The 57141-nt window shown below is 59.7% G+C and carries 54 protein-coding genes and 1 other RNA gene; 39 read left to right on the plus strand and 16 right to left on the minus strand.

What is annotated here, in order from left to right; all coding sequences use genetic code 11:
• Window positions 1-120: 120 nt before the first annotated feature.
• From ssrA to ACOX7T_RS11105, 4 genes are all read right to left on the minus strand, one after another.
• Window positions 121-466: a transfer-messenger RNA gene (ssrA, locus tag ACOX7T_RS11090) on the minus strand.
• Between the two features lie 388 nt (window positions 467-854).
• Window positions 855-1379: a peptidylprolyl isomerase gene (locus ACOX7T_RS11095; protein WP_433442715.1), complete on the minus strand. Its 525-nt coding sequence runs from the start codon at window positions 1377-1379 to the stop codon at window positions 855-857.
• Between the two features lie 35 nt (window positions 1380-1414).
• Window positions 1415-1882, minus strand: a complete 468-nt coding sequence (gene smpB / locus ACOX7T_RS11100; protein WP_006573054.1) for an SsrA-binding protein SmpB — start codon at window positions 1880-1882, stop codon at window positions 1415-1417.
• A 224-nt stretch (window positions 1883-2106) separates the two neighbouring features.
• Window positions 2107-2601 (minus strand): hypothetical protein, encoded by a 495-nt coding sequence (locus ACOX7T_RS11105; protein WP_433442717.1) that lies wholly within the window; start codon window positions 2599-2601, stop codon window positions 2107-2109.
• Window positions 2602-2850: 249 nt separating this feature from the next.
• On the opposite strand from ACOX7T_RS11105, the gene ACOX7T_RS11110 reads away from it, so the two are divergent.
• The 6 genes from ACOX7T_RS11110 (at window position 2851) to ACOX7T_RS11135 (ending at window position 9189) form a co-directional block, all read left to right on the plus strand.
• Window positions 2851-3390 carry an NUDIX domain-containing protein gene (locus ACOX7T_RS11110; RefSeq protein ID WP_433442719.1) on the plus strand — a complete coding sequence of 180 codons (540 nt, stop codon included), beginning with the start codon at window positions 2851-2853 and terminating at the stop codon, window positions 3388-3390.
• A 25-nt stretch (window positions 3391-3415) separates the two neighbouring features.
• Window positions 3416-4120: a response regulator gene (locus ACOX7T_RS11115; protein ID WP_433442721.1), complete on the plus strand. Its 705-nt coding sequence runs from the start codon at window positions 3416-3418 to the stop codon at window positions 4118-4120.
• Window positions 4121-4423: 303 nt separating this feature from the next.
• Window positions 4424-6193 carry an ATP-binding protein gene (locus ACOX7T_RS11120; RefSeq protein WP_433442835.1) on the plus strand — a complete coding sequence of 590 codons (1770 nt, stop codon included), beginning with the start codon at window positions 4424-4426 and terminating at the stop codon, window positions 6191-6193.
• Window positions 6183-7526: a hypothetical protein gene (locus ACOX7T_RS11125; RefSeq protein WP_433442723.1), complete on the plus strand. Its 1344-nt coding sequence runs from the start codon at window positions 6183-6185 to the stop codon at window positions 7524-7526. The genes ACOX7T_RS11120 and ACOX7T_RS11125 overlap by 11 nt, the downstream gene beginning before the upstream one ends.
• A gap of 18 nt (window positions 7527-7544) precedes the next feature.
• Complete coding sequence (locus tag ACOX7T_RS11130; protein WP_433442725.1) at window positions 7545-8369, plus strand: hypothetical protein; 825 nt, start codon at window positions 7545-7547, stop codon at window positions 8367-8369.
• Between the two features lie 223 nt (window positions 8370-8592).
• On the plus strand, window positions 8593-9189 hold the full coding sequence (locus ACOX7T_RS11135) for a hypothetical protein (protein WP_433442727.1): 597 nt from the start codon (window positions 8593-8595) through the stop codon (window positions 9187-9189).
• A gap of 187 nt (window positions 9190-9376) precedes the next feature.
• Here the strand turns inward: ACOX7T_RS11135 and ACOX7T_RS11140 are convergent, their stop codons facing one another.
• Entirely contained in the window at window positions 9377-12286 is a 2910-nt protein-coding gene (locus tag ACOX7T_RS11140; protein ID WP_433442729.1) for an S-layer homology domain-containing protein, read from the minus strand.
• A gap of 536 nt (window positions 12287-12822) precedes the next feature.
• Between ACOX7T_RS11140 and ACOX7T_RS11145 the strand changes: the two genes are divergently transcribed.
• The 5 genes from ACOX7T_RS11145 to ACOX7T_RS11165 all read left to right on the plus strand — a co-directional run bounded on the left by ACOX7T_RS11145 (window position 12823) and on the right by ACOX7T_RS11165 (window position 22239).
• Entirely contained in the window at window positions 12823-14604 is a 1782-nt protein-coding gene (locus ACOX7T_RS11145) for an HlyD family efflux transporter periplasmic adaptor subunit (protein ID WP_433442731.1), read from the plus strand.
• 28 nt (window positions 14605-14632) lie between these two features.
• Complete coding sequence (locus ACOX7T_RS11150) at window positions 14633-15328, plus strand: ABC transporter ATP-binding protein (protein WP_433442733.1); 696 nt, start codon at window positions 14633-14635, stop codon at window positions 15326-15328.
• Complete coding sequence (locus ACOX7T_RS11155; RefSeq protein ID WP_433442735.1) at window positions 15325-16602, plus strand: ABC transporter permease; 1278 nt, start codon at window positions 15325-15327, stop codon at window positions 16600-16602. The genes ACOX7T_RS11150 and ACOX7T_RS11155 overlap by 4 nt, the downstream gene beginning before the upstream one ends.
• Window positions 16603-16648: 46 nt before the next feature.
• The gene (locus tag ACOX7T_RS11160) at window positions 16649-19027 is read left to right on the plus strand and encodes an S-layer homology domain-containing protein (protein WP_433442737.1); all 2379 of its coding nucleotides are present in this window, start codon (window positions 16649-16651) and stop codon (window positions 19025-19027) included.
• A 347-nt stretch (window positions 19028-19374) separates the two neighbouring features.
• Complete coding sequence (locus ACOX7T_RS11165; RefSeq protein ID WP_433442738.1) at window positions 19375-22239, plus strand: S-layer homology domain-containing protein; 2865 nt, start codon at window positions 19375-19377, stop codon at window positions 22237-22239.
• A gap of 209 nt (window positions 22240-22448) precedes the next feature.
• On the opposite strand, the gene ACOX7T_RS11170 is transcribed toward ACOX7T_RS11165, so the two are convergent.
• Window positions 22449-23063, minus strand: a complete 615-nt coding sequence (locus ACOX7T_RS11170; protein WP_433442740.1) for a hypothetical protein — start codon at window positions 23061-23063, stop codon at window positions 22449-22451.
• A gap of 18 nt (window positions 23064-23081) precedes the next feature.
• The gene (locus ACOX7T_RS11175; protein WP_433442742.1) at window positions 23082-23264 is read right to left on the minus strand and encodes a hypothetical protein; all 183 of its coding nucleotides are present in this window, start codon (window positions 23262-23264) and stop codon (window positions 23082-23084) included.
• Between the two features lie 246 nt (window positions 23265-23510).
• On the opposite strand from ACOX7T_RS11175, the gene ACOX7T_RS11180 reads away from it, so the two are divergent.
• Window positions 23511-24077, plus strand: a complete 567-nt coding sequence (locus ACOX7T_RS11180) for a hypothetical protein (protein WP_433442744.1) — start codon at window positions 23511-23513, stop codon at window positions 24075-24077.
• A 70-nt stretch (window positions 24078-24147) separates the two neighbouring features.
• Here ACOX7T_RS11180 and ACOX7T_RS11185 read toward each other — a convergent pair whose 3' ends face one another.
• Window positions 24148-26898 carry an S-layer homology domain-containing protein gene (locus tag ACOX7T_RS11185; protein ID WP_433442746.1) on the minus strand — a complete coding sequence of 917 codons (2751 nt, stop codon included), beginning with the start codon at window positions 26896-26898 and terminating at the stop codon, window positions 24148-24150.
• A gap of 686 nt (window positions 26899-27584) precedes the next feature.
• Here ACOX7T_RS11185 and ACOX7T_RS11190 point away from each other — a divergent pair.
• From ACOX7T_RS11190 to ACOX7T_RS11210, 5 genes are all read left to right on the plus strand, one after another.
• Entirely contained in the window at window positions 27585-28886 is a 1302-nt protein-coding gene (locus ACOX7T_RS11190; protein ID WP_433442748.1) for a UDP-N-acetylglucosamine 1-carboxyvinyltransferase, read from the plus strand.
• A 136-nt stretch (window positions 28887-29022) separates the two neighbouring features.
• On the plus strand, window positions 29023-29811 hold the full coding sequence (locus tag ACOX7T_RS11195; RefSeq protein ID WP_433442750.1) for an MBL fold metallo-hydrolase: 789 nt from the start codon (window positions 29023-29025) through the stop codon (window positions 29809-29811).
• Between the two features lie 2 nt (window positions 29812-29813).
• Window positions 29814-30296 carry a 23S rRNA (pseudouridine(1915)-N(3))-methyltransferase RlmH gene (rlmH, locus tag ACOX7T_RS11200; RefSeq protein WP_433442752.1) on the plus strand — a complete coding sequence of 161 codons (483 nt, stop codon included), beginning with the start codon at window positions 29814-29816 and terminating at the stop codon, window positions 30294-30296.
• A 138-nt stretch (window positions 30297-30434) separates the two neighbouring features.
• The gene (locus ACOX7T_RS11205; protein ID WP_433442754.1) at window positions 30435-32162 is read left to right on the plus strand and encodes a phospho-sugar mutase; all 1728 of its coding nucleotides are present in this window, start codon (window positions 30435-30437) and stop codon (window positions 32160-32162) included.
• A 208-nt stretch (window positions 32163-32370) separates the two neighbouring features.
• Window positions 32371-33351 (plus strand): hypothetical protein, encoded by a 981-nt coding sequence (locus tag ACOX7T_RS11210; RefSeq protein WP_433442756.1) that lies wholly within the window; start codon window positions 32371-32373, stop codon window positions 33349-33351.
• 63 nt (window positions 33352-33414) lie between these two features.
• Here ACOX7T_RS11210 and ACOX7T_RS11215 read toward each other — a convergent pair whose 3' ends face one another.
• Window positions 33415-36492: an S-layer homology domain-containing protein gene (locus ACOX7T_RS11215; RefSeq protein ID WP_433442758.1), complete on the minus strand. Its 3078-nt coding sequence runs from the start codon at window positions 36490-36492 to the stop codon at window positions 33415-33417.
• A gap of 355 nt (window positions 36493-36847) precedes the next feature.
• Here ACOX7T_RS11215 and ACOX7T_RS11220 point away from each other — a divergent pair, with 355 nt between their 5' ends.
• The 22 genes from ACOX7T_RS11220 to ACOX7T_RS11325 all read left to right on the plus strand — a co-directional run bounded on the left by ACOX7T_RS11220 (window position 36848) and on the right by ACOX7T_RS11325 (window position 50745).
• Complete coding sequence (locus ACOX7T_RS11220) at window positions 36848-37207, plus strand: XRE family transcriptional regulator (protein WP_433442760.1); 360 nt, start codon at window positions 36848-36850, stop codon at window positions 37205-37207.
• Window positions 37208-38455, plus strand: a complete 1248-nt coding sequence (locus ACOX7T_RS11225) for a PBSX family phage terminase large subunit (protein ID WP_433442762.1) — start codon at window positions 37208-37210, stop codon at window positions 38453-38455.
• 17 nt (window positions 38456-38472) lie between these two features.
• Window positions 38473-39642 (plus strand): serine/threonine protein phosphatase, encoded by a 1170-nt coding sequence (locus ACOX7T_RS11230; protein ID WP_433442764.1) that lies wholly within the window; start codon window positions 38473-38475, stop codon window positions 39640-39642.
• Between the two features lie 24 nt (window positions 39643-39666).
• Window positions 39667-40608: a hypothetical protein gene (locus ACOX7T_RS11235; RefSeq protein WP_433442766.1), complete on the plus strand. Its 942-nt coding sequence runs from the start codon at window positions 39667-39669 to the stop codon at window positions 40606-40608.
• A gap of 29 nt (window positions 40609-40637) precedes the next feature.
• Window positions 40638-40976, plus strand: coding sequence for a hypothetical protein (locus ACOX7T_RS11240; RefSeq protein ID WP_433442768.1), 339 nt, complete (start codon window positions 40638-40640; stop codon window positions 40974-40976).
• Window positions 40977-41038: 62 nt separating this feature from the next.
• The gene (locus ACOX7T_RS11245) at window positions 41039-42070 is read left to right on the plus strand and encodes a phage major capsid protein (RefSeq protein WP_433442770.1); all 1032 of its coding nucleotides are present in this window, start codon (window positions 41039-41041) and stop codon (window positions 42068-42070) included.
• A 62-nt stretch (window positions 42071-42132) separates the two neighbouring features.
• Window positions 42133-42498 (plus strand): hypothetical protein, encoded by a 366-nt coding sequence (locus ACOX7T_RS11250; RefSeq protein ID WP_433442772.1) that lies wholly within the window; start codon window positions 42133-42135, stop codon window positions 42496-42498.
• 68 nt (window positions 42499-42566) lie between these two features.
• A complete protein-coding gene (locus ACOX7T_RS11255) occupies window positions 42567-42824 on the plus strand; it encodes a hypothetical protein (protein ID WP_433442774.1) in 258 nt (85 codons plus the stop codon).
• Window positions 42825-42837: 13 nt separating this feature from the next.
• Complete coding sequence (locus tag ACOX7T_RS11260) at window positions 42838-43338, plus strand: hypothetical protein (protein ID WP_433442776.1); 501 nt, start codon at window positions 42838-42840, stop codon at window positions 43336-43338.
• Complete coding sequence (locus ACOX7T_RS11265; protein WP_433442778.1) at window positions 43335-44357, plus strand: phage tail sheath C-terminal domain-containing protein; 1023 nt, start codon at window positions 43335-43337, stop codon at window positions 44355-44357. Before ACOX7T_RS11260 ends, ACOX7T_RS11265 begins: the two co-directional genes overlap by 4 nt.
• Window positions 44358-44372: 15 nt before the next feature.
• Window positions 44373-44762 (plus strand): hypothetical protein, encoded by a 390-nt coding sequence (locus ACOX7T_RS11270; protein ID WP_006570853.1) that lies wholly within the window; start codon window positions 44373-44375, stop codon window positions 44760-44762.
• 3 nt (window positions 44763-44765) lie between these two features.
• Window positions 44766-45197, plus strand: a complete 432-nt coding sequence (locus ACOX7T_RS11275; protein ID WP_433442780.1) for a hypothetical protein — start codon at window positions 44766-44768, stop codon at window positions 45195-45197.
• Window positions 45194-45403, plus strand: a complete 210-nt coding sequence (locus tag ACOX7T_RS11280; protein WP_433442782.1) for a molybdopterin oxidoreductase — start codon at window positions 45194-45196, stop codon at window positions 45401-45403. Before ACOX7T_RS11275 ends, ACOX7T_RS11280 begins: the two co-directional genes overlap by 4 nt.
• Window positions 45400-45912, plus strand: a complete 513-nt coding sequence (locus tag ACOX7T_RS11285) for a hypothetical protein (RefSeq protein ID WP_433442784.1) — start codon at window positions 45400-45402, stop codon at window positions 45910-45912. Before ACOX7T_RS11280 ends, ACOX7T_RS11285 begins: the two co-directional genes overlap by 4 nt.
• An 11-nt stretch (window positions 45913-45923) precedes the next feature.
• Complete coding sequence (locus ACOX7T_RS11290) at window positions 45924-46508, plus strand: LysM peptidoglycan-binding domain-containing protein (RefSeq protein WP_433442786.1); 585 nt, start codon at window positions 45924-45926, stop codon at window positions 46506-46508.
• Window positions 46505-47455 (plus strand): hypothetical protein, encoded by a 951-nt coding sequence (locus ACOX7T_RS11295; protein WP_433442788.1) that lies wholly within the window; start codon window positions 46505-46507, stop codon window positions 47453-47455. Before ACOX7T_RS11290 ends, ACOX7T_RS11295 begins: the two co-directional genes overlap by 4 nt.
• Before the next feature lie 15 nt (window positions 47456-47470).
• On the plus strand, window positions 47471-47845 hold the full coding sequence (locus tag ACOX7T_RS11300) for a hypothetical protein (protein WP_433442790.1): 375 nt from the start codon (window positions 47471-47473) through the stop codon (window positions 47843-47845).
• Entirely contained in the window at window positions 47842-48195 is a 354-nt protein-coding gene (locus ACOX7T_RS11305) for a hypothetical protein (protein WP_433442791.1), read from the plus strand. Before ACOX7T_RS11300 ends, ACOX7T_RS11305 begins: the two co-directional genes overlap by 4 nt.
• Window positions 48196-48202: 7 nt before the next feature.
• Window positions 48203-49261 (plus strand): baseplate J/gp47 family protein, encoded by a 1059-nt coding sequence (locus ACOX7T_RS11310; protein ID WP_433442793.1) that lies wholly within the window; start codon window positions 48203-48205, stop codon window positions 49259-49261.
• The gene (locus ACOX7T_RS11315) at window positions 49258-49824 is read left to right on the plus strand and encodes a DUF2313 domain-containing protein (RefSeq protein ID WP_433442795.1); all 567 of its coding nucleotides are present in this window, start codon (window positions 49258-49260) and stop codon (window positions 49822-49824) included. Before ACOX7T_RS11310 ends, ACOX7T_RS11315 begins: the two co-directional genes overlap by 4 nt.
• Before the next feature lie 19 nt (window positions 49825-49843).
• Window positions 49844-50302, plus strand: coding sequence for a carbohydrate-binding protein (locus ACOX7T_RS11320; protein WP_433442797.1), 459 nt, complete (start codon window positions 49844-49846; stop codon window positions 50300-50302).
• Entirely contained in the window at window positions 50299-50745 is a 447-nt protein-coding gene (locus tag ACOX7T_RS11325) for a phage holin family protein (RefSeq protein ID WP_433442799.1), read from the plus strand. The genes ACOX7T_RS11320 and ACOX7T_RS11325 overlap by 4 nt, the downstream gene beginning before the upstream one ends.
• Before the next feature lie 43 nt (window positions 50746-50788).
• Here ACOX7T_RS11325 and ACOX7T_RS11330 read toward each other — a convergent pair whose 3' ends face one another.
• From ACOX7T_RS11330 to thrS, 7 genes are all read right to left on the minus strand, one after another.
• Window positions 50789-51286 (minus strand): S-layer homology domain-containing protein, encoded by a 498-nt coding sequence (locus tag ACOX7T_RS11330; RefSeq protein ID WP_433442801.1) that lies wholly within the window; start codon window positions 51284-51286, stop codon window positions 50789-50791.
• Window positions 51287-51327: 41 nt separating this feature from the next.
• A complete protein-coding gene (locus ACOX7T_RS11335; protein WP_433442803.1) occupies window positions 51328-52041 on the minus strand; it encodes a hypothetical protein in 714 nt (237 codons plus the stop codon).
• On the minus strand, window positions 52038-52835 hold the full coding sequence (locus tag ACOX7T_RS11340; protein ID WP_433442805.1) for a permease prefix domain 1-containing protein: 798 nt from the start codon (window positions 52833-52835) through the stop codon (window positions 52038-52040). Before ACOX7T_RS11340 ends, ACOX7T_RS11335 begins: the two co-directional genes overlap by 4 nt.
• 4 nt (window positions 52836-52839) lie before the next feature.
• Complete coding sequence (locus tag ACOX7T_RS11345) at window positions 52840-53502, minus strand: DUF5044 domain-containing protein (RefSeq protein WP_433442807.1); 663 nt, start codon at window positions 53500-53502, stop codon at window positions 52840-52842.
• Window position 53503: 1 nt separating this feature from the next.
• Complete coding sequence (locus tag ACOX7T_RS11350) at window positions 53504-54298, minus strand: hypothetical protein (RefSeq protein ID WP_433442809.1); 795 nt, start codon at window positions 54296-54298, stop codon at window positions 53504-53506.
• A gap of 33 nt (window positions 54299-54331) precedes the next feature.
• Window positions 54332-54676, minus strand: coding sequence for a PadR family transcriptional regulator (locus ACOX7T_RS11355; protein ID WP_433442811.1), 345 nt, complete (start codon window positions 54674-54676; stop codon window positions 54332-54334).
• Window positions 54677-54819: 143 nt separating this feature from the next.
• The gene (gene thrS / locus ACOX7T_RS11360; RefSeq protein ID WP_433442813.1) at window positions 54820-56580 is read right to left on the minus strand and encodes a threonine--tRNA ligase; all 1761 of its coding nucleotides are present in this window, start codon (window positions 56578-56580) and stop codon (window positions 54820-54822) included.
• Window positions 56581-57141 lie beyond the last annotated feature (561 nt).

A 57141-nucleotide genomic window follows, 5' to 3' on the forward strand; every position in this document is an offset into this window, starting at 1 on the left:
GCTTTGCATGAGGGCGACTGGGGCCGATAAATGCCCGGAAGCCCTTGAAATCAGGGCTTTCAGGCAAAAAGAAAGAACTGCAATCCTGATACCCATTGTATCAAAATTGCAGTTCTTATTTGGTGGAGGCGAGGGGAGTCGAACCCCTGTCCGAAAACGCTTCAACGGGAACTTCTCCGGGCGCAGACGGTTATTTACATTCCCTTACCCAGGCGTGAGCCGTCACACTCAGGGGCTTGGTAGCTTCATTGTTCATGGTGCGCTCAAAGCTTTGCGCACACACGTGCACCACTCGTCGACGCCCAATCCCGGACCGTGGTCCTTCCGGGTTGGACGGCCGCGTTAAGCCGCGGCGAGAACTACGTTGTCGTCGTTCTTTAATTTATAAGTTGCCCGTTTTAAGGTGGCCAGGCGCCACCGCCCGCTATTCCCGCCTCTACGTCCCCGTCGAAACCAGTACGCCCCCATGTCGTCGGAGCAAGCTCCATATCATTCGCTTCGCCGTAAACGGCAAAGCTCACTCATTCCGCTGCTCCTCCTCTTCCAGCCGAACCCGCTTCGCTGGGCTTCGTCTGGATTGGAGAACGGAACGAAAGTCAGAGCGTCGGACCAATAGCACCCGCTTGACCACAAACGGCAAAGCTCGCTCATTCTGCTGCTCCTCCGCTCCGAACGAACCCGCTTGCGCTGGGCCTTGGCCGGATGGGGAAACGATACCATCATTCTTCCATGGGAAAAGGGAGAAAGATAAAACAACGACGATTGTTCTTCTTGGATTCTCATCCGCCGGTAAGCGGAGAGAATATTTCATCCGGCGGGGCGGGTAGCCCCGCCGGAGTGAAAGCAATGGGAAATCAGACCTTCTCGGGGGCGGGATAGTCCACGCCGAAGGTCTCCACGGTCACAGACTTCATCCGCTGATCCTTGCGGGGACGGTCGGTACGGACATCGCGGTCAGTGTAGACAATGGCGTCGGCCACGTCCATGCCCTCGATAACTTTGCCAAAGGCGGCGTAGTCGCCGTCCAGGTGGGGAGCCTTCTCCACCATGATGAAGAACTGGCTGCCGGCGGAGTTGGGATGCATGGCACGGGCCATGGACAGCACGCCGCGGTCATGCTTCAGGTCGTTCTTCACACCGTTGCGGGCAAACTCGCCCTTGATGGTGTAGCCCGGGCCGCCCATGCCGGTGCCGTTGGGGCAGCCGCCCTGGATCATGAAGCCGGGGATGACCCGGTGGAAAATCAGGCCGTTATAGAAGCCGGACTGCACCAGGCTGATGAAATTGTTGACCGTATTGGGAGCCACGTCGGGATAGAGCTCGGCGACCATTTTGCCGCCGTCCTCCATCTCAATGGTAACCAGAGGATTCTGAGCCATGGGGAACATCTCCTTTCAGTATGGGAAACCTTATCTCAGTAGCCGCCCCGGGACTTCATGGCCCGGTCCATCTCGCGCTTGGCGTCCTTGGCGGCGGCGGCGTCCCGCTTGTCATAGAGCTTCTTGCCCTTGGCAAGACCAACCTCCACCTTTACCCGCGCGTTGCGGAAATACAGGGAGAGAGGGATGAGAGAATAGCCGTCCACCTTGGTCTTCTGGAACAGACGGAGAATCTCACGCTTGTGCATCAGAAGGCGGCGGGTACGGCGGGGGTCCTTGTTAAAAATATTGCCCTGCTCATAGGGGGAGATGTGCATCCCCACCACGGACAGCTCCCCGTCCTTGACGATACAGAAGGCGTCCTTCAGGTTCACGTTGCCCTGACGGACAGACTTGACCTCAGTGCCGCAGAGCTCGATGCCGGCCTCATACTTATCCTCGATAAAATAATCGTGGTAGGCCTTGGGGTTCTTGGAGATAATTTTAATGCCCTTCTGGTCCACTGGGACGCACCTCCTTCCGGGCGGGTATGGCGGTGTGCGCCGGAAAGACGGCACAAATACCACTGTAAAAGTTATGATACCATGGAGCGGCAGCGGAATGGTATCATATGCCGTGTTTTTCGGTTGCCCCACAAGGGGCGAGAAAAACGGCTGAAAGAAAAGCATAATAGCCACTCTGTGGTTATTATACCATACCTGTCAAGGGCTCAGACAGAGAGATGTGCTCAGGCGGGAAAGTGGCGCAGCAGCACGGCCGGGGCGTCCTGTTCCAGAATGGAGCGGCCGTGCTCGGCCAGCCGGGCGTCCGGATGGGTGTCCGCGCCCTCAGTACGGCCAAACTCCGACAGACAGGCCGCCATGCCCCGCTCGCCGCCGGGAAGCGAGAGCCAGAAACGGCCGTCCAGCCAGGCCAGGGCGCTGTCCTGACACAGGGCGGGCAGGGCGCGGACGGCGGAGAGCAGTTCCTCAAAGCCGGAGAAGGAGAACCACTGCCGGGGCGGCGGCGCCACCCGGGCAAAGACCAGCACGCCGCAGGCCTCCGGGTAGGCTTCAATCTCAATGGGACCCTCCAGAGGCATGCCGGACCTGGCAAAGGCCGAGCGGGCCAGTTCCAGCGCCTCCTCCAGAGTGAGCTGGGCGGGCGTGAGCCCTCGCTCTTTCAGATCTGCCGCGGTGATGTACAGTACTGCGCTGCCGCTGCCGATGGATTGGATGGTCATAGAACGGACCTCCTTGCTCTGATGAGAAAATGGGCCGCAAAACGGGCCGAATACCATGGCTATCATTATAGCGGGCCTGTTCGGCGGTGAATAGCTGTAATGATTGGGGGAACTGGAAGAAGCGTCTCCGGGGTAGCGCTGAAATAGGGATTATGCTATAATAATACAATAGCGGAAAATTGGAACAGAGAGCATAACCTGAGCTATGCCGGATAATTCCATATGATACTTGAATAGATGGGGAGATTCATGATGGAACTGACAGAAAAGACACTGGAGAGCCGGGAGATTTTCCGGGGACGCATTGTCACCCTCAAGGTGGATAAAATCGAGCTGCCCGATGGGCATCAGTCGGGCAGAGAGGTGGTGGAGCACCCCGGCGGCGTAGCCGTGCTGCCCCTGGACGACCAGGACATGGTGACCCTGGTGCGGCAGTACCGCTATCCCTTCGGGAAGGTGATCACCGAACTGCCCGCCGGTAAGCTGGACGGCCCTGAGGACCACCGGGCTGCCGCACTCCGGGAGCTGAGCGAGGAGGTTGGCCTGGAACCCGAGGAGCTGACCTACATGGGCTGCCTCTATGCGTCCCCCGGATTCTGCACCGAGGTGCTGCACATGTACCTGGCACGGGGACTGAAGCAGGGCGCCTGCCATCCCGACGAGGGCGAGTTCCTGGAGCGGATCAAGGTACCCTTCGAAGAGCTGGTGGAGCAGGTCATGAACAACGAGATTTCCGACGCCAAAACAGTGGCGGCGGTGCTGAAGGCAAAGGTGCTGTTGGGGCGGTGAGAGGCCGCCTGCAGAGGAGGCAGTCATGAACAAGCGCATTCTCATTGTGGAAGACGAGAAAAATATTGTGGACATCCTCAGCTTCAACCTGGGCCGGGAGGGCTACGAGACCCTGGAGGCCTATGACGGTCAGTCCGGGCTCCAGCTGGCCCTGGAGCAGGACCCCGATCTGGTGTTGCTGGACCTGATGCTGCCCAAAATGAACGGCTTTGACGTGTGCCGCAGCATCCGGGCGGAGGGGAGAAACACCCCGGTCATCATGCTCACCGCCCGCGAGGAGGAGAACGACAAGGTCATGGGCCTGGAGCTGGGCGCCGACGACTATATCACCAAACCCTTCTCCATGCGGGAGCTGCTGGCACGGGTGAAGGCCAATATCCGCCGCCGGGAGATGGGAGGCGGCGCACCTGCCGCGCCCCAGGGTACCAGCAGGCTGGAGGCCGGGCGCATCTCGGTGGACCAGGACCTGATGGTGGCCTACAAGGATGGAAAAGCCTTGGACCTGACCCAGCGGGAGTATGAACTGCTGCGGTTCCTGGCCGCCCGGCCGGGAAAGGTGTTCTCCCGGGAGGCCCTGATGGAAAACGTGTGGAACTACGAGGGCTATGTGGGCGACGTCCGGGCTGTGGACGTGGCGGTCCGCCGCCTGCGGGAAAAAGTGGAGGACGACCCGGCTGCGCCCCAGATTATTGTCACCAGACGGGGCCAGGGCTACCTGCTCAACCCGTAACAGGAGAAGGCCCGGGCCGGGTCGTCCTCCACTGCGAAAAGGGACAAAGGGGACCCCGCAGGAACCAGGCAAAGCGGTTCCTGTGGGGAGAGGAGCCGCAAGGGAGCGGAGTGAATCCTGGCCGGCAGGCCGGGGAGAACGGTGCGGACTTTGCGGCGACGAGGCTCAGCCCCAGCTCATCGTGACACGGCGGGGGCAGGGATACCTGTTGAGCACATAAGGATATTTCGATAAAAGCAAAGCCCATGAGACAGTTCGGAAAACACTTCAGGAGGTGAGGACGCCGTGTTCAGAAGCCTGCATATGAAGCTGGTGCTCATTATGGTGCTGCTCATTGTGTCGCTGATGACGGTGGTGGGGGCGTTTCTGGTCAATTCGGTGTCCGCCTTCTACCTGACGGAATTTTATGACCAGATGCACACCGTATTCCGCTCCGATAACGAGACCCTGGCCCGTGACCTGCAGGCCGAGGCAGGAGAGGGGCAGAGCGATGTGGACGTGATTCAGGACGTGCTCAAGAGCTACATCGGCGCCCTGGGCATTGACAACCGCCACCGCAACTACTTTATCCTGGACGGTTCCACCGGCAAGTGCCTGGCCGCCTCCGACGAGGAGAAGGGTGCCAACCTGCGCATTACCCCCAACATCACCGCCGCCATCCAGAACCAGGAGGGGAACATGAAGGATGTTTCCGCCGACTACATGGATGTGGCGGTGCCCATCCAGCGGGGGGAGAACCGGTACATCATCTACATCCTGGACGACCGTACCACGGTCCAGAACCTGAACGCCCAGCTCTTCCAGCTGATCCTGGAGGCGCTGGCCTTTGGACTGGTTATCTCCATCCTGCTCTCCTTCCTCCTCTCCAAGACCATGATCACCCCCATCGAGCGGCTGACCACAGGCGCCGAGCGGGTGGCAAAGGGAGACTTCTCACACAAGATTGAGGTGGCCTCCAAGGACGAGATCGGCGTGCTCACCGGTACCTTCAACAACATGGCCCGGCAGCTGCGGGACACCATCCAGGAGGCGGAGAACGAGCGGAACAAGCTGGGTACCCTCTTCCTCCACATGACCGACGGTGTGGTGGCCTTCTCACGGGACGGGGCGGTCATCCAGTGTAACCCCGCTGCTGAGCGGATGCTCCGCCGGACCATCCCCGTGGGGGGCAGCGAGGTGACCTATGACACACTCTTCGGCGACATCGCCGCCCTGCCCTCCGTGCTGGCCGTGGAGCAGCCCGGCTATCTGGACGGCGAGCGGGAGATTGACGGCACTATCCTGGAGCTGCTGCTGGCACCCTTCTCCGGCGAGAGCGCCGGCGGCGTCATGGTGGTAATCCACGACGTCACCGAGCAGCGCAAGACCGAGGAGATGCGCCGGGAGTTCGTGGCCAATGTGTCCCACGAGCTGCGCACGCCCCTGACCAATATCCGCAGCTACGCCGAGACCCTGGTGGACAACGCAGGCGAGTTGCCCCCCAACACAGAGAAAAACTTCCTGGGCGTCATCCTCAACGAGTCCGACCGGATGACCCACATCGTCCAGGACCTGCTCACCCTGTCCCGGTTCGACTCGGGCCACAGTGAGCTCAAGCTGGCGCCCTTCTCCTTTGAAGGGGCCATCCGGGATGTATACAACGCCGTTCTGCTGGACGCCCAGCGCCACGGACACACCGTCCGCCTGGGGATTGAGGAGGATTTGCCCAACATTGTGGGAGACAGGGAACGGATTCTCCAGGTGATGATGAACGTGGTGTCCAATGCCATCAAATACACGCCCGACGGCGGCAGCATCTATATCTCCGCCGGACGGCTGAGAGACCGGGTGTGGATGGAGGTGGCCGACAACGGCATCGGTATCCCGCCCGCCGACCGGCCCCGCATCTTTGAGCGGTTCTACCGGGTGGACAAAGCCCGCTCCAGGGAGTCCGGAGGCACCGGCCTGGGGCTCTCTATTGCAAAGGAGATCATTGACCGACACGAGGGCGTCATTCGCCTGGTGGACAAGGACGGCCCCGGCCTGACGGTTCGGGTGGAGCTGAAGATTGAGGGGCCTGGCCATGGAGCGTAGAAAAAAACGCAGACGCCTGATAGAACTATGCAAGGACATCCTCATTGTCCTGCTGGCGCTGTCCGCCGTCTACCTCACCATGCGGACCCAGATCGGCGGCCTGGCGGGCTGGGACGGAGGCTGGCTCAGTGGGATATTCAGCGGAAAGCCCGTGGGCCTGCTGCCGGTACAGGAGGAGACAACCGTCAGCATACAGCCCAGACCCGTGCGCATGTCGGTGCAGCTGGGCAGCGGCGGCCGGTACGGCGTGCAGTACGACCAGACCGCTGTGGACGCCCTGTTTGACGCCACCGCAAGCCTCCTGGGCGACGCCCTGGGCAGCGCCCAGGAGCCGGTTCAGGTCACCGAGGCCGCCTGGCGGAACGCGCTGTCCAACGCATGGGGTATCTACTTTGATTTCCGGGGGACGGTTCCCCTGACTGTGCTCTCATCCGCCCTGTCCGGCGGCGCGGTCAATCAGGCGCTGCCTGAGGAGGGGGTCCGGCGGCTCCTGCTGGCTGAGGAGGACGGTGCCGTGCGCCTGTATTATAGTAATGAGAGCACCGGCCTGTACTATGCCTGTGACACGGCAGAAGCGCTGAGCGGGCCTGTCCAGACCGCGGCGGCCGCATACAGCCCCAACGGAACTGTATTTGCCTATGAGACCAGCTATACGGAACTGGCACCCTATGTGATGGTGGCTGCCACCCAGGCGGCACCCAAGGTATACCACGCGTCCAACCCGGTGGCACAGATGAGCGAGACTGACCGGGAGGGACTCATGGAGTCCCTGGGCTTCCATCCCCAGTCCAACAACAGCTATCGCAGCGGGGACGGGCTGATTGTCAGTGAGTGGCCCGACCGGCTGAGTATTCTGGACGACGGCCATGTGCGCTACGAGACATCTGCCTCCGATGAGCCCAAGTATCCTGTTGGTACGGCGGGAGAGCCGGTGGATGCCAAGGCTGTGGCCGAGGCTACATGGTCCGTGGCAGAGCAGACCCTGGGTGAGTCCTGCGGTGCGGCCAGACTCTATCTCATCGGCGTGGAGCAGATGGGTGAGGACGAGTGGCAGGCGGACTATGGCTACTGCCTCAACGGTGCGGCGGTGGAGCTGGGAAGCGAGGGCTATGCCGCCCGCTTCATTATCCAGGACGGACAAATTACGGAGTTTGAGCTCTTTTTCCGCAGCTATACCGACACAGGTGAGCAGTCCATCGTGCTGCCTGAGGCCCAGGCCGCCGCGGCCATGTCCGCCCAGAAGGCAGAGGGCAGCGAGCTGCTGCTGGCCTATGAGGACAGCGGTGCCACTGAGCTGCTGAAGGCGAAGTGGATTGCCATACAGGACCCTTGAGAAGTGAGGTGAACCGCCTTGGAGTGGTCCAAGATTAAGAATATTGTGCTGCTCATGCTTCTGGCGGTGAACCTGTTCCTGCTGGTGCTGGTGGCGGATCAGGAGAGGAAATCCGCTGTCTATCAGGAGGAAGCCCGCACCGGCGCGGTGGAAATCCTGGCGGCAGCCAACATCCACATGGACATGGAGGCTCTGCCCCCTGAGAGCAGGCTGCACACCATGGCTGTGGAGCGGGACCGGACTACGGAGGATACCATGGCCAAGGCCCTGCTGGGAGAGAGCGTGAAGTCGGGCGATCTGGGACCGGTCACCTACACAGGCAGCTACGGTGAGGGACAGTTCCTCAGCGATGGCAAGTTCTCCTTTACCTTTGATGAGAACAGTGTACCGGTGGGTGAAAAGACGCCGGAGGAGCATGGGCAGCAGCTGCTGGAAAAGGCGGGCTACCCATGCCAGGTGCTGGAGAGCCGTGAGCAGGAGGATGGAACCGTTCTGGTGACAGTACAGCAGCTGTGGGATGGCAGCCCGGTGTTCAACAGCGTGGCTGAACTGACCTATGTGGATGGCAGCCTGCGGAGTATCCGGGGCCAGCGGCTGATGGGCATCCCTGAGCCGGAGGCCGGGAGTGAACCCCTGGATGTGGCCACTATTCTGCTGCGCTTTCTCAGCGGTGTGCAGGACGGCGGTTATGTATGCAGCAAAATTATCAGCATGACGGCGGGCTATGAGGTTACCCTGTCCAGCACGGGCAGCGCGGCTCTGGATCCAGTATGGCTGATTACAACCAACACGGTTCCGTTCTATGTGGATGGAACCGATGGGACGGTCCGGCAGGCGGAATAAGATTAACAAGAACATGAAAGCGCTCTCTCCTTACTTTTTAAGTGAGGAGAGAGCGCTTTTTTGCTGTGGGGGAGACAGATATGGGGCTTTTTTCGAGAAAAGGGCGGAATATGTACGTAGGGGGGAAACCGGATGGCCCGGAACGTGCAACAAATGCCGCCCGGACAGGGAAGGGTGAAGGGCCCATAGGGGCACAGACAAAACAGGGAAAAGGAGCAATGCCATGAGTACACAGACAGAACACATCGGCCTGCACCAGTGGGAGAGCACGGACAGCTTTCTCCGAGAGGACTTCAACGAGGACAACAGGAAGATTGACGAGGAGGTGGGAAAGCTGATTGCCGCAGTTCCCATTATCAAGCTGGGCGAAATCACCACGTCGGAAAGCGCCCGACAGGTTGATGTTGATTTGTCGGAGATCGACTTTTCACAGTACTGGGAGGTACAGTTCCACATCCATGGCAACACCAGCCAAACGTGTGTTCTCTATGTCCGGCTCAACGGCGCAGCCGGTGAGGAGGACTATGAGTACAAAAGCGCAAACGGCAACAACTATGCAAGCAACTATCTGAGTGCAATTTCCCTGGGTTATCCCGGCAGTATGGACTATTACAGTGCAAAAGTAACCATTTTCAGCTCACCGGTCTTTATAAGCGCGCACACAGAGGGCTATGGAAAGGCAATACAGGATCAGCGCTCCTATGCCACACAGACCAGCGGCGTCACATTCTCCACATTGCAGGTTATGAATCTTGTTGCCAGTATCGGCACCATCGATGCAGGACTGAAAATTGAGATATATGGGGTGAAGCGGCAATGAAAATTGAAGTTTTGGTGTGTACGCTTAACGGGAATCAGCGCATGGAGTACCGTGACGTACCAGAGGAGTGGTTCCTGTCCACAGAAAAGGAATTGAATAGCGAGACTGGAACAGACGGTAAATAATCGTAAAAAGCGGCCCCTGGGTTTCCCCAGGAGCCGCTTTTTGGCATTACTGCAACTGTGAATTAGACAGCAGCAGCAACGAAAGTCAGGGTAATGGTGCTGGTGCTAGTACCATCCTCGGCGGTAACGGTAATGGTGATGGTGTTAGCAGGACCAGCCTGAGAGCCATTGTTCTGCACAACGGCAGTGCCGCTGACCACATAGGTAGCACCGGGAGCCACAGTCACTTCGCTGATGGCCACGGTCTTGCCCTCAGTAGCCTTAGCAGGGGCCTCAGCGACAGTGCCGCTGGTGCTGCTGGCATAGGTTTCATTAGCGCCATCAATAGTGTACTTAATGGCAGAGGCAGTAGCAGTATTGCTCAGAACCTGCTTGATGTACACGATCTCGGCCATACCGTCGTTGTTGGCATCGATAACAGTGACCACGTCGGTAGCATCAGCGGTCACAGCATCGAAGGAGAGAGTATTGACAGCGTCATCAGTGCCGATGTAGTAGATAGCGGTGTCGGCGTTCACAGTCTTGACGGTGGCGCCGGAAACCAGAGTGCCGCCGGAGACGTTGATGCCGTTGGTGGTGGAAGTAACAGTAACCTTGCTCACGATGCCATTAGCATCCTTCGCGGCAACAGTGTAGAAGGTGCGGACAACGGGAGCGCTGCTGTTATTAACCAGCTTGTTGGTGTCGAAAGCGGTGACATCGAGCTTCAGAGTGGTAGCCTCGCCGTTCACAATGGCGTTGACCACATAGTGAGCGGGAACATCGCCATTCTTGGGAACGTAAGTGGTCTCAATGCTGGAGCCGGTGAAGTAGACGATGTCGCCCACAGTACCGGTCAGAGTGCCGGCAGCAGAGACATACACGTAGGAGGCGATACCGTTCTTCACGACGACCTTCATGGTAGCGCCGGACATGGAGGGAACCTCATTGATGCCCTTGTAAGCAGTGTAGACAGCCTTGCCGTCGGTACCGGTGGTCTTGACCAGGAAGATGGTGTTGGCGCTGGCCACACCCTTGCTGGCGCCGCCGCGGACAGTCAGGTTGGCATTGCCGTTCTTGATCTCGGTAGCGGTGGAAGCAGTGGCATCAGCGGTCACAGCAGTCAGCTCATACTTGCCGTTGCTGTCAACAGAATAGGTGTAGAACGCATCCTTGACAACATTGCTGAGTTCGGTCTTGTTAGAAGTATCACCGCCAACAGCAGCGGTGTCCTTTACGATGGTCTTGCCACCCAGCTTGGAGATGGTCACGATCTCGGTGGTGCCGTCATCCTTGAGCAGCTGAGCCTGAGCATACTTGCTCTCGCCCAGAGCGCCGGTACCGTCAACCCAAGCGGTATCCAGAACCACAGCATAGCTGTTGTCGGTGGCCTTGTCGGTGTCCTTCACAGCCTTGACAATGTTGTTGGCGTTGTCCAGGTAGAAGGTGTAGGTGTTGGTGTAGTCCTTGCTCCAGCTGTTGGAAGCGTTGGTCAGGTCAGAGGTCAGATAGTAGGTGCCGTCCAGCAGGAGACCCTTGGTGGAGTGCAGGCCGGAAACAACGCCGGAGACGGAGGCAGCCTTCTCGATGTAGGTGACCTTGCCGATCTGGACGTACAGAACCACGTCGCCCTTCTTCAGGTCGGCATAGCCCTTCACGGTCTCAGTGGTGTTGGCAGCGGAGAAAGCGTTGATAACGCCGGGCACCTTAACCTGGGTAGCGTCGCCCACAACCTTGGTGGAGGGGGCAGCAGTCAGGGTGGCGACCTTCTTCTCGGTAACCTTGATGATGTCGGCCTTGCCGTTGTTGTTGCTGTCGATGAACTCAACGATGGCGCCCTTCTTGGCGGCAGCGGTGGTCACATCGCTGTTGAAAGCGGTACCGGCAGCAGCGTTGGGGACAGTCTTCTGAACGCCGTTGACAAAGCTGTAGATATCGGGGTTGGAAGTACCCATCTCAACAGCGGCCAGGAAGTCCTTGTGGCTAGAGGTAGTAGCGTTGGTCAGGTTGATGCCAGTGTTGGCAGTAGCCAGAACAACAGTAGAAGCAGCGGTCAGAGAAGTGGAGTACAGGGACTTGTAGGTCAGAGTAACCACACCGTTGTTCACGTTCACGTCGTTCTTGGTGTAGAACGCAACCTTAGTGCCGGCCTGATCGGGAGAAACGGCAAACTTGGCAGCGTTGGCGGCATTGACGGCAGCAATCTCAGCGGCAGTAGCGCCGGAGAGAGCGGTCAGGGTAGCGTCGCCGTTAGCAGGAATGTTGCTCACCAGAGCCTCAACCTTGGCCAGACCATAGACCTGCTGGCCCAGGGTGGTGGCAGCGCTGACGTACTTGCTCAGGTACTGAACGCCCATGTCATACTGGAACTCGGGAGTCACAGTCTTGGCGAACAGAGCGTTGTAGATCATCTGAGCAGCGCCGTCACGGGTCAGAGTGTCGGTGGCCTTCACGCTCATGTTGTTGATCAGACCGGCGGCCTGAGCGTCCTTCATGATGTTGACGGACCACATGGAGTCGCCCTGATACTTGCTGGCGTTGGCGTCATAGCCCAGAGCGACCAGCAGCATCTTGGCAGCCTGGACAACGGTCACGCCCTGGGTGGGGAAGAAGTGGCCCAGGCCGTCGCCGGAGATGATGCCGTTGGCATAGCAGTACTTGATGTAGCCCTCGGCCCAGTTGGTGTCGATGTCGGTCAGGTCGGTCTTGGTGCCCTCGAAGATGGCAGCATCCACGTCGCCCATCAGAATGTAGGTGATGAGCTTGGCCATGGTGGCACGGTCCACGCCCTCAGAAGGGGCGAAAGAGCCGTCGGGCTTGCCCACGATGATGCCGAGATCGACCATCAGGGACACAGCCTCTTTGTTGGTGACCTGATCCATGTCGGTCAGATCAGCCGCAGTCTTGTCCGCAGCGCCGGCGCCGATGACCATCATGCCCAGGAGCATGACGGAGGCCAGAGCCAGACTGAGGACCCGCTTGAGGTTTCTCATTTGGAAATTCCTCCTTCTAAAATTTGAGTGTCAGGGTCGAAAACAACCGCTCAGGGTCGTATAACTCCCCTTGCCTCTGTGGGCATGATAATACATCCCGGCGAAATCGTCAAGCGGTTTTCCCCATTTGTAACACAACCGTAAAACTACGTCCTCGCCGTTCCTGTCTTATCATTTTTTGTTAGACGATACGGCCATTTAAAAGGTTCCCGCCCTGTTTTAAAAATTTTTCTGGACTTTTCACGCAGCTGTAACATTTCCATTCCTTAAATACATATAAGGTTTGGGTCCCCCGTTTCGGCGCGTCGGGCACCCGTTTACCCCCTCCCCTTATTCCCCGTTCCGGCCCCCGGCGGCGTACGTTTGCGTGCAACTTTTTTCTTTCGGGCAGTAACTTTTTTTCAGTCTCTGCGTCTAAGAAACAGAGAGGCAATCTTAAGGTTATCTTAAAAAGTTGTCATTCATTTGTAGTGCTTTTCCAGCTTGGCGCATGCTACAATGATGATGAGAACCTACGGCAATAGGAGGAAATGAAAATGGCTGAACAGAACACCCCCGTCATGGACCCGGCGCCCGTTCACACACCGGCTCCCCAGCCCTCTGGCAAAGCCCCGGAACGCAAGAAGAAGAACAGGAAAATCGTCAAGAACATTATCACGGCGATTATCGTTCTTGCGGTGATCGCCGCTGCCGGCTGGGCACTTTGGTACTTCGTGTTTACCGACCATAAGGATTCCAACCTGGGTGAACCCATCTATGACACCGCGTACACGGGCACCATCTCCACCACAGTCCGAGGCGGCGGTGCTGCCAACGCCAAGGACTCCGCCACCATCACCCTGGCTGCCGACGGCGTGGTCCAGGAGGTCTATGTCACCCAGGGCCAGGTGGTTAACGCCGGTGATCCTCTCTATGTGGTCACCTCTCCCGCCGCCGAGGAGGCGCTGAAGACCGCCCAGGAGGCGCTGGTTGCTCAGCAGGAGGCCATGTCCAAGCTCAATGAGGAGATGGCCGACCTCCAGAAGAGCCGCAATGATCTGACCATCACCGCGCCCCACGGCGGCAAGCTCACCGAGGTTTCTGATGTTAAGGTGGGCGACCCCATGACCTCGGGCACTCAGATCGCGGTTCTGGTGGACGACACCAAGCTGAAGCTCTCCCTCTATTACAGCTATGCCTATGAGAACGAGATCTCCGTAGGCCAGACGGCTGAGATCTCCATCCCCGCCACCATGACCACCCGCACCGGCACGGTGGAGAAGATTAATAAGGTAGAGCGCATCGTCCCCGAGGGCTCTGTCACCTTTGAGGTTGTCTTTGTGCTGGACAATCCCGGCACTCTCACCGCCGACATGGTGGCCTCCGCCTCCCTGACCGACTCCGCCGGCAATCCCATCTACCCCTATGAGAGCGGCAAGCTGGCCTACTATCAGACCACCACCATCGCCACCAAGGCCTCCGGCCCGGTGGAGCAGGTGGCCGACCTGATGAACTACGCCAACGTCACTGCCGGTCAGGTGCTGCTGATTCAGGGCACCAACGATATCGACGAGCAGATCCGAGCCAAGCAGGAGCAGATCAACACCGCCCAGGAGTCTCTGACCAAGGCCCAGCAGGCTGTCACCGACGCTGAGAAGAACGTGCAGAACTTCTCCGCCACCGCCCCTATCTCCGGCACCGTGGTCACCTGCTCCCTGGTGCCTGATATGGAGGTCACCTCCGGCACCGCGGCCATCGTCATCGCGGACAACGCGGTTATGACGGTCAATATCCAGGTGGACGACCGTAACCGTCAGTACATCTCCGAGGGCATGACCATCAACCTGTCCGACTGGAACGGCAACAGCTACATGGGCGTGGTGGAGACCGTGGCCGTCCAGGGCACCAACGAGAACGGCGTCACCGTTTTCCCCGCCACCATCCGGGTGGACAATCCCACCGGCACGCTGATGGGCGGCTACTATCTGGACTATGAGTTCACCGCCGCCGAGAGCACCGGCGTCCTCATCCCCACTCAGGACGTGCGGTATTACACCCCCGAGGGTGCTGAGAAGCCCCAGGCTGTTGTCTATCTCCAGCTCCAGCCCGGCCAGGGGACTCCCGAGAACGCCATTGACAAGACCACCCTGCCCGCCGATATGCAGGAAGAGATTCCCGACGACTGCGTGGTTGTGCCTGTTGAGACCGGCCTGAACGACGACATGAACGTGGAGATCACCTCCGGTCTGAACGACGGCGACGTGGTCTACAACAACACCCCCAGCGAGGACGGCAGCTATTACGGCCGCAAGGCCAGTGCCTCCTCCAAGGCGGGCTGAAGCGCTCCTGTTAAAAGGAGATGATGGAATGCTCATTGATATAAAGGATGTATTCAAGATTTATAATGAAGGGGAGGAGCGTGAGGTGCGCGCCCTCAACGGCGTGTCCCTCAACATTGACCGGGGCGAGTTCGTTGCCATTGTGGGCCAGTCCGGTTCCGGCAAGTCCACGCTGATGAACCTCATCGGCTGTCTGGACATCCCCACCTACGGGGAGTACCATCTGGACGGCACTGATGTCACCGACCTGTCCGACCGTCAGCTCTCCCACGTGCGCAACAAGCAGATCGGCTTTATTTTCCAGGGCTTCAACCTGATCCCCGCCCTCTCCGCCTATGAGAACGTGGAGCTTCCCCTGATTTACCAGGGTGTAAAGGCCTCCGTCCGGCGGGAGCGGGTGCGGGACGCACTGGAGCGGGTCTCTCTGTGGGACCGGCGGGACCACAAGCCCACCGAGATGTCGGGCGGCCAGCAGCAGCGCGTGGCCATCGCCCGTGCCATCGCCACCCATCCCCCCATCATTCTGGCTGACGAGCCCACTGGCGCACTGGATTCCAAGACCGGCCTCCATGTGCTGGATATTCTCCGCCGGCTCTACAAGGAAGGCACTACCGTAATCCTCATCACCCACGACAACGGCATCGCGGCCACGGCTCCCCGGGTGGTCCGCATTTCGGACGGTCAGATTGTGTCCGACGGGCAGCAGGAGGTGGACTGGCTGTGAACTTAAAGCAGACAATCAAGCTGGCGGCCAAGTCCATCGGCGCCCGGAAGGGCCGCACCTTTCTCACCATGCTGGGCGTCATCATCGGTCTGGCTGCGGTCATCATTCTGGTGACCTATGCCCAGGGCACCACCAAGCAGATGATGGACCTGATGAAGTCCATGGGCACCAACCAGATTCAGGTCTCCGCCTACAAGTGGACGGGCGGTTCCAGCGACGACGTGGTGTTCAACAGTCTCTATAACTACTGCAAGCAGATGGACGATTTGGTGCTGGGCGTAACACCCAACCAGTACTGCTGGTTCACCGTGCAGTACGGTGCCAAGAACTCCAACAACATGTACTCGGAGGACGGGAGCACTCAGCCCCCCCAGATCTGGATGGGCAGCGACCAGTGGTCGATCTGCAACAACGCCACCATTGCCAAGGGCCGTGATCTCACCTATCTGGACATACAGAGCGGCAGTCAGGTCTGTGTTCTGGGTTCTTATGCCGCCAAGATGTTCTTTAACTATGCCAATCCCATCGGTGAGACCATGCTCTTTGACGGCGTTCCCTTTAAGGTCATCGGTGTGTATGAGTCCCGTATCAACGAGGAGACCCTTACCGAGGAGACCCAGCACTATGTCCAGCAGGACAATTTCATTCTTCTGCCCTACACCACCACCCGCGCCTTCCAGGTGGCCGGCTCCAGCAATGTCTCCACCGGCAACTCCGACTTTATTGTCAAGGCCAAGGATGCTGCCTCCACTCAGGAGGCTGCCGCCCGTCTGGAGGGTTTCCTGAAGGGCCTGATTGGTGACTCCAAGACCGGCAACAGCTACGGTTACTACAACGTCTATTCTACCGACAACTACATCAACTCCACCGAGGAAGCCAACAAGAGCCAGCAGATGCTGCTGGGCGGCATCGCGGCCATCTCCCTCATCGTGGGTGGTATCGGCATCATGAACATTATGCTGGTCACTGTCACCGAGCGTACCCGTGAGATTGGTATCCGCAAGGCCATCGGCGCCGAACGGCGGAGCATCATCATCCAGTTCCTCATTGAGGCCTGTATGATCTGCGGCCTGGGCGGTATCCTAGGCATCGCCGTTGGCTATGTCGGCACACTGATAGTCTGTAAACAAACCCTTGGCATCATATTGCTGCCCAACGCCGGCATCACCGTTGGTGCCTTTGTCATCTCGGTGGGCCTGGGCATCATCTTCGGTCTCTACCCCGCCATCAAGGCCAGCGGCCTCCAGCCTGTGGAAGCCCTGCGGGCTGACTGATTCCGTTTTCCGTCATTCCAACTCCATATATAAGGGAGAGAGAAATATGAAAATCAAACGATTCCTTGCCGGCCTGCTGGCAGCCGCCCTTGTGTGCGGCCTGATGGTGGTGGTACCGGCGTCCGCTGCCACCAGCGGTGCCAGTACCTCCGGCTTTACCGACATCACCGATCCCGCTGTGGCTGAGGCCGCCGAGGTGCTCCGCCTCCTGGGCGTGGTCAACGGCACCGGCGGCACCGCCTTCAATCCCGGCGGCACCCTGACCCGTGCCGAGTTCTGCAAGATGGCCATTGAGATCATGGGCAAGGGCGAGGAGGCCTCTGCCCAGATGAACCGCACCATCTTCCTGGATGTGAAGGGTGACCACTGGGCCCGGGGCTACATCAACCTGGCCGCCTCCACCCGTCTTGGCGCCACGGAGGAAGGCGGCGGTGGCGAGATGCTGATGGTAGGCGTGGGTGATGGCACCTTCCGTCCCAACCAGACCATCACCTTTGCCGAGGCCGTCACCATTATGATGCGGATTCTGGGCTATACCGCCTCTGACGTTGCGTCCGGTTCCTCCTGGTACAGCGGCTATCTGGCCTCTGCCTCCGTTATCGGCCTGACGGACGGGGTGTCCCTGACCTGGAACTCCACCATCACCCGCGGCCAGACCGCCATTCTCTTTGAGAACATGCTGTACACCAATCCCAAGGGCGCCGAGACGCCCTATCTGACCCAGCTGGGCGGCAGCATCACCGACGAGGCCGTGGTCATCTCTCTGAATGCTACCGCAGCTGACGGCACTACCGGCTGCATCCTCACCACTGGTAGCCCTGATCCTTACAAGACCAATCATGCGCCATTTGATACCACTCTGGCAGGTGCCCGTGCCAAGCTGGTGCTGGACAAAAACAGCAAGGTCATTGCCATCATTCCCAGCGACGGCGGCACCCAGCGCAACACCTCCGTCGTGTCCGCTCAGGCCACTTATGTGATGGTCTCCGGCGGCGAGAAGCTGGACGTGGCCCCCACCACCCCTGTCTACCGCGAGAGCGGTGAGACCACCTATGATAAGGTTTATCTGAATCTGAAGACTGGCTCCCCTCTGGTGCTCCACTACGGTGTTACCGGCAAGCTGGAGTATCTCTATCTTCCCTCTGCCCAGGCCGCTGAGGAGGCCGCCGTAGCCAAGGCCACCGGTTCCGGCAATCCCTTTGCCTCTCTGGTGGGCAGCGATACCGGCTATCAGATCCTGAAGAATGGTCTGCCTGCTACTCTCTCCGATATTCGTCAGTACGATGTGGCCACCTATGACAAGTCCACCAAGACTCTCTATGTCTCTGATCTGCGCCTGACCGGCGTCTATGAGAACGCCGCTCCCAGTCCTTCCACCCCCCTGAGTGTCACCATGATGGGCGCCACCTTCCCCGTGCTCTCCAGCGCCTATGCAGACCTTACTTCCTTTAAGGTAGGCGAGGTCATTACGCTGCTTCTCACCTCCGACGGCCAGGTGGCCGGCGCTGTCTCTCCCTCCACTGCCAAGTCCACCACCGTGGGCGTTGTGAAGATGGAAGGCTCCACTGCCACCGTTACTCCGCTGGCTGACATTCGGGATGCCAGCGGCCAGCCCATCACCTTTACCGGCGAGACCTCTTACAGCGGCGACAGCGCTGCCCGTATGCAGGGCCAGCTGGTGACGGTGTCCTCCAGCAAGATCGGCTCTCTCACGCTCTCCCGCCTGTCGGGCAGCGGCGCTTCCGGTTCTCTGGACGTGACCGCCCGTACACTGGGCGGTGAGCCCCTGGCTGACAATGTCGTGCTCTATGAGCGAGTAGGCAACGGCGCTCCCAGCGAGATCTCCTTCGAGCAGCTCACCCGTACCACCGTTCCTGCCAGCAAAATCAGCTATGTGGGCAAGGATTACGCCGGTCGAGTCAACATCATCGTCTTTGACGACGTTACCGGCGACCAGTATACCTATGGACTGGCCAAAAAGGGCGACGACCAGAGCGGCGGCAGTGGCGACATGAGTTACTCCAATCCCACCATCACCGTGGAAAACGGCGGCGAAGGCAGCGAGCGTCTGATCACTGGCGCCTCCATTAAGGACGGCCTGCCCGTTGGTATTACCGCCTCTCTGGATGAAGTGGATGGTGTCCAGAAGCTGGCTGGCTGGGTGGAACTGAAGGCCGTGGAAAATGTGTCCCGTTCTGCTTTTGATATGAAGGAGAACCCCGGTGAAGGTGTTGCGCCTATCGGCACTGTCACCACCAGCGACATGATCCTCCCCGTAGCCGGCAATGTGGTTTGCTACAACAAGGCTACCAAGACCTGGTTTGCCTCTCTGGATGAGGCCCGTGCCTATGCGGACACGCTCACCATCTACTACGATCGCGCCCCCCAGGAGGGCGGTAAAGTCCGGCTTGTAGTTGTCGGGTGATTTCTGTCCTGTCTTTACATCGCGAGGGAGCTGGAATTTTTCCAGCTCCCTCGCTTTGTTTTGCCGGTTTATTTTCCTGAAATAGTACTCCATGTCTACCAAATGTCTACCAGTCTGTATCGCTGAATCCATTGGCGCGCAATGATTTGCAGATTTTTTATCTGCACACTTTTGCGGCTATGTCTACCAAATGTCTACCAACCAAACATTTTTCTACAAAAAGGGGGCGCTTTCCTGTGAAAGCGCCCCCTTTTCTTTTTCAAATTTCGACTGAAAGGGGCGTTATACTTTGCTGAAACGCTTAGTTTTCCCCCAAAACTCAAAATTTTAGAAGGAGGAATTTCCAAATGAGAAACCTCAAGCGGGTCCTCAGCCTGGGCCTCGCCTCCGTCATGCTTCTCGGCATGATGGTCATCGGCGCCGGCGCTGCGGACAAGACCTACGCTGATCTTACCGACTCCGATAAGATCACCAACCAGGAGGCTGTCTCCATGATGGTCGACCTGGGCATCATCGAGGGTAAGCCCGATGGTTCCTACGACCCCACTGCTACTGTGGATCGCGCCACCATGGCCAAGCTCATCACCATGATGCTGATGGGCGACGTCGACCAGAGCGCCTTTGAGGGCACTGTGACCGACCTGACCGACATCGACACCAGCTGGGCCGAGGGCTACATCAAGTACTGCTACGCCAACGGCATCATCACCGGCGACGGCCAGGGCCACTTCTTCCCCACCGAGCCTGTGACCGTTGTCCAGGCTGCCAAGATGCTGCTGGTTGCCATCGGCTATGACGCCGAGGACCGCGGCTATCAGGGCGATGCTAACTGGTCCACCAACATCATGCGTGATGCTCAGACCACCAGCATCAACAACACCACCCTGCGCTCCCTGACCAAGGGCCTGAACGTGAAGGCTACCGATCCTCTGACCCGCGACAACGCTGCTCAGATGATCTTCAACGCTCTGTTCGTGCGCAATGTGGAGCCCGAGTATCAGTACGACATGGGCACCAAGTACATCTCCAAGTACAACTACACTGCCTCTCTGGCCGATACCACCTACAACGGCCTGACCCGCTATGTGGGCGTGCTGACCGGTGTGGATTCCAACGGCTACGCTACCGTGGCTGCTGGCGCTGACTCCATCGCCGTCTCCAACAAGGTTACCGGCTCCGTCACCGAGATGGGCAAGGCTGTCGCCTTCTACAAGGACAACGACGGTATTGTCTCCAGCTCCGTCGTGGAGGACAAGGACAACGCTTCTGTTGCCGTTCCTGGCGATCTGGTGAATGATTCCACCAAGGCCAAGGACGTGAACAAGTGGCTGACCGCCAACGGTCTGGCTCTGTCCAACGCCACCACCGACTACAAGGTCACCAACTACTCCGCCACCACCGGCACCGCCATTGTTGTTGGCGATCTGGTCGGCATCGGCAACTACACCGTGGCCTATGTCATCGACAGCAACGCCGACGGCGTGGTTGACGCTCTGGTGAAGACCACCAAGACCGTCTCTGAGGTCACCGGCGCTGTGAAGACCAAGACCGACTCCGACGGCAAGGTTACCGTGTATGTCCCCGGCGTGACCTCCGGCTATGTGAACGCTGTTGGTTATGAGGGTCTGGCCAAGGGCGACCTGGTGATGTCCATCACCTACGCCGGCACCACCTACATCACCAAGTGCGAGACCGTCACCGGCAAGATCACCGGCTACAAGGGCACCACCGAGATCTACATCGACGGCACCGCTTACACCCTGTCCAACGGCTCTCTGGGCGGCCAGACTGTTGCTCAGATGTATGCTCTGGACAACACCGCCAAGAAGGACGTCACCCTGTTCCTGGACGAGAACGGCAACGCTCTCTATGCCAAGCTGGTTGACAGCACCGCTACCTACAACGTAGCTATCGTTCTGGGCTATGACGTGGTTGGCTCCTCCGTTGAGGACACCACCATTGCCACCGCCCGTCTGATGATGGCTGACGGCACCATTGAGGTTGTCAATGTCTCCGGCGGCAACGCTGATGCCATTGCCAGCAACGACACTCTGACCTCCAGCAACTATGCTGTTCCCACCAACTACTATCCTGTTGCCTACTCCATCGACAGCGATGGCAACTATGTCCTGACCAAGCTGACCACCTCTGATGTCTCCTTCGGCGGCAGCGATATGAAGTACACTGAGCTGACCGATGACACCTTTACTCCCGGTCTGGCTAAGTTCTCTGGCGACTTCGCTGGTGTCGGCAACAACAACACTGTGTTTGCGGTTGCCAATTACAATAGCACCACCACCAAGCTCTCTACTGTGAGCACTTCCACTGGCATTGCCAAGACCCCCAAGTACACTGGCACCGCTGACGGTGTGGTTATCTCCGTGAACGGCGTGGCCGCTCTGGTGTTTGTCGTTAACGGCACCCAGGAGGATACTTCCACCACCAGCAACTACATCTACATCCCCAGCAACGTGGTTGCTTCCTATGACAGCGCTTCCAAGCTGCACACCTACGCTGGCGGCTATGTCAACGGCGAGGAGACCGATATCGTCTCCAAGGTCACTCTGACCACTGGTTCCGTCATGAAGGTCAGCCTGAACGACGAGAACGTGGTTGTTTCCGAGGCTGCCAACGGCGGCGTGTCCAAGACCGGCGTGTCCTTCTCCAACGGCGTTCTGACTGTGGGTACCAGCACCGACGGCACCAAGGACTTCTACACTCTGGCCGATGATGCCAAGGTCTTCGAGATTGACAACGGCGTGGTGACTGAGATTGCCGCTTCCGCCATCTCCGCTGACAAGACCGACGGCGTTCTGGTTCTGGGTAAGTCCGATATGGCCACCACCAAGGTTGCTCAGTATGTGTACATCACCAAGGCCGATGCCGCTAACAACGGCTTCAAGGTTCAGGCTTACACTGTGGGCTCCACCGGTGCTCAGACCAACCGTGGCTCCGAGGTTACCGTTTCCACTGGTACCGGCGCTACCACCTCCACTGTTAACACCAGCGCGGAGGTGACCATCGCTGCTACCACCGATGCCAAGGTCGGCGTGTCCCTGACCGCTGATGACGGCGCCGTTGTGACCACCCCCGCTGAGGTCGCCCTGGTGAACGGCACTACTGCCTACACCTTTGTCGTGACTGCTACCAGCGAGAGCGGCGTTGCTCAGACCTGCACCATCACTGTTAACTTCACTGCTGTTACTGAGTAATTTTACTCCAGGGCAACAAGGTTAATGGAAAAAAGGCGACCCCCGTGTTGAAACGCGGGGGTCGCCTTTTGGTTTAAACTACTATGGCGTTTGAGGGTTCCCGTCAGTTAAAACGCGAAGCGGAGCATTTTCCCAAAACTCATCCTCAACAGTCCGCATCACAATTTCCTGTGTGCCGTCGGGATGCACCACCAAGACTTTGATTTCCATTATCGCTTCACCCCATACAGATAGAATGTACCGGATACCAGATCATAGTAGGTTGCCGTAAGCGTCAGCTTGCGGACGGTACCTGCTCCCAGAGCCGCTGATACAGTTGTCGCCCCAGAGCGGCGCTCCACCGAGATCTGATTTCCCGTACCCTTCAGATAGCAGGAATAGCTCTCAGCAAGAATACCTCTCTCCTCGGGATAAAATACGGCCTTCCAGCCACAGTAATATTCACTTTTTGAGACCTGTGAGAGTTCGAGCGCGCGTCCGGTGTAGCTGCCGCCGGCCATTCCTTCCGTATCATAGGTATAATGTCCATCTGTCCGGTCGTCATTGAAAGTTGCACACAGTACCGTGACATTTACCGTACCCAGCCCCGTAGTTTTCAGCTGCAGTTCACAGTACTGTGTCAAGTCGATTTGTGAGAGGTCAAATTCGACGGCTGTCACTTGTTCGGTTATCTCTGCCGTCATAAGGGGGATAAGCGCTTGTGTCTCCACAAGTTCCCCCACCGCCGCATCAATCTTCCTGTTGTCCTCGTTGAAGTCCTCGCAGAGAAATGGGTCCGTGCTCTCCCACTGGTGCAGGCCGATGTGTTCTGTCTGTGTACTCATGGCATTGCTCCTTTCTAATTAGGTGTCCTGTGGCAGCAGGGGAAAACGGAATGTACATAACTGCCGCCCGGAAAAGAGATTTATCTCTTCACCTGTGGCGTTCCAGCCGTATTTGTTGTATGTTCCAGTGCGTCTGGTTTTACATTTTGGTACATTTTGTAGCCATTTTGTATTAAAAGGTATATAAATATCTTTTTTCAAACAAAAATCTCCTGCTGAAACGGTTCAAATCCGTCTGGCGGGAGATTTCGTCTTTAAAAAGGATATCATAATGGACTTTTTCGTCTCAATGGATGCAACATGTACCACATCGTGAAACAAGGTGTTCCGGGCTATACAACAAAACTGCCTGGAAACAGTATGGTTGAGGCACAGTGGGATTTATAGAGCGGCATGAGATTATGCCGCACCATCCACAAACGCAGATAAACAGGAAAGGAGTATGCCATGAGCACACAGACAGAGCACATTGGTCTCCACCAGTGGGAGAGCACGGACCCGTTTCTCCGGGAGGACTTCAACGAGGACAACAGGAAGATTGACGAGGCGGTGGGAGTTATCCCCATATTCAGCATCGCCCAAAAAGACATCACTGCGGAAGATACCTCAGTAGAATTTGATCTCTCACAGCTTAACCTGGAGGGGATTTCACAACTGATTCTGCTGGGCCGCGGAACCGGTGGAACCACCAGTTTGCTAGTCAACAAGGATACAGAGAGGGGAAAGTACTCGTTTTACCGCTATTGGGGAAACAACGACTACAATGCGCTTCCTACCCAAATCAATTTTATGCTGTTCAATTTCAACAACGAGGAGACAGGCGGCTGCGGACGGGCATACTTTTACCCTACTGGCGGAAACAGCGTAGGAGTGGAAGTTGTCTCCATTGGTCCCTATATCGAGCGGATGTACGGCCATTACAAAGGCTGTACATTTTCACAGATGAAAACCTTAACGGTTCAGTTCAGTGCAGGAATAACCGGCCAGCTGCTCCTCTATGGCGTGAAAGCATAAAAGTGCTGAAAAATCCCCCGGGCAGATGCCCGGGGGATTTTTTCAGCAGACAGTGGACGCAATGCGCTGATTAGCGAACCACGTAGACGGTCTTGACAGCGACCCGCTCAGCAGCGGTGCCGCCAGCATTCACGACCTCGACATAGAGCTTGTCGCCGGCCTCAATGCTCTCCATGGTGGCCTCGGTCATGGTGCCATTGGTCTCGTCAACGATGTACACCTTCTCGGAACCATCATAGGTGTAGGTGCCAGCATTGGTACCGTCAACAGCCAGGACACCGCCAGCGGGGGCGCCATTAGCCTTATCGGTGCTGGCAACAGCAACCCAGTTGCCGCTCTTAGTCACGGCAGTAGCAGTGGAGCCAGTGACATAGCCGTTGTCATCCAGAGTGACCTTGAAGAGACCCTTAACAGCATTACCGGAGGAGAAGAGGTTGCTAATGGTGTTGGAGTCAGCGACCACAGTGGTGGTAGCAGTGTCACCATTCAGCACGCCCTTGATCTCATAGTAGGTCTTGCCGTTCTCGTAGCGGGAAGCCACAACAGTATCCAGGACGTACAGGTAGTTGTTCACGCTGGTCTCGCCAGTAGTGGCAGAGGAACCAGTGGCGTCAACGTACACGAAGGGCACGCGGCTGTTGCTGTCCACAGCCAGAGCCACCTTGGTGTTGGTAGTAGTGGGAGCGGCAGCATAACCGGTGTAAACGGTGAACACGTCCTTGCTATTACTCTTGGTGTGGTACACATAGATGGTAGCGTTGGTGGCAACCTCGCCGTTCACGGTGGGATTGCCGTTGGTCACGGTAGCAGAGGCAGAAGTAGCCTTACCACCGGAAACAGTGGTCAGCTCCACCTTGCCGTCGTTCACCAGATACTTGAAGACAGTTGCATCAATGTTACCAGTGGTGGAAGAATCGGTAACGCCATAGTACTTCACGGAGTTAGCGCTGGTGGTATTAGCACCATTAGCGGCGAACTCACTGTCAATGGTAGTACCGGTCTTGACAACCTTGTCGCCATTGACCTTGGAAATCACAACAGTCTCAGTGGTGCCGTCAGCGTAGAGAATCTTGGCCTCCAGGCTGTTGGCAGCGGCGTCAACGCCCTGGCCCACAACCCAAGCGGTCTTGAGAATCACGCCGTAGTTGCTGGCGCTCTCCACAACGTTGTCGATGGCAATGATGTTGCCGTTGTTGTCCAGGTAAGCAACAGCGTCCACATTGAACTTGCCGTTGCTCAGATAGGTGGACACGGAGCTGCCAGCCACGCTGCAGGTAGCCAGGCCGGACTGACCATAGTAGGTACCGTTCAGCAGGATCTGAGCAGTGGCGCCGGTGCCCTTGCTGCCGGTCACGGTGCCGGACACGGTAGCGGCCTTCTCAATGTAGAAGTTGCCCTCGCCGTCCTTGTAGTAGAGGACGATGTCGTCCTTGGCCAGGCCCTCGTAGCCATTGACCTTGGAAACCTCGACATTGCTGATGCCCAGGCCGGAGATGGTGACCTTCTCCTTACCATCGGAAGCATCGGTCTTCACAACAGGAGCACTGCCCACCTTGGCGACGGACTTGCTGATGATGTTGATGATCTCCACCACACCGTCGTTATCGGTGTCGTAGAGGGTGACCAGATCGCCCTTGGTGATGTTAGTCAGAGCCACGTCCAGAGTATTGGAGCTCTGAGCGGTAGCCCAAGTAGTGACAGCGCCGGAAGCAGAGAACTGATTCACGGTGATGGCGCTGATAGTGGTGGTCGCGTCGAGACCGTTGTCCTTCAGGAACTTCAGGGCGGTGCCGTCCTTGGTGACAACGCCGGAGGTCAGGTTGTCAGGAACCTCAACGCCAGTGGTAGCATTCACCAGAGCAGAAGAGGAAACAACCTTATTGCTGGCATTGACATAGAAGGTGATGGACTTACCAACATTCACGCTGGAAGCAGCCAGGTTGGTCAGGCCAGAGGGAATCTCATCGGACACGCTGCCGTCATTGTCCATATCCAGGCCGGAAGTAACGGTAGCAGTAGCGATCTTGCCAGAAGCAGAAACGCTGTTCAGAGTGGCAACAGTCTTGGTCAGGCCGTTGAACATGGTGGCGGCCAGGCTGGGCTGAGCGGTGTAGCTCTGGATGTACTGAGTGCCCATATCCCACTGATAGTTGGGCTTCTGGTTCTGAACGAACAGGGCGTTGAAGATCATCTGAGCGGCGTTGTCGCGGGTCAGAGGATCAGTAGCCTTCACGTCCAGACCCTTGGTCAGGGAACGGAGGGTAGTGGTGTACTTGGTGGCAGAAGCGGTGTCATAGAACATGGTGGTCTGAGCATCACGCATGATGTTGGTGGACCAGTTGGCATCGCCCTGATAGCCGCGGTCGTCGGCGTCATAGCCGATGGCGACCAGCAGCATCTTGGCAGCCTGGACAACGGTCACAGGCTCGGTGGGGAAGAAGTGACCCTGGCCGTCGCCGGTGATGATGCCGTTGGCGTAGCAGTACTTGATGTAGCCCTCGGCCCAGCTGGTGTCGATGTCGGTCAGGTCGGTCTTGGTGCCCTCAAAAGCACTCTGGTCGACATTACCCATCAGCATCATGGTGATGAGCTTGGCCATGGTGGCACGGTCCACGGTCTCGCTGGGAGCGTAGGAACCGTCGGGCTTGCCCTCGATGATGCCCAGGTCGACCATCAGGGAGACGGCTTCCTGGTTGGTGATCTGATCAGAGTCGGTCAGATCAGCGTAGGTCTTGTCCGCAGCGCCGGCGCCGATGACCATCATGCCCAGGAGCATGACGGAGGCCAGAGCCAGACTGAGGACCCGCTTGAGGTTTCTCATTTGGAAATTCCTCCTTCTAAAATTTTGAGTTTTGGGTCGAAAACAACCGCTCAGGGTCGTATAACGCCCCTTTCAGTCGAAATTAAACTCCAAAAAGGGGGCACTTTTCTGTGAAAGCGCCCCCTTTTTGGAGAAAAATGTTTGGTTGGTAGACATTTGGTAGACACGCTCTTTAAGAAAGCAGAAATTAAAAAGCCGCAAAGCCTTGCGCACCAATGGATTCAGCGGAACAAACTGGTAGACATTTGGTAGACATGCCCTGCTATTCTCTATAAAATGTACCGGAACATGAAGCGCTCCAATTTCCAGGACAATCATCAACGGAGATTTGTTTAAAAGGAATAAAACTGGCTGGAAAAGGACATAGTGAGACCAGAGAAACGGAAAGAAACGGAAAAATAAGGGGGTGAAAAGTATGAAAATCAAATTATGAAGCCGGGGATATTGTAAAATTACTTTGATTTTACATGAGACTATGTTATAATATCTACGACTGACATGAGTCCTCATGCCGCGCCGGAAAAACAGCGAGTTGCTCCCCGCTTAGAAGGAGTACGGCGGAATGTCCTGCCGCCCTGTATGTGCGGCGGCCAAATATAATTTGAACTGTATGGGCCGGGTTCTGACCGGCTTGCTGACTCAACAGGCCGCTTCCGGCCGTGATGGAGAGAATAGAGGGTGCCGTTTTGACAAAGTATGTGATTCGCGGCGGTAAGCCGCTTTATGGCGAAATCGATATCAGCGGCGCTAAAAATGCTGCGGTAGCTATTATCCCCGCTGCACTTTTGGTGGACGGCGTATGCCGTATTGAAAATATCCCCCAGATCAGTGACGTGACGCTGATCCTCAATATCCTGCAGGAACTGGGTGCCGATGTGCGCACGGTCAACCGTACCACTGTGGACATCGACTGCTCCCACATCCGCAACGCAAAGGTCCCTAATGAGCTGGCCCGGAAGATTCGCGCCTCCTATTACTTGATCGGCGCACTGCTGGGACGCTTCGGCAGTGCTCAGGTGCCCCCTCCGGGCGGCTGTCATCTGGGCGACCGCCCCATCGACCAGCACATCAAGGGATTCGTCGCCATGGGGGCTGAGGTGGACGTCAGAGGCGGCTTTGTCAACGCCTGGGTCAAGGACGGCAAACGCCTCAGCGGCGCCCAGGTCTATCTGGATATCGTCTCTGTGGGCGCAACCATGAACATCATGCTGGCGGCCGCTCTGGCAAACGGCACCACGGTTATCGAAAACGCGGCCAAGGAGCCCCATATTGTGGACCTGGCCAACTTCCTCAACTCTATGGGTGCTCAGATCATGGGTGCCGGTACTGACGTGATTAAAATCAAGGGTGTGGAGCGCCTCAACGGCGGCACCTATTCCATCATTCCCGACCAGATCGAGGCCGGCACCTATATGGCCGCTGTGGCTGCCACTGGCGGCGAGGTGCTGATTAAGAATGTTATCCCCAAGCACCTGGAGTGTATCACTGCCAAGCTGGTGGAGACCGGCGTGGACGTGGAAGAGCGGGATGATGCCGTCCTTGTACGCAGAGATCCCGCAGCAAAGCTGACCCGTACCAACATCAAGACCCTGCCCTATCCCGGGTTCCCCACTGATATGCAGCCTCAGATGGCTGTGGTTCTCTCCCTTGCGGAGGGCACCAGCGTGGTGACCGAGGGCGTATGGGACAACCGGTATCGCTATGTGGACGAGATCCGCCGGATGGGTGCCCAGTTCCAGGTGGACGGCAAGGTGGCTGTCATTGAGGGCGTGGACCATCTCACAGGTGCCCCCGTGCGGGCCTGCGATCTGCGGGCCGGTGCGGCCATGGTCATTGCAGGTCTGGCTGCCCACGGTGTTACGGAGGTGGACTGCATCTACTATATCGAGCGTGGCTACGAGGATATTGTGCGCAAGCTCTCCGGCGTGGGAGCTGATATCCGCGTCGTGGTAACGCCCGACGAGGACAAGCAGGCTCAGGTCGGATAATCAAACAGTCTCAAGGGGCGGCGGCGGTAAGCTGCCGCCCCGTTTTTATGCCTTCGCAGCTGCGGGAACAGAGCAGGGAAAAAGCGGCACGGCCGCAGCTGTTCACCCCAGCAGACATTACATAGGAGAGATTCACTTGCTGTCATTGACCACCCTTGCCAGCGGCTCCAGCGGCAACTGCCTGCTGGTGTCCGACGGAGAAACCCATATTCTGATTGACGCGGGCATCTCCGCCCGGCGGATTACCAAGAGCCTGCGGGAATTGGGCATGGAACCCGGCCAGCTCTCCGGTATCCTCATTACTCACGAGCACTCCGACCATATCTGCGGCCTGACCACCCTGACCAAGCAGTTTGCTGTACCGGTATATGCCAGCCGGGGCACCGGGCGGCAGCTGTGCTACCGGATTGGCTTTTTGGAGGAGCATCTCCGGGCCTTTACGGCTGGCACTGACCTTGAAATCGGCGGCCTGACTGTGGGAACCTTCCCCACTCCCCACGATACAGCAGAGAGCGTGGGCTATACGGTATCCGCCGGAGGCCGGAAAGCGGCTGTGGTCACGGACCTGGGCAGAGTCACTGAGGAGGTGGCCAGAGGGATTCAGGGCGCCAATCTGCTGGTGGCCGAGACCAACTACGACCCGGAGTGGCTTCAGTCCGGCCCCTACCCGTACTACCTGAAGGAGCGCATCCAGGGGGACTGGGGGCATCTCTCCAACCAGGCCGGGGCTGAGCTGGCCTGTTCTGCCGTGGAAAATGGGGCAAGCACCGTGATTCTGGCCCACCTCTCCAAAGAGAACAACACCCCTGCCAGAGCTTATGACACAGTATGTCTTGCCATGGAGCGCAGGGGTATCCGCCCGGGCATTGATGTGCGGCTGGAGGTGGCGCCCAGAAGCGAGACCGGACCCCGCTGTGAGGTGTAAAAATGCTGGGAATTCAAGTAATCTGTGTAGGAAAGCTGAAGGAAAAGTTCTATATTGAGGCTGCCGCCGAATATGCCAAGCGGCTGGGCGGCTACTGCAAATTCCAGCTCACCGAGCTGCCCGAGGAGCGGCTGCCCGACAGTCCCTCCCAGGCCCAGATCGACGCCGCCCTGCGGAAGGAGGCCGACGCAATCCTTCAGCGCCTGCCCAAGGGCAGTGCCGTCACCGCGCTGTGCGTGGAGGGCAAGGGCCTCTCCAGCGAGGAGCTGAGCCGCCGCATGACCGATTGGGCCGGGCAGGGCCGCAGCCAGCTCTGCTTTATCATCGGCTCCTCCTACGGCCTCCATCCCGCTGTCAAGGAGCGGGCCGACCTGCGTATGTCCATGTCCAGAATGACCTTTCCACACCATCTGGCCAGAGTCATGCTGCTGGAGCAGCTCTACCGCGGCTTTAAAATCGCGGAGGGCTCCAGCTACCACAAATAGCTGCTGCTCCAAGAAAGTGCTGTTTAAAATTTGTATGTAGTTCTGGACTTCAGGGGTGGATAGCAAAGCGGGCTTGTGCTATAATCACAATAGCGGGAACCTGTGATTCCGGAAATTCAGATATTGGAGGTAAGTCCCATGTCCTATCGTGATATGTATGAGAAATGGCTGGGCAGCCCTGCCCTCAGTGAGGCGGAGAAAGACGAGCTGCGCAGCATCGCCAATGATGAAAAGGAGATCGAAAGCCGCTTCTTTGCTCCTCTGGAGTTCGGCACCGCCGGACTGCGGGGTACCATGTGCGTGGGACTTCACCAGATGAACGTCCACGTTATCCGCCACGCTACCCAGGCCTTTGCCGAGGTCATCAAGGCCGAGGGCCCTGAGGCGGTGGAGCGGGGCGTGGCCATCTGCTACGATTGCCGCAACAATTCCGACCTGTTTGCCCGGGAGACTGCCTGCGTTATGGCGGCCAACGGCATCAAGGTCCGGCTTTTTGATGCCATGCGTCCCACCCCTGAGGTATCCTTTGCCGTGCGGGAGTATCACTGCATCGCCGGAGTCAATGTCACCGCCAGCCACAACCCCAAGGAGTACAACGGCTACAAGGTCTATTGGCAGGACGGCGCCCAGCTGCCCCCCCACCACGCCGCCGCCATCGCCGCCAAGATGGAGGAGCTGGACCTGTTCGACTCCATCAAGCGCATGGACTATGACGAGGCGGTCAAGGCCGGCCTCATCACCCTGATGGGCGCTGAGACCGACGAGAAGTTCCTGTCCAACGTCATGGGTCAGGTCAACGACAAGGCTGCTGTGGACAAGGTGGCCGACACCTTCAAGATGGTCTACACCCCCTTCCACGGCACTGGCTACAAGCTCATCCCCGAGGCCCTCAAGCGCCTGGGCATGAAGCACGTCATCTGTGTCCCCGATCAGATGGTCATCGACGGCAACTTCCCCACTGTGGTCTCCCCCAACCCCGAGAACCCCGAGGGCTTCTACCTGGCTGTGGATCTGGCCAAGAAGGAAGGCGCCGACTTTATCCTGGGCTCCGACCCCGACGCTGACCGCGTGGGCATCATGGTCAAGAACGACAAGGGTGAGTACATCACCATCACCGGCAACCAGACCGGCGTGCTGCTGCTGGACTATCTCATCGGCGCCAAGAAGCGCACCGGTAAGATGCCCGAGAAGCCCGTGGCCCTCAAGACCATCGTCACCACCGAGATGGCCCGCAAGGTGGCCGAGACCAACGGTCTGGCCTGCTACGATACCTTCACCGGCTTCAAGTTCCTGGCCGAGAAGAAGGACAAGCTGGAGAACGCCGGCGAGGGCAAGGTTATCTTCGCCTACGAGGAGAGCTACGGCTACATGCTGGGCGACTACGTCCGGGACAAGGACGCCGTCACCGCCGCCCTGTCCCTCACCGAGATGGCTGCCTGGTACGCCGGTCAGGGCATGACCCTGTACGACGCCCTCCAGAAGTGCTATGAGAAGTACGGCTTCTACGGTGAGAAGACGCTGAACCTGGTCATGCCCGGTCTGGACGGCCTGAAGAAGATGGCTGACCTGATGGCCGGTCTGCGGGAGCATCCCCCGGTGGAGATCGCCGGTGTGGCGGTTACCCAGCAGAAGGACTACAAGGACGGCTCCGTGGTCAATGTGGCCGACGGCGCCAAGAGCACCATGGAGCTCAGCGGCTCCAACGTGCTGCGCTACGAGATGTCCGACGGTACCAGCCTCATCGTCCGTCCCTCCGGCACCGAGCCCAAGGTCAAGGTCTACATCCTGGCCAACGGCGCCACCAAGGCCGAGGCCGACGAGAAGGTGGCCAAGTACACCGCTTGGGCTGAGAGCCTGAAGAAGTAAAAAGAGACACGAAAAATCCCCACAGGCCCAGGCCTGTGGGGATTTTTTTGCGCCCAGCGGGGCGATTATGTCTCTTTTGTGGAAAGAAAGACGCAGGATGTACGCAGACGGGAAATGAAATGTCCCAAGCTGTACAACAAAGAGGGCCCGGACAGCAAGAGGTGAGGGCGGTATTGAAGCCACAATGGATTACGAAAGGAGCAATGCTATGAGCACACAGACAGAGCACATCGGCCTTCACCAGTGGGAGAGTACGGACCGGTTTCTCAGGGAGGACTTCAACGAGGACAACAGGAAAATTGACCAGGTCGTGGAGGCTGTGGAAAAACAGACACGCCAGACAGCAGACAGCCTTGAGAATATGAGCTACAATGTCTTCAACCTGCTGCTGCAAAACTACTATGAGGGCAAATACACAGGGTATAAAAAGGCGCTGGTATTTGATGGATTTATGGACAATAAAATGATACAGACGCACTCTGACAGCATAACGCTTCATAGCAACAGACTGATTGTAAATGCAGCGGGACAGGAGAACCTGATCGTGGAGGCAGGCTCGGAGTGGATTCAAAGCGGAACCAGTCCTGCCGTTGCAGCCGGTGGGGGCGGAAGCATATATGGTATTGTGGTAAGCTTTCTCAACGAAACGGGCAACAAACAACCAGTGCCGTGCCAGGTCTATTGCGCTGCCCGCCAAGTTGCGAGCTTTACATTTCAGGTTCCCACCGGAGCCACACAACAGACCTTTGAATTAGAAGAAGAATTTTCTGTCTCAGAGGGTGACCAGCTGTCCATACAGCTTACCGGCCTGAACAGCCAGCTGATGGCGAAAGGCGGCAAGATTTCTACTTACCAGCTTGCAGTTACCTTTCTCTGCCGGTCCAGCGCCGGAAGTACGGGACAGATGATGACCGTTCCTTTTGCGCTTCCGGGCGGTACGGTTCAGGTGTGGCTCCGCCACAAGGACTGCTCTGTGGCACTTGCTCTGGACAGTACGGATGGAAAACATCTCCCCCTGACTGTCTCCAGTGCGGAGAGTGCGTGGAATCTGCAGCGTGAAGCCTGCACCGAGACAGTATTTACACTGGAACAGCTTTGCATGGAAGGCGATTACACCCTCTCCATGGAGATTACCCGCACAGGTAAAGATGACGGGCTTGTTTACGATTACGGTCTGCTCTGCATATAAGCAAAAGAATCCCCGGGCCAAAAGCCCGGGGATTCTTTTTTGCTTGCTGCGCCCTGTCGCTGATTAGGCAGCGATGGTCAGGGTGTAGGTAGCGTTGGACAGAGCAGTGCCGTCCTCAGCAGTCAGAGAAATGGTGAAGGACACAGTCTTACCGGTGATGTCGGAAGAGGTGACCACGTGGTCGGAGACCACAGCGGTACCCTCGTTGTTCACGGTGACCTTCAGGGAGATGACGGCGCCCACGTTAGCGGGGTCGGTCAGCTTGGTGGTCAGCGTGCCAGCGGTAGCGCTAGCGCCGCCATCCAGAGTGGCCTTCTGGCCGTTCACATACACGTCAACAGCAGTGACGGAGGCAGTGCTGACGTTGCGCTGCATCACATAGATGGTCTTGGCATAGTTGTTGGCGGTGTTGTACTCGATGAGCAGGTCATCGGTGCTGTCCACCTCGATGGAGGCAGCGTCGGGAGTGGAGACAGTGCCGTCAGCGGAGATCATGTACACCACGGTGTCAGCGTCGTAGCTATAAGCCAGGCTACCGGTGACAACCAGAGTGTTGCCGCTGTTGGAAACCACGCCCTTCACGACCTTCACACCGGTAGCATCAGCCGCAGCGGAGACACCGGAGATGATCTCGTCGGAGCTGATGTTGGTGACCTTGAACATGTTATTGGCGGTCAGAGTGCTCCAGTCAGTGGCAAAGACGCCGCTGGTGGAAGCCAGCTTCACAGCCTTGGCCTCGCCGTTGAAGATCGCGGAGACCTCATAGTAAGCGGCGCTGGTGGAAGTGGCGGGATACAGGGTGTAGGAGATGCCGCCCTGCTCATTGGCGGGGACATACAGGTACTGACCAACCTCGCCGGTCAGAGTACCGGTGGAGCTGATGTACACATAGGTAGCCACACCGCTCTTGTCATTGAGGACAATGCCGCTAGCGGAGGTCATGCCGGGCACGTTGGCAATGCCGGTGTACACAGTGTAGGTGGGAGCGGAAGCGGTGCCGCCCTTGACCAGGAACACGGTGTTGGCGTTGCCGATGAAGGTGCTGGCGAAGTTGGCCTTGTTGTTAGTCAGAGTATCGCTGGAGAGAGTGCCGGAGGTAGTCTTGCTGGTCAGGACATACTTGCCGTCGGAGTTGACGGAGTAGGTGTAGAACTTGTTGGACAGAGTGGCAGAGCCATCAACGCCGATGAACTTGTAGGCAGTGCTGGTGTTCTTCTCGTACACATCGCACTTCTCGCCGGCGGTCACGCTGGTCTTGGAGCTGTTGCTGGAGCTGTTGGCGCTGTCGGAGTAGTTGGTGCCCAGGTTGGTGCCCACGGCCACGGGGGTGTAGCCGTCAATGGTGGCAATGGTGACGACCTCAACAGTGCCGTCAGCCTTCAGCAGCTGAGCCTGGGCATAGTTGCTCTCACCGATGGCGCCGCTGCCGCCCACCCAGGCGGTCTTGAGGGCCACAGCGTAGTTGCTGGAAACCTCGTTGGTCTGAGCAACAGCCTTCACGATGTTGTTGCCGTTGTCCAGATAGAAGGTGTAGGTGTTCTTGTAGTCGGTCCAGGAGGCGGCAGAGTAGCTCTTGCCGGTCAGGCCGGACTCAGCATAGTAGGTGTCGCCGATCTTGATGGAGGAGGCGCTGTTCTTGGCAACAGCAACGCCCTCGACAGTGGCGCACTTCTCAATGTAGGTGGTGTTGCCGATGGTGACCCACAGGACCACGTCGCCCTTCTTCAGGTCGGAGTAGCCCTTGACGGTCTCGGTGGTGTTAGCGGAGGAGAAAGCGTTGATGATGCCGGGAACCTTGACCTGGACAGCGTCGCCCACTTCCTTGGTGGTGGGATCGGCGGTCACAGTGGCCACGTTCTTCTTGGTCACCTTCACCACGTCAGCCTTGCCGTTGCCATTGGTATCGATGAACTCGATGACGGAGCCCACGACCATGCTGGGCACGATGTCGGTGGTGGTGTTGGCAGCGCCACCAGCGTTGGTGCCGCCGGCACGCTTGTCAGAGATGCCAATGCCGTAGTTGTTGCCGCCGGAGGCCTTAACGCCGTTCAGGAAGTAGGTGACAACAGGGGACAGGCTGTTGCCGGAGGGCTCAGCCTCGAGCTCGGCCACGAAGGTCTTCTCGCCCTTGGTGGTAGCCTTGGTGTAGTCAGTGCTGGTAGCGAAGCCGGTGGTCACAGTGGCCAGGACAGCGGAGTCGGCCACAACCAGAGCGGTGGAGACCAGCTTGTTGGTGCTGGTGTTGTAGTAAGCCACAACCTTGTTGCCCACAGCATCAACAGTGGCGGGCAGCTTGGCATTCAGAATGGCCTGGAGAGCGGCGTTCTGAGTAGCGCTCTTGTCAGCCATGTTAACAGTGACCTCGGCCTTGCCGTAAGCGTCAACACCGGTCACAACAGCCTCGATCTTCTCGATGGAGTAGGTGGTGCTGGCCAGGCTGGCCTGATCCTGATAGCTGCTGATGTACTGCACGCCCATATCAAAGGCGTAGACAGGCTTCTTGTTGGTGACAAACAGGGTGTTGAAGATCATCTGAGCAGCGTTGTCGCGGGTCAGAGGATCGGTGGCCTTCACGCTCAGGCCCTTGGTCATGGAACGCACAGTGCCGCTGCCCCACTCGGTGGTGGACTGGGCGTCACGCATGATGTTGACGGACCAGTTGGGGTCGTTGGTGTAGCCACGGTCAGTGGCGTCATAGCCCACGGCCACCAGCAGCATCTTGGCAGCCTGGACAACGGTCACAGGCTCGGTGGGGAAGAAGTGACCCTGGCCGTCGCCGGTGATGATGCCGTTGGAGTAGCAGAACTTGATGTAACCCTCGGCCCAGCTGTTGTCAATGTCGGTCAGGTCGGTCTTGGTGCCCTCGAAGGCGCTCTGATCCACATCACCCATCAGGAGCATGGTGATCAGCTTGGCCATGGTGGCGCGATCCACGGTAGCAGAGGGATCGTAGGAGCCATCAGGCTTGCCCTCGATGATGCCCAGGTCGACCATCAGAGAGACGGCCTCCTGGTTGGCGATCTTATCGGAGTCGGTAAGATCGGCGAAGGTCTTGTCCGCAGCGCCGGCGCCGATGACCATCATGCCCAGGAGCATGACGGAGGCCAGAGCCAGACTGAGGACCCGCTTGAGGTTTCTCATTTGGAAATTCCTCCTTCTAAAATTTGAGTATCAGGGTCGAAAACAACCACTCAGGGTCGTATAACGCCCCTTTCAGTCGAAATTAAACAAGAAAAAGGGGGCGCTTTCCTGTGAAAGCGCCCCCTTTTTGGAGAAAAATGTTCGCTTGGTAGACATTTGGTAGACATGCTCTTTAAAAAGCAGAAATCAAAAACCTGCAAAGCCTTGCGCGCCAATGGATTCAGGGATACGGACTGGTAGACATTTGGTAGACATAAGCAAAAATGTCGCAGAAAATTGAAAAGAATTTTTCCTTCGGTGCATGGAAAACAGCAATATTTGGGGGCGGAACGGATGGGGTTGAGAGGTGAGTGAAATGAAAACGGAATCCGGAAAAAAACGGGAGCGGAGACTGAACACGCTGATGCGGCGCATGGAGCGGCTGGCAGGCGGCAGAGTCAACGACGCCGTCAAGCTGGCCTTCCTGGACGGCGAGCGGGTGGATGAAATCGACAACCTAGATCTCTCCGCCCTCACCGAGTTCAAGCGCAGCGGAAACGGAACCGTGGAGATCAAGCTCATGGACCGGGTGGCGGTGCTGGAGAAAATCGCCGCTATGCTGGAACGGGGAGAGGAGGACGAGGCAGACGCTTTCCTCCGGGCGCTGGAGCGCTCCGGTGATCAGAATGCCGGGACAGAGGCCAGCGGAGAAGCAATACCCGGGAGGGGCGAATGAGTGCGGAAATGGGTGTTTTCCGAAAAACAAAAGACTGTGCTGCGGTGGTGGTGCACACCGGAACGGCAGTATGAGGCCATCATCTGCGACGGCGCTGTCCGCAGCGGCAAGACCTTCTGCATGGGGCTGTCCTTTGTGTGCTGGGCCATGGCCAGATTCCAGAACACCGCCTTCGGACTGTGCGGCAAGACCACGGTGTCCCTACGGCGTAACCTGGTGCGAGGGCTGATTCCTGTACTGGAGGAACTGGGATTCCGATGCGAGGAAAAGGTGTCCCGCAACCTCCTCACCATCCGGCGGGGCGGGCGGGAGAACACCTTCTACCTCTTCGGCGGCAGAGACGAGGGTAGCGCCGCCCTCATCCAGGGTGTGACGCTGGCTGGGGTGCTGCTGGATGAGGTGGCCCTCATGCCCCGGTCCTTCGTGGAGCAGGCCTGTGCCCGGTGCTCTGTAGCGGGGAGCAGGCTGTGGTTCAACTGCAATCCCGAGGGCCCTGAGCACTGGTTCTACAAGGAGTGGATTCAGAAGGCGGAGGAGCGCAGGGCCCTGTACCTCCACTTCACCATGGAGGACAATCCAGGGCTCAGACCGGAGGTGAAGGCCAGGTACAGTCGGATGTTCAGCGGCGCATTCTACCGCAGGTTTGTGCTGGGGGAGTGGGTGGCCGCTGAGGGTAGGGTCTACGATTTCTTCGACGAGAGCTATGTGGAGGCCCCGCCCGACGGCCTGAGCAGGTGGTGCATCTCCTGCGATTACGGCACCGTCAACCCCGCATCCTTCGGACTGTGGGGCTGGAAGGACGGAGTCTGGTACCGGGTGAAGGAGTTCTACTACAACTCCAGAGAGACAAAACGGCAGAAAACCGACGGGGAATACGCAGAAGATTTACGAAAGCTGGCCGGGGGACGGGACATCCGGCTGGTGGTGGTGGACCCGTCGGCGGCCAGCTTCATCGAGGTCCTGCGGAGAGAGGGCTGGCGAGTGGTGAAGGCCGAGAACGATGTGCTCTCCGGCATCCGCACCACCGCCGGGCTGCTGCGGGAGAAAAAGCTGGTGATCTGCCGGGGGTGCGACGACGCACTGCGGGAATTCCAGCTCTACTGCTGGGCAGACAGGGGCGGACAGGACCGGGTGCGCAAGGAACACGACCACGCCATGGACGAGATCCGCTACTTTGCGGCCACGGTGGCCGCCGGCAGAGAGCCGCCCTACCTGGGCGCGGCCTATGTGGAGCGGACAAGATTTTAGGAGACGGGAGGGCTCGGATGGGATTCTGGGAGAAGAAAAAGAGTGAGGCACCCGCAGGGGTGGCCGTCCAGCTGCGGGACGGCGGACGACACCCCTTCGGCGTGCTGGACGGGTATGTGCCCCTGAGAAATGGGGAGATCGCCCTGTACCGCAGCATCCGGGAGGCAGTGCCCATTGTGGACGCAGCCATCCTGAAGCTGATTCGCCTCTCCGGCGGACCGGTGGTACAGTGCGACAATCAGCGGGCTCAGGGGGAGATGGAGCACTTTCTGAGAACGGTGAGTACCGGGCGGGGCCAGCGGGGGATTCAGTCCTTCCTGGACTGCTATCTGGACTCCATGCTCACCTGCGGGAGAGCGGTGGGAGAGATCGTGCTCAACGGCAGTCGGGCCGGCATCGCCGCGGTGCTGTGCGGCAACGTGGCTGACGTGGAAATCAAAGAAGGGGAGACGCCCCTGGACATTACACTGTGCGCCAGGGGGAGGGACGGCGTGCTGGAGGACCTGCCCTGCCAGGAGCTGCTCCTCTTCACCCCCTTCCAGCCTGAGACAGACAGTCCCTACGGCGTGTCTTTGCTGAGGTCCATGCCCTTCCTCACTGAGATTCTGCTGAAAATCTATCAGGCAGAGGGCATGAACTGGGAGCGGATGGGCAACGTCCGCTTCGCCGTGGTCTACAAGCCCGGTGAGGACGCCATGGACCGGGCATACGCCGCCGAGCGCAGCCAGCAGATTGCACGGGAGTGGTCCGCCGCCATGCAGGCGGGAAAAATCGGCAGCGTGCGGGACTTTGTGGCTGTGGGAGATGTGGACATCAAGGTCATCGGCGCGGACAACCAGATTCTGGACAGCCAGGTGCCCGTCCGGCAGATCCTGGAGCAGCTCATCGCCAGGACCGGCATTCCGCCCTTTATGCTGGGCCTGTCCTGGTCCTCCACCGAGCGGATGAGCGCCCAGCAGGCGGACATGATGACCAGCGAGCTCACCGCTATCCGCCGGGGTTTGGAGCCGGTGGTGGAGCGGATCTGTGAGCTGTGGCTGGAGCTGAAGGGCTATGGCGGCGGGGTAACTGTGGACTGGGAGGACATCAGCCTCCAGGACCTGGTGGAGGAGGCCAGAGCGGAGCTCTACCGGGAGCAGGCCAGGAAAATCCGCCTGGAGCTGGATGGCATGGAACAGAAGCAGTGAGCTGATGGAGAACGGGGGTAGGAAATGGACATTGTAAAGCAGGCGGACATGGGACAGCCCCTCACCGTGGAGGAACGGGATTTGGCCCTCATCAACCGCTGGAGCCGGAAGACTCTGACGGCGGAGGAGGTATACGCCTTCGCCGTGCGGCTGTGCGACAACGAGATTGACCGGGATGGGGAGCGTTTTACCGAGGAGACCCTGGAGGAGCTGGCAAAGCTCTTTGAGGGAAAGAGCGGCATCTTCGACCACCAGTGGAGCGCCAAGGGTCAGGCGGCCCGGATTTACCGCACTGAGGTGGTACGGGAGGAGCACATCCTCACCAGGGCCGGGGACCGGTACTGCTACCTGAAGGGCTACGCCTACATGGTGCGCACCGAGGAGAACAAGGGCCTTATCGCTGAGATTGAGGGCGGCATCAAGCGTGAGGTGTCCGTGGGATGCGCCGTGGAGCGGGCTGTGTGCTCCATCTGCGGCGAGGACATCCGGGACAGAACAAAATGCGCCCACGTCAAGGGCAGAGAATACGGCGGGAAGCTGTGCTGGGCAGACCTGTCCGGCGCCACCGATGCCTATGAGTGGTCCTTTGTGGCGGTGCCCGCCCAGCCCAAGGCCGGAGTCATCAAGCGAATGGGCGGCGGTCAGGAGGACGACCTGATGGAATACCTGAAGGAGCAGCCTGTGTTGCTGAACAGGGCCAAGCAGCTGGAGGAGGAGGCTGCCCTGGGGCGGAAATACCTGGAGCGGCTGCGGGGCGAGGTGATGCGGCTGGGCGGCATCTGCGAAAAGGGCGTGGAGGAGCACATCCGCAAAAGCATTGCGGACAAGCTCAGCGGCGAAGAGCTGGAAGCCCTGCGGGACAGCTACCAGAAACGGCTGGAGGACCGGTTCCCCCTCACCGTACAGCTGCCCCGGCACACCGAACAGGCAGAGATGGACCAGAGAGACGGCGCTTTCCTCATCTGAGGCGCGGATAAAAGAAAGGAGAACGGAGTATGGCAAAGGTTTCGTTTGAAGGCATCGGCGAGATGATGGTCACCTTCCTGGCGGAGGAGGGCCTCACCAACGGCCCCGTCAAGATGACCGGCGACGGCAAGGTGGGCCCCTGCGGCGACGGGGACGCCTTCTGCGGCGTGGCCCTGGAGGTCAACGACGGGCTGGCCCTGGTGCAGCTCAAGGGCTTTATCAAGGTCAGCTGCGGCGACACCGTGGCCGTGGGCTACACCAAGCTGTCCGCCAACGCCGGCGGCGGCGTCAAGACCAACGAGTCGGGCACCGCCTACCTGGTGGTGGAGGCCGGCAGCACCGAGAAGCAGGCCACCATCCTGCTGTAATCCCAGGGCGGAGAGAAAACTGTGTGCCGGCGCACCGCGCCGGAGGAAGGAGAGCTGAAAAGATGGGATACGCTTATGACAATGTGAGACTGGAAAAGGGTATGTACCGGCAGGCGGGTCAGTCCTTCACCCAGGTGCTGGAGCGGGAGGACCCCTCCGAGCGCTACAAGGGCACGCCCCTGGAGGGCCTGGACGCCTACCAGCGGCAGCTCAAGCGCTTTGACATCAAGGTAAAGGGCGCGGGCAGCGACGTGGTGGAGAAGTTCTTCCGCACCTCCGACTCCGCCGTGCTCTTCCCCGAGTACATCGCCCGGGCTGTGCGCCAGGGTATGGAGGAGGCCAACCTGCTGCCCTCCATCGTGGCCACCACCACCCGCATCGAGGGCATGGACTACCGCTCCGTGGCTTCCGTGCCCGGCAAGGAGGAGAAGGAGCTGCGCAATGTGGAGGAGGGCGCCGCTATCCCCCAGACCGAGGTCAAGACCCAGAAGAATCTGGTGAAGCTCCACAAGCGGGGCCGCATGCTGGTGGCCAGCTATGAGGCCATCCGGTGGCAGAAGCTGGACCTCTTCTCCGTCACCCTGCGCCAGATCGGCGCGCACATCAACCGGATGCTGCTGGAGGACGCCATCGACGTGCTCATCAACGGCGACGGCAACAACAACGCCGCCAAGGAGTACAAGGTGGGCACCTCCCCCATCGGCGGCGAGTCCGGAACCCTTACCTACGACGACCTGGTGGACTTCTGGGCTCAGTTCGACCCCTATGAGATGAACACCATGCTGGTGTCCGGGGACGTGATGCTCAAGATGCTCAAGATGAGCGAGTTCCAGAACCCCCTCACCGGCCTCAACTTCCAGGGCACCGGCAAGATGACCACCCCCCTGGGTGCCAACCTGCTGCGCACCTCCGCCATGAGTGAGAACACCATGATTGGCTTGGACAAGAACTATGCCCTGGAGATGGTGCAGGCCGGCGACGTGACCGTGGAGTACGACAAGCTCATCGACCGGCAGCTGGAGCGGGCCGCTATCACCAGCACCTGCGGCTTCGCCAAGCTCTATCAGGATGCCAGCCGGGTGCTGAAGGTGTAAGAGGACACAGGGGCGGGCTGTATTCCAGCCCGCCCCATCCAAAAGAGACGGGAGGGAACGGTATGGCGGAAGAGACGGCGGAGCTGGCCCGGCAGCTGGGCCAGGTGCCCGAGGACCGGATGGAGGAATTGCAGGCCCTGTGCGACCTGGCCGAACAGGAGCTGGAGGGCAGGCTGAAAAGCGGCATCACCAAGGCCGACTGCGGCGCGGCCTTCACCATGGGGGCTGCCTGGCTGGGATTGGCCGGACTGTGCGCCGCAGGGGCTGCCGATGAGGTGGAGTCCTTTACCGCGGGCAGTCTGACTATCCACCACCGGGACGGCGGCGGCGCTGAGAGCAGAAGCCTGAGCCTGCGGCGGCAGGCGGAACAGGTGATGCGGCCCTACCTGAGAGATGAGGGCTTCTGCTTCCTGGGGGTGCAGGGGTGAGCGGGACCTTTGAAACGCTGCTGGCAAAATACGGACAGAGCGTGACACTGTGCAGGCGCGAAGGAGAGATGGAGACCATTCGGGCGTTCCTCCAGCCCGTTACTGAGCGGCGCGAGACCTGGCGGCAGACAGAACCCTCCCCCATGGGGACGGTACGGAAGGACCGCTTCCTCTGTCTGGCCGGGGCGGATACGCCGCTGGAGAATCTGGAGGACGGGTATCTGGAGTGGCGGGATCTGCGCCTCAAGGTGTCGGCGGCACAGCCTATCTACATTGGCGACACCATCAGCCACTGGTGGGCCATCCTGACGGTGGAGGACGTATGAGAGGAGGGAGAGCATGGCGGGTTTGGATGAGATTCGCTCGCGCATGGCCGAGTTCCTGACAGAACAGGGCCTGGAGGCTGTGACCGCCTGGCCGGAGGCAAGACGGACACGGAGAAATGGGGCGGCCGCCGCCGTCTCCCTCCGCAGCTGTGAGGGCGGCCCGGCGGGCTTTCAGGACTATCTGGGCGAACGGTACAACCAGGACACCGGACGGTGGGAGGAGCTCTACGGCAGACGGGTGAAAATCACCTTCGGGCTGGACCTCTACGCTGCCCAGAGCAGCGGCGGCGCGGCGGCCATAGACAAGGCCCTGGACACTCTGTCCGCCGCCCTCAACGGCCCGGGGCCCGACGGCCTGGATGTTCTGGAATTTTCCGCGGGAGAGACACAATTCCAGGAGGACAGCGAACTTTACCACTGCCCGGTGGAGGCGGTATGTCAGGCACGGCTGTATGCCGTGGCCGACGAGGGCGGCACCTTCCTGGACTTTGAAATCAGAGGGGAGAGATTATGAGCGTGACGACACATGAACGGCCGGGGGTCTACTCCAGTTATGACGCCTCCGCTGTGGTGACCGCCTCCGGCGGCAGCAAGACGGTGGGCATTGCGGCGGTGAGCGAAGGCGGCGAGGCGGGCACCCTGTACAAGCTGACCAGGCTGGAGGAGGCTGAGGCCACCTTTGGCACAGGTGACACCATGACCGAGCTGGTGAAGCTCCTCTTCCTCAACGGCGCAGGGGCGGTATACGCCGTGCCTGTGACGGGAGAGGACGGATATGAGGCGGCCTTCCAGCTGCTGGCGGAGGAAGAGACTGTGGCCATCACGGTCTGCGACAGCGAGACACTGACGGTACAGCAGGCCCTGCGGGACAGCGTGAAGGCCGCGTCCGAGCTGCGGCGGGAGCGCATTGCCGTGGTGCCCGGCGGCACCGACGAAAACCCCAGCCAGCTGGCTGAGCGGGCAGGCAACCTCAACTGCGAGCGGGTGGTGCTCACTGCCCCCGGAGGGGCCAAGGCGGCCGCCGCTGTGGCAGGAGCCATCGCCGGAGAGAGCGACCCCGCCGTCCCTCTGGGCGGCGCGGAGCTGAAGGGTCTGACCGACCTGAGCGCCCGGTACGACGACAATGAGATTGACACCCTGGTGCGGGGCGGCGTTACTCCCCTGGAGAATCTGGCCGGGGTGGTGAGTGTGGTGCGGGGCATCACCACCCGGACAAAGACCGGTGAGACCCCCGACACCACTTGGCGGGAGCTGTCCACCATCCTCATCATTGACGAGGTAATTCCCGGGCTGCGCAGCAGCCTGCGCGCCAAGTTCCATAGAGCCAAAAACACTGAGCAGAGCCGGGGCGCGGTGCGCTCTCAGGTGGTGGTGGAGCTGGAAAACCGGGTGAGCCGGGAGATCATCGACGCCTACGAGAATGTGACGGTATCCGCACTGGAGGATGACCCCACCGTGTGTTTGGTGGAGTTCTCCTTCGCCGTGGTCCACGGCATGAACCAGATCTGGCTCACCGCGCACATCACCGTATAAAGGGAGGGAACACACATGAATCTGTCGGGATTCCCCACAAGCAGTGACATCTATCTGGAGGTGGACGGCAAAAAGGTGGCGGTGGTCCAGAGCTACTCCGCCAAAACCAGCAAGACCAGCCAGACCGTGGAGGCCTTCGGCGAGGATGAGCCGGTGGCCACCATCCCCGGCCAGCGGACCCACGTGCTGGAGCTGACCAGGCTCTACGCCACCGACGAGGCCATCCGGGATGGTATCAACTTCCACGACCTGGAGGACTTCAACCTGGTTATCTGCAAGCCTGACCGGAAGATCATCTACTCCGGCTGCCAGTGGAGCTCCATTGGCGAGACCGGCGCTCTGGGGGCCATGGTGGTGGAGAAGATCACCATTGTGGCGGCCAAGCGGATCGAGATGAAGGTGTAAGCCATGGAGGAGAACTGGTCGGTGCTGCTGGGCGGCAGGCGGCGTATCAAGGTGGACAGGGGCATGGAGCTGCGGCTCCTCTCCGCCCTGGAGCTACTGGAGGCCGGACGTGAGGCTGAGCAGCTGGCACACAGGGAGGAGGAGAAGGCACTGTGCGCCAACGCCTGTCTGCTTGCCAGAGCGCTGGAACGGGACAGAAAGCCGGTGTTTCCGGACGGTGAGGCGGTGCTCAAGGGGCTCTCCGCCGGAGAGATCGGAGCCTTGGCCAAGATGTGGAGTGGCCTGAACAGAATGGAAAATCCGAGTCCGGAGGACGGAGAGGAGCGGGTGGACACCCTAAAAAAAGCCTGGAGCACACGCCTGAGGCGCGCCTTCGCTGGCGTGTGCTCAAAGCTTTCGGGGCTCTCCCCACTGAGGCGCGGACAAAGGAGATGACCGGCCGGGACTACCTCTGGTGCGCCCTCAATCTGCTGCTGGACCAGGAGGAGGAACTGGCGGCCCTGTGTCCCTCCTGCCGGGCAGAGGCCCAGGAGGGACGCTGCCCGGTGTGCGGAGGTCCGGCAGCCCCGGCAAACGCCGGGGAAAACCAGTCCTTCGATCTGGAGCGGTATGAGCGGCTGAAACGGGGGGAGCAGGTATGACGGACTACATCGCTCTGGCCCTGGAGGAACAGGAGGAGCGGGAAAATAACGAGACAGCGGAGCTCCTGCTGGAGCAGCACAGCACCGCCGGTGTTAGAAGGGAAAAAACACGGAGGCAGGGGCTGGAAGAGCCTGTGGCAGAAGGCGGCGGAGCGGTTTGGAGCGGCAATACCTCGGGAACTGGGGTACAGACCGGGAAGGTGCCGGACGCCGGGCTGACGGAGATGGCGGCCGGCCAGACACAGGCATGGCTGGAGACGGCGGCGTCTGTGGGCACTGGAAACTGGCTGGAAGAGACAGCTGCTGTGCTCCGGGGGAGTGCTTCCGGCGGAGGGCTTTATCAGAAGCTGAGACAGGCGCAGACAGCGGCGGAATACTGGCCCAACCGGACAAGCGTGGCCCTTCTGCCGGCGGAGGAAGGGAACGGTGCTGTCCAGGGACTGGCGGAGCTGGACCGGGCCTTCCAGCGGGATGCCCGCCGGTATGACGGCGGATTTGAATTTTACTGAGGGGGATGGACATGGGCAGACTGGCGGCAATGCGGTACAAAAATTATGTATGGCCCCACAATCCCAGGGTCTACACCATTGAATACAGACGGGAAGTTGTGGCGCGAAAGGTGCCCTTCGGCCGGTACTGCCTCCAGGACCTGGGGCCTACCCGGCGGGTCATGAAGGGCGAGGGGGAGTTCGTGGGCCAGGGTGCCTACGACGAGTTTAAAAAGCTGGCCTCCGTCTTCTACGGCGAGGGACCCGGGCTGCTGGTCCATCCGGTATGGCAGTCGGCCAAGGCCTACTTCGCCGCCCTCTCTCTGAAGCAGGAACCCAGAGCCGACTATGTCAGCTACTCCTTTGAATTCTGGGAGTGCTACGACGGCTACCAGGAGGGCTTGAAAGAGATTGTGGGAGAAACGGTGGACACTGGCAGTACGGGTATCGGCAGCGCCGCGGGGAGCGGAATGGCCTATCATACGGTGATTGTGGGAGAGACCCTGTGGAGCATCTCCTTGCTCTATGGTACCACGGTGGAGAATCTGGTGAAGCTCAATCCCCAGATTAAAAACCCCAACCTCATCTACCCCGGAGAGCAGGTGCGGGTGAAGTGACGGGAAAGCTGATTGGATACGACGGGAAGGAATACGCCCTGCCCGTTCTGCTGGAGTGGACGCTGAATTACGGCACCGGAACCCCATGTGACAGCTTTGAGGTACGCTGTCCCTGGGGAAACGGACTGGACGGGGCTCTGTCTGACGCGGTGGAGTTTGTGGCTGAGGAGGACGGCGAGACCGTGTTCCGTGGAGTGGTGGATGAGTACGAGTGGAGCTGCGGCAGCGGCGGAAGCACTCTGCTCATCTCCGGACGGGGCATGGCCGGACGGCTGCTGGACAACGAGGCCGAGCCCGCCGACTACCAGACCGCCACGCTGGGGGACATCCTGCGGGACCATGTGACTCCCTATGGCATTCAGACAGCGGAGGGAGCCAGTCTGCCGGCGGTGCCCGGCTTCTCAGTGGAGAGTGGCAGCAGCGAATGGCAGGTGCTCTACAACTTCGCGCGCTATTACGGCGGCGTGGAGCCCCGCTTCGACCGGCATGGCATCCTCCACCTCACCCCATGGGAGGACGGAAAACGGCTGGTGCTGGACAACGGCGCCGCCGTGGAGGAAATCAGGTGGACGGAGAAGCGCTACGGCGTGCTCTCCGAGGTGCTGGTACGGGACCGAACCACCCAGAGCGTACAGCGGGTGGTCAACCAGTCCGTCCTGGACAGGGGCGGTATGTGCCGGCGGGTACTCACCATGCCGGGCAAGAGTAGCTACCAGGCCATGCGGTACAGCGGTCGGTTCCAGCTGGAGCAGTCCGCCGCAGAGCGGCTGCGGCTGGTGCTGACCCTGGCGGGCCGGGTGGAGGTCTGGCCCGGGGATCTGGTGGAGCTGAATCTGGAGCGGTACGGCCTGTACGGCGAGTGGCGGGTGCTGTCAACTGGGTACAGCGGAGACGGAAAGGGACTTCACACCGTGCTGGAGCTGGGCGAGCGGGAGATTACGGTTTGAGAGAGGGGGAGGCCCGTGTGGCTTTCTGAGCGGAAGAGAGGCAGAGGGTACGGAGAGGCCATGGTGGGACAGACCACCCTGAGCGGCGACCCGGCGGGCGCTTACCTGGACGCGGAGCGGCGGGCGTTGGTCGTCTTTGCCCCCGGGGGGTATGTCTGGCGGCCCGCTGTGGGGGAAGAGGTGCTGGTGCTCAAACAGGAGGGGGAAAATTCCTGCGTGGTGGGCGTGCGCTGCGGCGGCGACCTGGCTCCCGGCGAGGTGCTCATTCACGCCGGGCAGGGGGATGCGGCGGTAAAGCTGGGGAACGACGGTACGGTGAGCCTGATGGGGCAGGTACTCATCAACGGCGTTCCCCTGGAGGATATGCTGAACAAAGGCGGGGAAGCATGACGGAACTGATGATACGGGACGGAGACTATGTGCCCGACGGAAAGGGCGGTCTGGCCCGGGCGGAGGGAAATGACGCCATTTTGCAGCGGGTACTGTGGAAGCTCACCCTGCGGCGGGGCAGCTTCCCCTTCCTGCCCGACCTGGGCAGCAGGCTTTATCTCCTGACCCGGGAGAAACCGGGGAACCGGCTGGCTATGGCGAAGCAGTACGTCCAGGAGGCCCTGGAAGGGGAGGATGGCCTGGAGGTCACCGGCGTGGAGCTGACGGAGGAGAACGGAATTGGCCTGCTGAAGGTGGAGCTGACCTATGAGGGAGGAACCTTGACGGCAGGCGTGGCCCTGGAGGAGTGACGGCGAAATGAAAACAGTTGACGAGATATACGGCGAGCTGGCGGCGGCCTTCGCCGGGGCCACAGGCCAGACGGCGGGACAGGACGGGGACCTGGCGGTACGCCTCTATGCAGTGGCTGCCCAGGTCTACGCCCTGTATGTACAGGCGGACTGGACGGCGCGGCAGTGCTTTCCCCAGACGGCGGCAGGGGAGTACCTGGACCAGCACGCCTTCCTGCGGGGCCTGGAGCGGAAGGAGGCAGCCCAGGCGGTGGGTGTCATCCGCTTCCACGTGGACCAGGTGGGCAGCACCGACCTGACCATCCCGGCGGGCACGGTATGCATGACGGCGGGGCTGGTGCGCTTTGAGACCACTGAGGCAGCGGTACTCCAGGCAGGGAGACTTTATGTTGATGCCCCGGCCAGGGCGGTGGAGCCCGGCGCGGCCGGCAACGCGGCGGCGGAGACCATCCTGACCATGGCGGTGGCCCCGGTGGGGGTGAGCAGGTGCTCTAACCCGGAGGGCTTCACCGGCGGCACCGACCAGGAGGACGACGAGACCCTGCGGGCACGGGTGCTGGAGACCTACCGGCGTCTGCCCAACGGTGCCAACGCCGCCTTCTATGAGCAGGGGGCCCTGTCCTTCCCGGAGGTGGCCGCGGCAGTGGTGCTGCCCAGAAGGCGGGGGACGGGCACCGTGGATGTGGTGGTGTCCACAGCGGCGGGCAGCTCGGACGAGGAGCTGCTGGAGCAGCTGACCGCCTACTTCCAGGAGCGGCGGGAAATCGCTGTGGATGTGCAGGTACTCGCACCCAAAGAGAAGACGGTGGATGTGTCGGTGACGGTGGCTGCAAAAGAAGGCAGTGACGCCGCCGGTGTGCGGACAGCGGTGGAGCAGGCTCTGCGAAGCTGGTTCAACGGTGGACTGCTGGGGCAGAACGTGCTGCGGGCCAAGCTGGGGGCTGTAATCTTCGGTGTGGAAGGTGTGGAGAACTACGACCTGACCGCACCGGCGGCGGATGTGGCAGTGGAACAGGATGAGCTGCCTAAACTGGGCAGCCTGAGCGTGACGGAGATGAGTACATGAGCTGCGGGGAGTATTTAAAGGAATTGCTGCGGCCCCTGGGGGTCTACCAGCTGGAGGGCACCATCAACGGCGGTGAACTGGAGGCCCAGGGGCAGGCACTGGACGGCGTGGCGGGGACGCTGGACACCCTTCAGCGGGAGATGCTGCTCACCACCGCGGAGGATGCAGGGCTGGAGGCCATTGAGTGCCTCTTGAGCCGCAGGCCGGTGACCGAGACGGCGGAGGGACGGCGGGCAGCCCTGGCCGCTCTTCTCCGCATCGGCGGAGACAGCTTTACCCTGGCAGCCATCAACGACAACCTGGCCGGGTGCGGCATCAACGCTGTGGCCAGCGAGACGGAGACACCGGGCACGGTGGAGGTGCGCTTTCCCGATGTGCCCGGCATCCCCGACGGTTTTGAGGAGCTGCGGGCCATCATTGAGGACATCCTGCCCTGCCATCTGGCGGTGGAGTATGTGTACTGGTATGTGACCTGGGGGATGCTGGAGGACCGGTTCGCCACATGGGGAGAGCTGGAGCAGCTGAATCTGACCTGGGGCGAGGTAGAGAAACTGGTGACCTGAGCGGGAGGAGAGCAAAAACATGAGACGGATTGAAGTGCGCCGGGGCGTGGTGCGCTACGAGAAGGAGCGGAGCGACCTGGTACAGGAGGCGGTCATCGCCATGGCACAGCAGGCCGCCGCGGTGCTGGAGGATGACGAAGCCGCCAAGGTGGGCGTGCTGTTTCCCCAGTGGACGCCGGGGACAGCCTACAAGACGGGAGAGCGGATCTCCGACGAGGCAGGCAACCTGTACCGGGTGATTCAAGACCACACGGCACAGGCCGACTGGCCCATGGACCAGACTCCGGCACTGTACACGCCCCTGGGCGTGACGGAGGAAAACCCGGAGGAAATTCCAGAGTGGCGGCAGCCTCTGGGCTCTGAGGACGCCTACCACATTGGCGACCGGGTGAAGTACCAGGGAAAAATCTACGAGTGCACCGAGGACAACAATGTCTGGGCACCGGATGTGCGGGGCTGGACTGAGGTGGCAGAGTGAACTGGGCAGAGATGAAGATTGGGATTCTGGCGGCAGTGGCTGCGGCGGGAAGCATTCTCACCGGCTGGCTGGGAGGCTGGGACATTGCCCTCCAGACCCTGTTGGTGCTTATGGCGGTGGACTGCGTCTCCGGTGTGGTGGTGGCGGCAGTGTTTAAGCGCTCCGCCAAGAGCGAGGGCGGGCGGCTGGACAGCGGCGCAGGATTCCGGGGACTGTGTAAGAAATGCGCCGAACTGGTGCTGGTGCTGCTGGCCGTCCGGCTGGACGCTCTCACGGGCAGCGGCCAGTACGCCCGGATGGCAGTGCTGATTTTCTTTATTGGGAATGAGGGACTGTCTATTCTGGAGAACCTGGGCCTGATGGGAGTGCCCTACCCCGCCTTTTTGAAAAACGCCCTGGAGGTATTGCTGGAAAAAGGAGACCAGGGAGAGTCGGAGCAGTAAAAAGACCCCGGCCGTGGAGCTTCACGGCCGGGGCGTCGCTGTATCAGAGAAAAAATCGGGTGAAAATACCGGACACCTCTTCGGTGGTCAGTGTGCCCTGGGGAGCCATCAGGCCGCCCTCCGCCCAGAGGATGAGACCGGTGTCCGTGGCCCAGTAGATAGCGTCATCCGCCCAGGGGGAGATGCCGTCGAAGTCGTTGCACTCTGCCAAATTGCCGAAGGTGCGGGTCTCAAAACCCAAAAAGTTACCCACACGGCGGAGTACTACGGCCGCCTCCTCCCGGGTGATAGGACGGTCGGGGTCAAAGCGCCCCCAACCTGTGCCGAGCAAAAAGCCCATATCAGCCGCCCAGCAGATGGCGGCGGTATCGGAGCGGTTATGGGAGACATCGTAAAAAACGCCGGTGTCCTCGTAGGGCACGCCGCCAAAAGCCTTCCAAAGGGTGACGGTAAATTCCCCGCGGGTAATGGGGGCGGAAGCAGCCCGACAGGCAGGGCAGAGCATGACAAGAGAGAGCACAAGGGCAAAGAGACGCTTCACGGTATCACCTCCTGGGGAGAAGATACCATAAACTGGATAAATTATCCGTCGTAAGAGCACCACTCGCAAAGGAGATTGCCCTGGGCATCATAGGCACGGGCCAGAGTGGCAGTGGCGCCATCACCGGGATTCCAGACCTGCTGGCACAGCCAGAAGGGACTGTCCGGCGAGAGACGGGTGCAGTCGGAAACGCTGCCATGCTCCAGCAGCCAGTCCCGGGGAGAGAGACCGTTCGCGTCAATGGAATTGTACCAGCCCTGGTAGAGCTCAATGCGGGCCACGTCGGGCAGCGTGCACACGGCCAGTGTGACCCACTCCCAATACCAGTCACCGTCGTCGAAGGGATTTTCGGAAATGCCTTCCTCCCACAGGTAGTCGGTGGCGTACTGGAGATGGGCAGTCATTAGAGGAGTATCCTCAGACGGTGTGAGGAGATGGACTTTGGAATAGGACTGGGACCAGAAGAGGCCGGCTCTGGGATGGACTGTCACTGCCCAGCCGTCTTCCTGACGGCTGACCAGCCAGCGGCTCCCCTCGCTGCTGTCCGGAGAACGGGTGATCTCCTGGAAATGAATTTCACCCTGGGCCTCCACCGGGCCGGGGGTGAGACCGTGGGACAGCAGAGCGGCCCGATGAGCCAAGCCGGGCGTGGGCATGGGAGAACCAACCGCCCACCAGTAGAACACCAGAGAAAACAGCAGAAACAGGATGCTGAGGACCAGACGGACCCTCCGGGAAGGTGTGGGCAGCTTCACGGCTCGGTCACCTCCTGAGCGGTAAACTGGTAGACCAGCTGGTGGTTATCTCCAAACTCAATGGTGAAGGTCTGGGGCAGGGAGACGGGCTGGGAGAAGTACACGGAGATGCTATAAAATTGGCGGAACAGCCCACGCTCCGGGCAGGCAGAGAGGCGCGGAGGGTCAGAGAGAGGACCATTATCTCCACTGAGCGAGACAGGAAGATACTCGGCGTCCAGCGGGGAGAGCCAGAAGGCGGGACACAGGGCGGAGACCACCAGGTCCAGGCGGTATTCCGGCTCTGAAAGGGGAGCGCCATTGGCATCGGTATCATACCGGTAGAGCTGGGCGGCGCCGGTGTCGGAGAAGAAATAGGAGCCAATTTGTCCGCCGCCCACGGCGGTTCCGGAGGACAGGACCGTACGAGGCGGGTAAATTCCGCTCTCATCGCCCAAAACCAGAGTCTGGGGATTGGCAAAGGGGGCCCAGGTATTACCGGCCATGACGCCGTCCCGGGCGGCAAAGAATCCGGCGCATAAAATCAGGAGCGCCAGAATGCAGAAGACCCGGGTGAGACGAGGGTACCAGGGGGTGTGGAGCCTGTCCAGGTCGGCGCCCAGCTGGTCGGCGTCGCCCATGGCAGCAGCCGCCTCCTGACGGGCCTGCCGGGGGTCTATACCCTTGTCCTGAAGGGCCTGGGCGTGGTCCTCCATGTGGCCCAGCAGCTCCTCATAAATCTGTTCTCGGGCTGGGCGGAAGCGGATGCAGCGGCACACCCGGTCGCAGTATTGACGAATAGGGTCCCAGGCCATGGGATTACCTCCCTTCGGAATCAGACAGGGTCAGGCCGTACCGCTCCGCCCAGGCGCTGGGGACGGGGCTCTCGTAGACCAGAGTGCCGGTAGCGTCATATCCCCGGAGTTGGATGTCCTCCAGTTCGGGGGTGCCAAAAGGTGCCTGAGCCAGAGGCAGGAAAAAGAGCTGCTCGCCCAGCGCCAGAGCGGGCTCCGTGGTCAGGGGCTGAAGGTCCATAAGCTCAGGATCACGGCAGGGATAGACGGCCTCTACACCGGTGATGGAATCGGTCTGACTGTAAATGAGAACGTATTGGGGATATGACCTTGCTGCGGCGGTCAGGGGAAGGTCGGGGCAGGGCTCCAGGACAATAGGGGTACCCCATTCATACCAGAAGCCGTCATAGTGGGAAAAGGTAAAGAGTGCGTACCGGCCCTCCCACCGGAGGACATAGGCCCGGTCAAAATCGGGAGAGCCTTCAGGAAGCTCCTCGCGGGTGAACTCGGCTACAATTTCGCCGGGGCCGAACAACAGCTCCCGCTGGGCGGCGCGGAGGGCAGCACGGGCTGTGGGGATTGGGAAATCCAGAGCCACAATCAGCAGAGCCAGGGAGAAGAGGAGCAGAAGGGCATCGGTGATAATACGCCGGCGGCGTACTGCGGCGGAGCAGGTGGATTCTTTCATCTCAAGCCCCTCCTCTCAGGGGAAGCGTAAAGGAGAACTCCTCCCCAAAGCGGTCAAAGGTGAAGGTCAGCTCTCGGGCGGCAGGGTTCAGGTGCTGCACCATCACCTGATACCAGCTGACAAAAGGTGTGTGGTCTACGGAATCTGAGACGCAGCAGGGAAGCACAGCAGAGGGGGAAGCGGCGGACTGAAGGAGATATTCCTCCCAGGAGAGATAAGTTCCTCCCAGATCGTCCCGGGCGGAGAGCCAGTTTGCAAGTTCCACGTCCTGTGCCCAGGGGTCGTGGGGGATACGGAGCAAGATAACAAATACAGGGGTGGGCTCTGCCTCCAGCACAATGGCCTGCTCCACCGTGATGCGGTAATCCCCGGCGGAGAAGGTGAGGTTGGGGAGGTAGTCTGTCGTGACATCCCAAGCCTGGTACCGCTGGCGCAGAGAGTGAGAAGAAGCATCAGGAAACAGGGAGGGCAGCGCATAAACGCGGGAGAGGGCGACGAGCAGAACCAGCGCCGCAATGAGCCAGACCACCCGGCGGAACCAAATTTGAAACCAGCCCAGCCGGGGATTATGTACCGCGTCCAGTGCATGGCCCAGAGCAGCAGGGTCGCCCATGGCGGCAATGGCCTGCTGCTCCGCGTCCCGCAGGCACATATCGGGGTGGGCCTCCAGCAGCGCTTCCGCGTGCTCCTGGAGATGAGCGGTCAGCTCGGCGGCGATGGCATCGTGGTCCGGGGAGAAGCGGATCTCCCGGCAGACCGCGCTGCAGTAATCCTCAAAGGTACGCAATTCCGGCATGGTATCCCTCCTTTCACGAGGAAAGGAGGGCGCTCAGGCCATGGCACCGGCGGTGCCGGTGACGATGGCGTTGACCTTCTCGGAAAATACCTGCCACTCCGCCTTCTTCTCGTCCAGCAGACGCAGGCCCCTCTTGGTGATGTGGTAGTACTTCCGTTTCCGGCCGGAGGGAGCCTCCTTCTCGTAAGAGGTGACCGCCTTCTCGTTCTCCAGGCCATGGAGAATGGGGTAGAGGGTACCCTCCTTGAGAGTAAAGGTGTGGTCGCTGCGGGCCTCCAGCTGGGAAATCATCTCGTAGCCGTACATATCGCCGCCGGAGAGCAGGGAGAGAATGAGCAGGGTGGTGCTGCCGGAGAGCAGGCTTTTGTCGGGCTTCATGGAGGAGCCTCCTTTCTGGATTATAAAAGAATACCTCGGTTATCTAGGTATAGTATACCTAGATAACCGAGGTATGTCAAGAACAGAGAAAAAAGGGTGCCGCAGAATCCTCTGCGGCACCCTTTTTTATACTTGCCAGAATATCAGCGGATGATCTTCTGCTCCACTTCCTCACGGAGGATGTTGATGAACTCGTCCAGAGACATGGCGCCCTGGTCGCCGCCAGCACGGTTGCGGACGGCCACAGTGGCGGCCTCGGCCTCCTTGTCGCCCAGGACCAGCATATAGGGAACCTTCTTCAGCTGGGCCTCGCGGATCTTCTTGCCGATCTTCTCGTTGCGGTGGTCCACCTCAACGCGGAAGCCGGCCTTCTCCAGCAGGGCCTTGACCTCGTCGGCATACTGGGCGGTACGGTCGGTGATGGGCAGGATGGACACCTGAACGGGGGCCAGCCAGGCGGGGAAGGCGCCGGCGAAGTGCTCGGTGATGACGCCGATGAAGCGCTCGATGGAGCCCAGCACCACGCGGTGGATCATGACGGGGCGGTGCTTCTCGCCGTCGGCGCCGGTGTACTCCAGCTCAAAGCGCTCGGGCAGCTGGCTGTCCAGCTGGATGGTGCCGCACTGCCAGGTACGGCCCAGGGAGTCGGCCAGGTGGAAGTCCAGCTTGGGACCGTAGAAGGCGCCGTCGCCCTCGTTGATGACGAACTCCTTGCCCATGTCAGTGATGGCGTTCTTCAGGATGTCCTGGTTGCGCTCCCACTCCTCCACGGTGCCGATGTGGTCCTCGGGCATGGTGGACAGCTCGATGGTGTAGTTCAGGCCGAAGGTGGAGTAGACCTCGTCAAACAGGCGAACGGTCTCCTGGATGACGTCCTTCATCTGCTCACGGGTCATAAAGACGTGGGCGTCGTCCTGGGTGAAGCAGCGGACACGGAACAGGCCGTGGAGGGCGCCGGACAGCTCGTGACGGTGGACCAGGCCCAGCTCGCCCACACGCAGGGGCAGGTCACGGTAGGAGTGGGGCTCGGTCTTGTACACCAGCATGCCGCCGGGGCAGTTCATGGGCTTGATGGCAAAGTCCTCACCGTCGATGACGGTGGTGTACATGTTGTTCTTGTAGTGATCCCAGTGGCCGGAGCGCTCCCACAGCTGACGGTTGAGCATCATGGGGGTGGAGATCTCCACATAGCCATACTTCTTGTGGATCTGACGCCAGTAGTCAATCAGGGTGTTGCGCAGCACCATGCCGTTGGGCAGGAAGAAGGGGAAGCCGGGACCCTCGTCCATCAGAGTGAACAGGCCCAGCTCCTTGCCCAGCTTGCGGTGGTCACGCTTCTTGGCCTCCTCGATACGCTGCAGGTAGGCGTCCAGCTCCTCCTTCTTGGGGAAGGCGATGCCGTAGATGCGCTGCAGGGTCTCGCGGTTGGAGTCGCCGCGCCAGTAGGCGGCGTTGCAGGCGGTCAGCTTGATGGCGTTGCCCTTCACGCGGCCGGTGGAGTCCAGGTGGGGACCGGCGCACAGGTCGGTGAACTCGCCCTGCTTGTAGAAGGAGATGTGGGCATCCTCGGGCAGGTCGTTGATGAGCTCCACCTTGAAGGGCTCACCCTTCTCCTCCATGAACTTGATGGCCTCGGCACGGGGCAGCTCAAACCGCTCCAGCTTCAGCTTCTCCTTGCAGATCTTCCGCATCTCCGCCTCGATCTGCTCCAGAATCTCGGGGGTGAAGGGGAAGGGGGAGTCCATGTCGTAGTAGAAGCCCTCGTCAATGGAGGGGCCGATGGCCAGCTTCACCTCGGGGTACAGGCGCTTCACGGCCTGGGCCAGGATGTGAGAGCAGGTGTGCCAGTAGGTCTTGCGGTATTCGGGGTTCTCAAAGGTATACTGATTGTTTTCCTCTGCCATGATAATTCCTCCTTGTAATTGGGGGTAAGGACAAAAAAGTCCCACCCCTGAACAGTTCCAGGGGTGAGACGAAAACGGTCCCACGGTTCCACCCTGCTTGCCAGAAGCGTTAAGCCGTCGCGAGCCGTGCGGATGGACCGAAGCGAGGGCGAGGGGAGGGCCACAAGGCCCGGACACCAGCCCGAGTCGGAGGGAAGCCGCGCGCTGCGAGCAGGCGAAACGTGACATCTAGCCGCTCGTGACCTCTGTAACGGGAGGACCCGGCCCAGCCTAGCCCGAAAGGGGTTCGGTGGGCGGCTCAGGGGTGGTATTGCTCTGCCCGCGTGCCGGAGACGCTTTCAGCCAATGGCGTCTCCTCTCTGTGGGGCGGTACAGGGCGCAGTCCCCATCACAGCCACTTTGGATGCTGACACTATATCACCGGAAAAGGTGATTGTCAAGGCCGTGAGAGCGGAAAAAGCAAGAAGGAAAGGGAAGAAAAGTGTATGAAGCCAAAGCAAGCACTGTCCTCGGGGGACGGGCGGTGGGGAGAATTGAAATTGAAGGGAGGAGAATGATGTG

The organism is Pseudoflavonifractor sp. (assembly GCF_050943825.1).
GTDB lineage: Bacteria > Bacillota > Clostridia > Oscillospirales > Oscillospiraceae > Pseudoflavonifractor.

Excerpts from the sequence above, each read along its gene's own strand:
- ACOX7T_RS11095 (WP_433442715.1), bottom strand. The coding sequence starts at position 1,379 with ATGGCTCAGAATCCTCTGGTTACCATTGAGATGGAGGACGGCGGCAAA.
- ACOX7T_RS11105 (WP_433442717.1), bottom strand. The coding sequence starts at position 2,601 with ATGACCATCCAATCCATCGGCAGCGGCAGCGCAGTACTGTACATCACC.
- ACOX7T_RS11110 (WP_433442719.1), top strand. The coding sequence starts at position 2,851 with ATGATGGAACTGACAGAAAAGACACTGGAGAGCCGGGAGATTTTCCGG.
- ACOX7T_RS11115 (WP_433442721.1), top strand. The coding sequence starts at position 3,416 with ATGAACAAGCGCATTCTCATTGTGGAAGACGAGAAAAATATTGTGGAC.
- ACOX7T_RS11120 (WP_433442835.1), top strand. The coding sequence starts at position 4,424 with ATGAAGCTGGTGCTCATTATGGTGCTGCTCATTGTGTCGCTGATGACG.
- ACOX7T_RS11125 (WP_433442723.1), top strand. The coding sequence starts at position 6,183 with ATGGAGCGTAGAAAAAAACGCAGACGCCTGATAGAACTATGCAAGGAC.
- ACOX7T_RS11135 (WP_433442727.1), top strand. The coding sequence starts at position 8,593 with ATGAGTACACAGACAGAACACATCGGCCTGCACCAGTGGGAGAGCACG.
- ACOX7T_RS11140 (WP_433442729.1), bottom strand. The coding sequence starts at position 12,286 with ATGAGAAACCTCAAGCGGGTCCTCAGTCTGGCTCTGGCCTCCGTCATG.
- ACOX7T_RS11145 (WP_433442731.1), top strand. The coding sequence starts at position 12,823 with ATGGCTGAACAGAACACCCCCGTCATGGACCCGGCGCCCGTTCACACA.
- ACOX7T_RS11150 (WP_433442733.1), top strand. The coding sequence starts at position 14,633 with ATGCTCATTGATATAAAGGATGTATTCAAGATTTATAATGAAGGGGAG.
- ACOX7T_RS11160 (WP_433442737.1), top strand. The coding sequence starts at position 16,649 with ATGAAAATCAAACGATTCCTTGCCGGCCTGCTGGCAGCCGCCCTTGTG.
- ACOX7T_RS11165 (WP_433442738.1), top strand. The coding sequence starts at position 19,375 with ATGAGAAACCTCAAGCGGGTCCTCAGCCTGGGCCTCGCCTCCGTCATG.
- ACOX7T_RS11170 (WP_433442740.1), bottom strand. The coding sequence starts at position 23,063 with ATGAGTACACAGACAGAACACATCGGCCTGCACCAGTGGGAGAGCACG.
- ACOX7T_RS11180 (WP_433442744.1), top strand. The coding sequence starts at position 23,511 with ATGAGCACACAGACAGAGCACATTGGTCTCCACCAGTGGGAGAGCACG.
- ACOX7T_RS11185 (WP_433442746.1), bottom strand. The coding sequence starts at position 26,898 with ATGAGAAACCTCAAGCGGGTCCTCAGTCTGGCTCTGGCCTCCGTCATG.
- rlmH (WP_433442752.1), top strand. The coding sequence starts at position 29,814 with ATGCTGGGAATTCAAGTAATCTGTGTAGGAAAGCTGAAGGAAAAGTTC.
- ACOX7T_RS11205 (WP_433442754.1), top strand. The coding sequence starts at position 30,435 with ATGTCCTATCGTGATATGTATGAGAAATGGCTGGGCAGCCCTGCCCTC.
- ACOX7T_RS11210 (WP_433442756.1), top strand. The coding sequence starts at position 32,371 with ATGAGCACACAGACAGAGCACATCGGCCTTCACCAGTGGGAGAGTACG.
- ACOX7T_RS11215 (WP_433442758.1), bottom strand. The coding sequence starts at position 36,492 with ATGAGAAACCTCAAGCGGGTCCTCAGTCTGGCTCTGGCCTCCGTCATG.
- ACOX7T_RS11220 (WP_433442760.1), top strand. The coding sequence starts at position 36,848 with ATGAAAACGGAATCCGGAAAAAAACGGGAGCGGAGACTGAACACGCTG.
- ACOX7T_RS11230 (WP_433442764.1), top strand. The coding sequence starts at position 38,473 with ATGGGATTCTGGGAGAAGAAAAAGAGTGAGGCACCCGCAGGGGTGGCC.
- ACOX7T_RS11235 (WP_433442766.1), top strand. The coding sequence starts at position 39,667 with ATGGACATTGTAAAGCAGGCGGACATGGGACAGCCCCTCACCGTGGAG.
- ACOX7T_RS11240 (WP_433442768.1), top strand. The coding sequence starts at position 40,638 with ATGGCAAAGGTTTCGTTTGAAGGCATCGGCGAGATGATGGTCACCTTC.
- ACOX7T_RS11245 (WP_433442770.1), top strand. The coding sequence starts at position 41,039 with ATGGGATACGCTTATGACAATGTGAGACTGGAAAAGGGTATGTACCGG.
- ACOX7T_RS11250 (WP_433442772.1), top strand. The coding sequence starts at position 42,133 with ATGGCGGAAGAGACGGCGGAGCTGGCCCGGCAGCTGGGCCAGGTGCCC.
- ACOX7T_RS11255 (WP_433442774.1), top strand. The coding sequence starts at position 42,567 with ATGGAGACCATTCGGGCGTTCCTCCAGCCCGTTACTGAGCGGCGCGAG.
- ACOX7T_RS11260 (WP_433442776.1), top strand. The coding sequence starts at position 42,838 with ATGGCGGGTTTGGATGAGATTCGCTCGCGCATGGCCGAGTTCCTGACA.
- ACOX7T_RS11265 (WP_433442778.1), top strand. The coding sequence starts at position 43,335 with ATGAGCGTGACGACACATGAACGGCCGGGGGTCTACTCCAGTTATGAC.
- ACOX7T_RS11270 (WP_006570853.1), top strand. The coding sequence starts at position 44,373 with ATGAATCTGTCGGGATTCCCCACAAGCAGTGACATCTATCTGGAGGTG.
- ACOX7T_RS11275 (WP_433442780.1), top strand. The coding sequence starts at position 44,766 with ATGGAGGAGAACTGGTCGGTGCTGCTGGGCGGCAGGCGGCGTATCAAG.
- ACOX7T_RS11280 (WP_433442782.1), top strand. The coding sequence starts at position 45,194 with ATGACCGGCCGGGACTACCTCTGGTGCGCCCTCAATCTGCTGCTGGAC.
- ACOX7T_RS11285 (WP_433442784.1), top strand. The coding sequence starts at position 45,400 with ATGACGGACTACATCGCTCTGGCCCTGGAGGAACAGGAGGAGCGGGAA.
- ACOX7T_RS11290 (WP_433442786.1), top strand. The coding sequence starts at position 45,924 with ATGGGCAGACTGGCGGCAATGCGGTACAAAAATTATGTATGGCCCCAC.
- ACOX7T_RS11305 (WP_433442791.1), top strand. The coding sequence starts at position 47,842 with ATGACGGAACTGATGATACGGGACGGAGACTATGTGCCCGACGGAAAG.
- ACOX7T_RS11310 (WP_433442793.1), top strand. The coding sequence starts at position 48,203 with ATGAAAACAGTTGACGAGATATACGGCGAGCTGGCGGCGGCCTTCGCC.
- ACOX7T_RS11315 (WP_433442795.1), top strand. The coding sequence starts at position 49,258 with ATGAGCTGCGGGGAGTATTTAAAGGAATTGCTGCGGCCCCTGGGGGTC.
- ACOX7T_RS11320 (WP_433442797.1), top strand. The coding sequence starts at position 49,844 with ATGAGACGGATTGAAGTGCGCCGGGGCGTGGTGCGCTACGAGAAGGAG.
- ACOX7T_RS11340 (WP_433442805.1), bottom strand. The coding sequence starts at position 52,835 with ATGGCCTGGGACCCTATTCGTCAATACTGCGACCGGGTGTGCCGCTGC.
- ACOX7T_RS11345 (WP_433442807.1), bottom strand. The coding sequence starts at position 53,502 with ATGAAAGAATCCACCTGCTCCGCCGCAGTACGCCGCCGGCGTATTATC.
- ACOX7T_RS11350 (WP_433442809.1), bottom strand. The coding sequence starts at position 54,298 with ATGCCGGAATTGCGTACCTTTGAGGATTACTGCAGCGCGGTCTGCCGG.
- ACOX7T_RS11355 (WP_433442811.1), bottom strand. The coding sequence starts at position 54,676 with ATGAAGCCCGACAAAAGCCTGCTCTCCGGCAGCACCACCCTGCTCATT.
- thrS (WP_433442813.1), bottom strand. The coding sequence starts at position 56,580 with ATGGCAGAGGAAAACAATCAGTATACCTTTGAGAACCCCGAATACCGC.